Origin of the sequence: Leisingera sp. ANG-DT, assembly GCF_000813785.1 — a bacterium.
Taxonomy (GTDB): Bacteria; Pseudomonadota; Alphaproteobacteria; order Rhodobacterales; family Rhodobacteraceae; genus Leisingera.
In genome coordinates this window covers 1-55447 of sequence record NZ_JWLE01000029.1, presented here as the reverse complement: position 1 = coordinate 55447, position 55447 = coordinate 1, and the positions used below count along the sequence as shown (strand labels likewise).

Genomic DNA, 55447 nt, shown 5'->3' with positions numbered 1-55447 from the left:
ATGAGGCGGCGCAGGGTCATCTGCTCGCCCGGCACAAAGACATGCGCCAGAGGCAGCACCATCAGCGGGATTGCGGCCATGCTGACGCCAGTGAAGCCGGAGGAGACATGCTGCTGACCCCAGTTGATCAGCATGAAGGGCAGGGCGGTGCTGAGGATGCCGATCAGGATCAGCGATGGCCAGCTGGCCTCGCCCTTGAACAGCTTGAACCCGCGCCAGCCCCAGACCGCGCACAGCAGGAGCGCGGCAAATCCGATCCGGCTGGCCGCCAGCCAGAACGGGGTGATGCCGTCCAGCGCCAGCTTGATCAGCAGAAAGGTTCCGCCCCAGACAAAGCCCAGGGTGGCAATCATCAGCCAGTAGCGCGGGGCGATGCTGCTTGTGCTCATGATCGGCTCTTGGCCCATTCGTCAAATGCGGTCCGAAAGAGTTCGTGGGCGCGTGGCGGGATTGCCAGGTCCTTCATCTTTCGCTCAAGTATCTCGAGCTGTCGCTGAGATGGGCGAAAATTGGACGAGTTGGCTCCGGTTAGTAAGGGGATGGCCTCGAAGAACAGGACTATTGCTTTTGCATCTTTGCCAAGATCGGCCTGCGCTATGCCTTGATTGATCAAATTGGTGGCGCGCTGGTGGTCGGTTAATAGGAAGCCTGTGAAACGCAGGCTGTTTTCGCATTTGCGCAGCCGTTCCTCTGCAGGGTGGCTGAATTTGCGGCATCCGGAGGCGTAGAGGCTGAATGAGAAGAAGTAGATCCAAACACCCAGAAAGGCCCAGATCACAATTGCCATCAGCCATTGCTTGGGAGTGTCGCGAGGTGCGATATCGGGCATGGGGTCCTCTTGCCGTTCACCGCGCGACAAGACCCCGCCGGGCGGGCGGGGTCAATGGCAATTGCTTTGTTACCGATCGAAGCGTTTGCGCTTCACGCCACGCGCGGGCGGCGGCTGCGGCTGAGGAGCAGGCCGCCGAGGATCAGAGCCAGCGCCGCAAACAGCTGCGGCGGCAGGGTTTCGCCCAGAAGGGCTGCGCCGAAGATCACCGACCAGACCGGCACCTGATAGTTCACGGTGGAGAGAAACGCCGGGCCTGCGCTGCGGGCAACCTGCACCAGCAGCACCTGGGCGAGGGCAGTGGGCAGCAGGCCAAGGTAGATAACGGCACCAAGCGGCAGGACGGCGGGCAATTCCGGCACACCTTCGGCCCAGAGCGCGGCCGGGGTCATCATGGCGGCACCGCAGAGGAGAGCGGCGGCGGAGAGCGACAGCATGTTCACCTGCGGGCAGAGTCGGGTGATGATTGAGCCGATGGCGTAACAGAGCGAAGCGCCCAGGCAGGCCAGGCGGGCCAGCGATTCGAAATCCGTGCCGGCAGAGCGGAAGGCGTCGAGCCCGATCAGCACCACAACGCCGGCAAAGCCGATCAGGAAGCTGATGGTGCGGCGCAGGGTCATGCTTTCGCCCGGAACCAGCAGATGCGCCAGCGGCAGCACAAACAGCGGCACCACCGCCATGCAGACCCCGGCAAAGCCACTGGCCACATAGGTCTGCCCCCAGCTGAGCAGGGTGAAGGGCAGGGCGTTGGTAAAGAACCCCATGCCGATGGCGCAGGCCCAGATGATCCGGCCGTCACGCGTGCGCGGTGAGGGCAAGCCGATTCCCATCGCAGAGACCACCCCCAGGAGGCACAGCGCGCCGATGGAGATCCGCAGCGCGGCGATGGTCATCGGCGGGAAGCCCCTGAGTGCCAGCGACACCGCCATGAAAGAGGCGCCCCAGATTACACCGAGGAACAGCAGCTTGGCCCAATTGGCAGCGCCGGGAGAATCTGGCATCGGATAACCTCAATAAAATAAATGAAAAAGGGCGCCCCAAAACCGGAGCGCCCTGCAGAGGTAAGGTCAGCGGAGGGTTCCGCGGGCGCCTTAGTTCTTCTCTTTGTCGACCATCTTGCCGGCCGAGATCCACGGCATCATGCCGCGCAGCTTGGCGCCGGTTTCTTCGATCAGGTGCTCGTCGTTGGCACGGCGGGAGGCTTTCAGGGTCGGCTGGCCAACCTGGTTCTCCAGCATGAAGTCGCGGACGAATTTGCCCTGCTGGATGTCTTCCAGAACCGCTTTCATGCGGGCTTTGGTTTCGTCGTACTTCAGGATGCGCGGGCCGGTGACGTACTGGCCGTACTCGGCAGTGTTGGAGATCGAGTAGTCCATGTTGGCGATGCCGCCTTCATAGATCAGGTCAACGATCAGCTTCACTTCGTGCAGGCATTCAAAGTAGGCCATTTCCGGTGCGTAGCCGGCTTCGACCAGGGTCTCGAAACCGCAGCGGATCAGTTCAACCAGACCGCCGCACAGAACCGCCTGCTCGCCGAACAGGTCGGTTTCGCATTCTTCGCGGAAGTTGGTTTCGATGATGCCCGAGCGGCCGCCGCCGATGGCGGAGCAGTAGGACAGGCCGGTTTCCAGCGCTTTACCGGTGGCGTCGGTGTGAACCGCAACCAGGCAGGGCACGCCGCCGCCTTTGGTGTATTCACCGCGCACGGTGTGGCCCGGGCCCTTGGGCGCCATCATGATGACGTCGACGCCTTCTTTCGGCTCGATCAGGCCGAAGTGCACGTTCAGGCCGTGGGCAAACGCGATGGCTGCGCCCGGACGGATGTTGTCGTGGACGTATTTCTTGTAGGTCTCAGCCTGCAGTTCGTCGGGCATGGTGAACATGATCACGTCGCACCAGGCGGCCGCTTCTGCGATGCCCATGACCTGCAGGCCTTCGCCTTCGGCTTTCTTGGCGGAGGGGGAGCCTTCGCGCAGGGCAACAACAAGGTTCTTGGCGCCGCTATCGCGCAGGTTCAGCGCGTGGGCGTGGCCCTGGGAGCCATAGCCCAGGATGGCCACTTTCTTGTCCTTGATCAGGTTCACATCGCAATCGCGGTCGTAATAAACGCGCATGATCCACGTCCTTTCGTTTGGTGTTTGAAGGCATCATAGGCATGTGGGCGGGGAAGGCGATTGCTGTTGCGCATGAATTTCGCAGTTTCTTTGCGGTAGTCATTCGTCACTTTGACTGATAGTGACGAAATCATGCTTGATGATCTCGACCGGCGCATTCTGCGCTATATGCAAAGCGACCCGGAGCAATCGATTCCGGATCTGGCCGAACGGCTGGGGCTTACAGCCTCGCGCCTGTCGCGGCGGCTGGAGAAGCTGCGCGAGGCGCGCGTGATCCTTGGGCAGCGCGCGGTAATCGACTGGCGCGCCCTGGGATATGAGGTCGAGGTGTCGCTGAGGGTGACGCTGGACAAGACCAATCCGCGCGCCTTTGACGAGTTCATCGAGGCCGCCCGCGGCATTGCCGAGGTGATCGAGATCCAGACATTTCTGGGCCAGGTCGACGTGCGGCTTTCGGTGATTGCGCGAGACATGACGCATTACCAGCAGATCTACCGCGCCGCCATTCTGAACCTGCCGCATATCACCGATATCGAGGCGCTGATGCATGTGGCGCGGATCAAGTCGGACGAGGTGCTGCCAGTATGAGCGGGCTGGATGATCTCGATTTTGCCATCCTGCGGGCGCTGTCGGAGGATGCCACTCTGTCGGCGGGGGCGATGGGGCGGCAGCTGGGCCTCAGCCAGCCCGCCACCTGGCGGCGGATCAAGCGGCTGCAGGAGGCGGGTATCATTGCGGGCCGCAGGCTGGAGTTGGACAAGGAGAAGCTGGGGTTTGGCGTGACCGTTTTTCTGGGCGTCAAACTGGCGACCAAGGGGCGGGTCTCGCTGGAGGATTTTGAGCGCGCGGTGTCCGCCATCCCCGAGGTGCAGACGGTGGAGCATGTGCTGGGCATGTATGACTACCGCCTGCGGGTGACGGCACGGGACATTTCCGACTTTGAACGCGTGCTGCGGCGCCGGGTGATGACCCTGCCAGGAGTGGGCAATGTCGAGGCCAATGTGCTGCTGAGCGAGGAGCGGCGGCCGGGACCGCTGGGGTGACGGCGCACCTTTGTTGCCGATGTGAAACCCGCCTGGCGCAAATGCGGGTGTTTTCTGTCGTGACTGGGCTGTCTTTTCCCTTCCATTCCGTCAGTATCACCCTTCGGAGAACGGCGGCGGTGCTGTATGCCATTGTAGGCTTTGCCAAAGCCTGCGGCACCGGCTAGCCGTTTCATGAGGAATACCAAGGGAGGCCCAGATGGCACTGCTCGATACCGTGGACCCGCAGGGTCTGGATGAATTCTCGGTGGTTTTCACCGACCGCTCGCTCAACCACATGTCCAAGGCCTTTCAGACCGTGATGCTGGACATCAACGGGATGCTGAAAGAGGTCTATAACGCCGAGGCTGTGGCGCTGGTGCCGGGTGGCGGGACTTATGCGATGGAGGCGGTGGCGCGCCAGTTTGCCCGCGGCGCCAATGCGCTGGTGGTCAGGAACGGCTGGTTCTCTTACCGCTGGAGCCAGATCTTTGAAGCCGGCGGCTTCACCGCGTCCTCCACCGTGATGAAGGCACGCCGCACCGGCAATGAGAGCGCATCGCCGTTTGAGCCCGCGCCGATTGCGGATGTGGTGGCTGCGATCAAGGACCAGAAGCCGGATATCGTTTTCGCCCCGCATGTGGAAACCGCCGCAGGTGTGATCCTGCCGGATGACTATGTGACCGCCATGGCGGCGGCTGCGCATGAGGTGGGCGCGCTGATGGTGCTGGACTGCATCGCGTCGGGCTGTGCCTGGATCGACATGAAGGCGACTGGTGTGGACGTGCTGATTTCCGCCCCGCAGAAGGGCTGGAGCGCGTCTCCGTCCGCCGGTCTGGTGATGTTCTCGGACCGGGCGCTGGCGCGGCTGGAAGAGACTACTTCGGACAGCTTTGCCATCAACCTGAAGCAATGGCGCACCATCATGAAAGCGTACGAGGACGGCGGCCATGCCTATCATGCCACCATGCCGACTGATGCGCTGAAGGCCTTCCGCGACACCATGCTGGAGACCAAGGAGTACGGGTTCGGCCGCTTGCGCGATGCGCAGTGGGCGCTGGGCAACGGCGTGCGGGCGATGCTGAAGGAGAAGGGGATCACCTCAGTTGCGGCGGATGGCTTCGGTGCGCCGGGCGTGGTGGTGAGCTATACCTCTGATCCGGACGTGCAGAACGGCAAGAAGTTCCTGGCACTGGGTACCCAGATCGCCGCCGGCGTGCCGCTGCAGTGTGATGAGCCTGCCGATTTCCGCACCTTCCGCCTCGGACTGTTCGGTCTGGACAAGCTCTATGACGTGGATGCCACCATCGCACGGCTGAAAACAGTCGTGGATCAGGTGCTTTAACGCAAAATCTGGACTGGGCTGCGCAAGGGGATATTGCTTGTGCGGCCCAGCCCGTGGCGCAGGGTGAGCCAGATCACCCCGAGGCTGATGGCCAGCCATATTCCGCCCCATAGCATGGTTACGCCGCCGAACTCCTCCGCCATCATCCGCGCGTCGGAGCGCAGGTAGGATCGCGCGATGGTGTCGTCCCAGATATCAAGCGGCACGTAGATCATGCTGCTGACCCCGATCACCCGCAGGATCATGTCGTTGATATTGAGGCTGAGGTAGCGCGATGCGGCGAGCATCAGCGCGCCGGTGGCAAGGGTAAAGCCAAGCGCGAACAGATCCCGGACATAAAAAGCCGCAACCGCCAGGGTGATTGCGCCGAAGAAGGCGAGCACCTTGCGGTCCCAATCGGTGCGCAGGGCAATCACGAACAGGGCAGAACCGATCAGCAGCGATCCGGTGTAGCCTGCCGTGAGCGTCAGGAACCGGCTGCCGCCGCGCGAGACCACTCTGCCGCCTTCATAGGGGTCGATGGTCAGGCTGACCACATCCCCGCCGGTCAGCAAGGTCATGCCGGCATGGGAGACTTCATGCAGGAACACGGTCAGGATCCGCAACGGAAGCAGCGCCGGGGTTTGCCAGAGGATGGCAATCGCCAGGGTCAGGCAGAGGAGCTGCCAGTGGCCTTTCAAAAAGCGTCCGGCAGCCCGCATGTTACTTCACACCAAGGCCCATCTGCATCAGCGTTTTGCGCACCGGGGCCAGCGAATACAGCGCGTTGAGGCCAAAGGCACGCAGGTCGCGCAGCGGGCGCGGCGCCAGCATGGAGGTGCGGTTCAGGAGGTCGATGCCCTTCACGCGCAGCAGGATCTCGTTGTGGCGGGCCTTGTGGTAGGCGGCCAGCATCTGCGCATCGCCCAAGCCCTCGGGGCGGGCCTCCGCCAACTCCAGCAGGCTGCGCAGATCGCCCAGGGACATGTTCAAACCCTGGGCGCCGATCGGCGGCACCACATGGGCGGCTTCGGCCATCAGCGCCAGCCGCTCGCCGTTCAGCCGCTCTGCCGACTGGCTGATGATCGGCCAGATAGTGCGGTGTGACGCCAGTTTCAGATCGCCGAACAGCCCGCAGCTGCGCTCGGTCATCGCGGCCTCGAAGGCTGCGGGTTCCAGGTTCAAGAGTTCCTGCGCCTCGGGGCCGCGCTCCATCCAGACAATCGCCGAGGACGGCTGGCCCTGATGGTCGGGCAGCGGCACCAGCGTGAAGGGGCCGCCAGAGCGGTGGATCTCGGTGGAGACGTTGTCATGTGGCACAGGGTGGGTGACGGCAAAGGCCAGCGCCTTTTGCCCGTAACGGGTGGTTTTCACCGGAATGCCAGCGGCCTCGCGCATGGGGGAGTTGCGGCCGTCACAGGCCACTACCAGTTTTGCGGTCACCTGGGTGCCGCCGCTGAGGCCGACGCGCGCCTCATCGGTGCGGGTGAACAGGCCAGTGGTGCCGGTGCCGAAACGCAGGTCGACGTTCGGCAGTTCTGCCAGCCGGGCAATCATTTCGCGCCGCAGCAGCCAATTGGGCAGGTTCCACCCGAACGGCTGGTCAGAGATGTCAGCGGCGTTGAAATCCTTGACCACCCGCGGTTCGGGCCGGGCGCCGCCCGCATCGACGATGCGCATGATCTGCAAGGGGGCGGCGTGGTCCGCCAGCCGCGCCCAGATCCCGCAGCGCTCCAGCAGCGCCTGGGCCGGTTGCAGAAATGCGGTGGTGCGCAGATCGGAGCCTTCGGCGTCGCGTTCGGTGACCGGCGGGGCCGGGTCGGCGCAAATGACGCTGAAGCCCTTGGAGGCAAACGCGGCGGCTGCGGTCAGTCCCGCGATGCCGCCGCCGGAAATCAGGATGTCGCAGGTCTCGGCCATGGTCTCAGCCCTCCGTTGTTGCCCTGAAATAGGCCCTGACGGAGGGGGAAGACAAGCAGCAACCTGCCGCTCGGGGAATTAGCCGCGGGTGATGGACAGCAGGACCAGGAACATCACCGGCACCATGCACAGCGCGGGGATGTAGAGGCCCGGAATGCCGAACAGCATGATCGAGCAGCCCCAGAGGCTGACAAAGGTTGCCAGGGCGTAGCCGATGTTCTCCTCCGGGCCGTAGGCGACTTCCTTGAAGATCCGCCCCAGCAGCGGCACGGCAAACAGGATGCGCTGCCACAGGGTCAGGCGGGCGGGGAGGGTGTATGCGCTCATCGGTCATGCTCCATCAGGTCGTTTCGGGGCGCATATAGGGAGGAAAACATGCAGCAAACAGGTATATTTTGCCGCAGTTGCGAAGTTTTGCCGGAATGCAATTGCACACATTTTGCGATGCGGCAAACGGCTGCGCAAAAGCGTCCTGGCGCAGGCTTTGCGGTCAATTCAGTGCGGCCAGAAAACCCGCCAGATCGTCCGAATGATGATGGATATGGTCCGCCTTGACCGGCTCTGGCGCCACATGGACGGTGCGCATGCCCATCTCATGCGGGGCGGCCAGGTTGCGCGGATCATCCTCGAACATGGCGGCCTGCTGCGGGGCGATCCCGGCGCGGGCAAACACCCGGTCAAAGGCGCGGCGTTCGGGCTTCGGGTGGTAGTCCGCATGTTCGACGCCGTAAACCTCATCGAACAGTCCGGACAGTCCGCGCGCGGCCAGTACCCGCTCGGCATAGGGTGCAGAGCCGTTGGTATAGACGATCTTCTTGCCGGGCAGATTGCGGATCGCGGCCGCCAGCGGCGCGTCCTCCTCCAGATGGTCCATAGAGATGTCGTGGACTGCGACCAGATAGGGGTCCGGGTCCAGATCGTGTTCGCGCATCAGCCCGGCAAGGGTTGTGCCATGCTCGCGCCAGTAATGGCTGCGCAGGCGGTCGGCCTCTGCCCTGTCGACCTTGAGCGCGTCCATCACATAGGCCGTCATCTTGACCTCGATCTGGTCGAACAGCCGGGCGGAGGGGTGATAGAGGGTGTTGTCGAGATCGAACACCCATTGGCGGACGTGGGAAAAGGCGTGTTTGGGCATGGTGCCGAAGTAGGGGTCCCAAGCGGCATTTGCAATCAAAAGCACATTTTGCCTGCGGGTTTTCAGCGCGTTGGCGCCATCAGGGTTGATTGCTGGGGGATGCGCTGTAGAGATTGTCGGATCAAAACAGACGAGGGGCGACCATGAGCCAGAGCCGCAGCAACCAGAAAGATGCCTATGCGCTGATCCTCGAGGCGATCGACTCGGGGATCTACAAGCCGGGCGACCGGCTGGTGGAAAGCGATCTGGCGGAACGCTTTGGCGTGTCGCGTACGCCGATCCGCGAGGCGCTGCAGCGGCTGGAGACGCAATCGCTGCTGGAGCGCGACGGGCGGTCGCTGATTGTGGCCTCGCTGGATCACAACCAAATGGCTGAGCTGTATGTGGTGCGGCGCGAGCTGGAAGGGCTGGCGGCACAGCTGGCGGCGCGCCATGCCACCGAGGAAGAGATCAAGGTGCTGAAGGAGATGGTCGAGTCTGACGACAAGCTGGTCGGCGATCCGGCGGCGCTGTCCAAGGCCAACCGCCGGTTCCATGAGCAGATCCATCTGGCCTCGCACAACCGCTACCTGGTGCAGCAGCTGGATCTGGTGCACCGGACCATGGCGCTGATGGCGACCACCTCGCTGGCGGCCGAGGGCCGCAGCGAGATTGCCCAGTCAGAGCACAAGGGAATTGTCGACGCGATCAGCCGCCGCGATGAGGCGGCAGCGGGTGAAGCGCTGAAGGAGCATATTTCAATCGCGTTCATGACCCGGCTGAAGCAGGACGCCAGCGGGCGGGGATAACCCGCCAGCGGCGGCGGCGGCGTTTGGTGGCGGGTTTGATGCCGTGGGCCGTCTTGTCCCAGAAAAATGGCCGCGCGAGCAGTTCATGCGCCGCCTTGGCAACCGCAACGGCGCCCATCGGGAAGTAAAGGATCATTGCAGGTGCCCAGGCTGCCAGCCACGGGCGGCCCATGGCAAAGGCCGCGGTGATACTTATGAACAGCCCCAACCCTTCAAAGAACACCAGCATTGCCGCGGCCAGCGTCAGCAGCAGCGGCGGCAGGCTCTCGTCGCTGGGGTGCGGCAGGCCCAGGGTGAACAGCCAGAACGACCACAGCACCGGGGCAAACAGGAACTGCCCGATGGTGCCCAGAAAGAACGCCTGAAAGCCCAGAAAACGCTTCCAGCCCAGTTCCGCTAGCAGCCGCAGCGGCTGGCGCATATGCACCAGATAGGTCACCATAAACCCCTTGAGCCAGCGGGAACGCTGCTTGATCCAGGGCCAGGGGCGCCAGTTGGCTTCCTCATATGTCGTGCTGGGCAGCATTTCCGTGCGGTATCCTGCCCGGTACAGGCGGACGCCCAGATCAGCGTCTTCGGTGACGTTGTGGGCATCCCAGCCGCCCAGTTCCTCCAGCACCTTGCGGCGCACAAACATGGTGGTGCCGCCCAGAGGCACAACAAGGCCGAGCCGGGCGATGCCATGCAAAACGATGCGGAACCAGCTGGCATATTCCAGCGTGAAGCAGCGTGATATCCAGTTGGTGCCCGGATTGTAGTAGTCCAGCACTCCCTGAAAACACGCCGTCCGTTTATCAGCGGCGGCAAAGGCCTGCGCGACCTGATTCAGCTGCTCGGCCTGGGGCGCATCCTCGGCGTCCCAGACCCCGATGATGTCACCGCGGCAGAAATTCAGCGCGTAGTTCATCGCCCGGGGTTTGGTCGTCAGCCCGCCGAAGGCCGGCACTTCCACCACGCGGATCCAAGCGGGCAGGCGGGCGTTCTGCAGGGCAGCACGGGTTACGCTGTCGTGCTCCTCCAGCACCAGGATCACGTCCGTCTGCGCCCGCGGATAGCTGAGTTTCCGGATCCGGGTGAGCAAGGCGCGGCTGATCTCGGCCTCCTGATAGAGCGGAATCAGGATTGAAATCATAGGGCAGGAGGTGCGGGGAGGCGTGGCAAGCTCGGGCTTGGTGGATACCCGGTGCGCGCGTGCATGCCAGTAAGAGGCGAGTCCGCAGAGCTTGAGCGCGGTAAACAGAAATACAGAGAGCAGCGCCAATGCGCTGAGAGAGGTGAAAACCGCTGCCGGAGCGTGCCAGGACAGAAAGAGCGCCGGGGCGGCCAAGGTGGCCAGCAGAGCGCGGCCCCGCGCAAGCCGCAGGGTGCGGCAGCTTAGCTGCGGGGCCACGCTGCAGCTGGCCTGCTGCACCAGGGCGGGGCTGAAATGGGCGGTAAGCAGTGCTGTAATCTGGGCTTCACTGGCCAGAACCGGGGTGACCTGCTGGAAACTGTCCCGCAGTTCCTGCTGCAGGGTCTCAAACCGGTCGGGGTGGGCAACCGCCACTGTGACGGTCCGGCCCAGCTGCATCCAGGGAACCGCGCAGCGGCGCAGCCAGAACCGCGCGGGTTTGCAGGCCAGCAGCCGGGAGTTGGCCATCTGGCCGGACAAGTCAGCGCGGGGCATCCGGTACTGGCGGGACAATGTGTCCTGGACCTGGTCCTCGCTTGCCAGCCCTTCGGCAACCAGCACCCGTCCAAGCGCGGCTTTCTGGTGCTGCCGCAGCACCAGAGCCTTCATCATGCTGCTGTTGTCTACCGGCGGCGGCGCATCCGGCGGCAGCCCTTGCTGCGGGAGCTTTCCCTGCTGCGGCGGCCGGAGCTGCCGCAGCGGCTGTGACACAATACCCATCGCCCGTCCGCAACACTGAAACCAGAGGCGTTCAGGCTGGCGGCGGGGGGTTAAGAGTTGGTAAATGCGGTGTTAACCATGCCGCCAGAGCGGCATGGCCGGCCGATTTTTTACGCAGATTTGCGTTCTGCCATCGCGTCGGCAAAGCGCTCGAACAGGTAGAAGCTGTCCTGCGGGCCGGGGCTGGCCTCGGGGTGGTGCTGCACCGAGAACACCGGCTTGCCGGCAATGCGGATACCGCAGTTGGAGCCGTCGAACAGCGAGACATGCGATTCTTCGACGCCCTCCGGCAGGGTCTGCGCATCCACCGCAAAGCCGTGGTTCATCGAGGTGATTTCCACTTTGCCGGTGGAATGCTCCTTGACCGGGTGGTTGGCGCCGTGGTGGCCGTGGTTCATCTTGACGGTCTTGGCGCCCAGGGCCAGGGCCAGCATCTGGTGGCCGAGGCAGATGCCAAAGACCGGCAGGTCAGCTTTCAGCACGTCCTGGATCATCGGCACCGCGTATTCGCCAGTGGCCGCCGGATCGCCCGGGCCGTTGGACAGGAACACGCCGTCGGGATTGTGCGCCAGCACTTCCTCGGCGGTGGCGGTGGCGGGCAGCACGGTCACGTCGCAGCCCGCGGAGGCGAGGCAGCGCAGGATGTTGCGCTTGGCACCATAGTCAACAGCCACAACCTTGTGCTTGGGCGCTTCCTGGCGGGCATAACCATCCGGCCAGGCCCAGCGCATTTCGTCCCAGCGGTAGCTTTGCGCGCAGGTAACGTCCTTGGCCAGGTCAAGGCCGACCAGGCCGGACCAGCCGCGCGCCTTGGCGACCAGCGCCTCAATGTCGAAGTTGCCCTCCGGGTCATGCGCCAGTGCCACATGCGGCGCGCCCTGCTGGCGGATCGCGCGGGTCAGGCGGCGGGTGTCGACGCCGCCGATGGCGATGCGGCCGGTGCGGGTGAGCCAGTCCTTCAGCTCTTCGGTTGCGCGCCAGTTGGAGGCCAGCGTCGGATCCCATTTCACCACCATGCCCGCAGCAACGGGATCGCCGGTTTCGTCATCTTCCGGGGTGACGCCGGTGTTGCCGATATGGGGGAAGGTGAAGGTGACGATCTGGCCGGCATAGGAGGGATCGGTCATGATCTCCTGGTAGCCGGTCATTGCGGTATTGAAGCAGAGCTCGGCCACGGTGTCGCCGGTCGCGCCGAAACCGGTGCCGTAAAAGACGGTGCCATCAGCGAGCGCCAGGCATGCGGTGGGCTTGGTCGGGGCGGAAGCGGCCATTGCGCGAGTCTCCATGCGGGTAAAATTCATGGGCTTGTAAGGGGAGCGCCCATGCGGGTCAAGCCTGCAAGAGGCGGCCAGGCTGACGCGGGGACAGGAATGGAAAGTTTACTGTAAACTTGCACAGCTGCATAAGAATGGATAACCATCGGTGTCCGGCAACCATGGGGATGCTTTTGCATATGGATACGCGCACTCGGGTCAATCAGGCCCTGAAGCAGGCGATGAAAGACAAGGCGGCGGAGCGGCTGTGTACGCTGCGGCTGATCAATGCTGCGATCAAGGACCGCGAAATTGCTGCCCGCGCCGATGGCGAGGAAACCAGCATCGGAGATGAGGAAATCCTCGCCATTCTGAGCAAGATGACCAAGCAGCGCAAGGAAAGCGCCCACGCCTATGAGGAAGGCGGGCGGCTGGATCTGGCGGAGCGGGAACTGGGCGAGATCGCCGTCATCGAGGAATTCCTGCCGCAGCAGCTGAGCGACGAGGAGGCGGCTGAGGCGGTAAAGACGGTAGTTGCGGAGACCGGCGCCGAATCGATTCGCGACATGGGCAAGGTGATGGCCGCGCTGAAGGCGAAATACACCGGCCAGATGGATTTCGGCAAAGCCGGCCCGATGGTCAAGGATCAGCTCTGCAGCAAGGGCGACTGCTGAGGGAAGGCACGCTGGCGCGTGCTGCCTCCGGCGGGGGTATTTGAGACCAGAAAGAAGCGTAAGGCCCGCATCGCGGGCCTTTCTTATGTCAGCTAGCTGGACAGGGCGTCTTTGAGGTCGCCGTAGAGCGCGACCCGTTCTTCTTCCGAGAGGAAGGCGCCGATTTCCACCTCGCGGCCGCCGCCCTGCAGGGTGACATAATGGGGTACCGGGCCGTCATGCTCGTGCATCTCGACGCGGGTCCAGTAGCGGTTGCAGCGCCAGCTTTGCCGCTTGCCGTCCGGGTTGATCCGCTCCAGCCGGGCTTCCTCGGCGGTGAGGGTCAGCACTTCGAGGATCTGGTGGTCGCGGCGGCTGCGGTCCAGCGCCCATTTCATGCCGAACAGCGCCAGCAGCAGGAATGGCAGGAGGCCCCAGAGCAGGAAGGATCCCAGCAGCGGCAACAGTGGCACGCAGATCAAAGCTGCAGTGACGCCAATAAAACGCGCGTACCCCTTGGGCGGCAGCGACTGGTGCGGCCAGAGGTGCAGTTCACGCTCGGCGCCAGACTGCGGGCGGATCCAATTGTAGGGCATAGGTTCGGGCCTGAAGAGGGAGAGCGCTCTATGAATGATGTGCCGGAAGGGCGGAAATTCCACTGCGGCCATTTATCCGGACAAGCGGGTATGAAAAAGGCCCCGGAGCATCAGCACCGGGGCTTTTCTGTATCAGCTTCTCAGCCGCTTAGTGCGAATGCGAGCGGTCCCAGTCTTCCTGCTTGGGCAGGATTTCGAAGGTGTGCTCCGGCGGCGGGGAGGGCAGGGTCCACTCCAGGGTGTCCGCATATTCGTTCCAGTAGTTGTTCTGGGTGACGCGGGCGCCGCGCAGCAGCGAATAGATCACCACGCCGAAGAACAGGATGAACGAAGCGAAGGAGATGAACGCGCCATAGGACGAGATCTTGTTCCAGTAGGCAAAACCTTCCGGGTAGTCGATGTAGCGGCGCGGCATGCCCTGACGGCCCAGGAAGTGCTGCGGGAAGAAGGTCAGGTTGGCGCCGATGAAGAACAGCCAGAAGTGGATCTGTGCGCCCAGCTCGTTGTACTGGCGGCCGGTCATCTTGCCGAAGTAGAAGTAGATGCCCGAGAAGATCGCGAACACCGCACCCAGCGACATCACGTAGTGGAAGTGAGCCACAACGTAGTAGGTGTCGTGATAGGCGCGGTCGACAGCCGCCTGGCTCAGCACCACGCCGGTCACACCGCCGACGGTGAACAGGAACAGGAAGCCGAAGGCGAACATCATCGGAGCTTTGAACTCGATGGAGCCGCCCCACATGGTGGCGATCCAGGAGAACACTTTAACCCCGGTCGGAACCGCGATCACCATGGTGGCCAGCATGAAGTAGGCCTGCTGGTTCAGCGACATGCCGACGGTATACATGTGGTGCGCCCACACGACGAAGCCCAGAACGCCGATCGCAATGATCGCCCAGACCATCGGCAGGTAGCCGAAGACAGGTTTGCGCGCAAAGGTGGCGATGACGTGGGAGATGATGCCGAAGCCGGGCAGGATCACGATGTACACTTCCGGGTGGCCGAAGAACCACAGGATGTGCTGGTACAGGATCGGGTCGCCGCCGCCTGCCGCGTCAAAGAAGGTGAAGCCGAAGTTGCGGTCCATCAGCAGCATGGTGATGGCGCCGGCCAGAACCGGCAAGCTCAGCAGGATCAGCCAGGAGGTGACGAAGATCGACCAGGAGAACAGCGGCACCTTGAACAGGGTCATGCCCGGGGCGCGCATGTTCAGGAAGGTGGTGATCATGTTGATCGCACCCAGGATCGACGAAGCACCCGAGACGTGCACGGCGAAGATCGCCAGGTCCATCGAGTAGCCGCCTTCGTTCACGGACAGCGGCGGGTACAGAACCCAGCCGACGCCGGAGCCCAGCTGGTCATTGCCGCCCGGGGAGACAACCGAGAGGACCGCCAGCGAGGTGCCTGCGACATACATCCAGAACGACAGGTTGTTCATCCGCGGGAACGCCATGTCCGGCGCACCGATCTGCAGCGGCATGAAGTAGTTGCCGAAACCGCCGAACAGGGCCGGAATCACCACGAAGAACATCATCAGGATGCCGTGGGCGGTGATCATCACGTTCCAGAGGTGGCCGTTCGGAGTACATTCCGCAGCGGCGTCTGCGAACAGGCGCGCGCCTTCAAGGCACATGTATTGAACGCCGGGATCCATCAGCTCCAGCCGCATGTAGACGGTGAAGATGACGGAGATGAGACCTGCAATCGCCGAGACGATCAGGTAAAGAATGCCGATATCCTTATGGTTCGTGCTCATGAACCAGCGGGTGAAAAAGCTCCGCTCGTCCTCGTGGCCGTGACCATGAATGGCTGCGTCTGCCATTTAGGTGCCTCCTGCTGCATAACGAAAGGCCCCCGGAGACGGACTCCGGGCGGCCTGGATTCCTTGCGAGTTTTAGTGTGGCCTGCCGGGGCCTTCAATGGCGGAGTTTGATCTGGATCAAGATTTATTGCCGCAGGGGCTTGAATGCCCTGGGATTTGCCCGGCTCAGACGGCTTGACCTGGGGGCGGGGCGCGCGCACAACCGGGGAAAGCCAGAACAAGGAGCCCGGACGCATGCCTGATTATGACCCCGACAATATTTTTGCCAAGCTCCTGCGCGGGGAGATCCCGTCCACCCGCGTTTATGAGGATGACGATACCCTGGCCTTCATGGATATCATGCCACGCGCAGACGGGCATCTGCTGGTTATCCCCAAGACCCCCTGCCGCAATATCCTGGATGCCAGCCCGGCGCAGCTGGGCGCAGTGATGCAGACGGTGCAGAAACTGTCGCAGGCAGTGATCGCGGCGTTCGGCGCGGACGGGGTCACCGTGCAGCAGTTCAATGAGGCGGCTGGCGGGCAGGAGGTGTTCCACCTGCACATGCATGTGCTGCCGCGGCACGAGGGCGACCGGCTGCGCCCGCCGGGCACCATGGGCGACATGGACCTGATCCAGGCCCAGGCGGAAAAGATCCGCGCGGCGCTGGCGAACAGCTGACGTTCTCCTCCTGTGCATTTTGAAATGCAAGAACACCGCAGAGGTTCTGCGGTGTTTTCTGATGCGAATTTATGCATCTGAAATAAATGTTGAATTTTAGTTGAATTTGATCATAGCTGTTTCGCAAATTGGTTGTAGGTCAAAGAGGGCGCGCGCGCCCAAGCGTATGGGAACCCAAGAATTGGGGTAGACCGGCACGGAATGCCTGCCTGGTTTCGGGCGGCATCAGCCGGGCATTTTTAGTTTACAGGCAGGTCGCCTGAAACATGCGGGCCAGAAGGTCTGCACTCGCCTGTGCGCTTGCTGAATGCTTGCCGGGCGCAGGGTCTCTTTGACGTTAAAGCAGTATTGGAGGGGCGGGGTGACGCTCTTGTGCCGTGCGCAGACCTTGTCGCAGGATCAGGTCGTGGCCGCAATTTATGAAACGATGATCCGGCCAGAGCAATTCGACCGGTTTATGCCCGGCCCGCATGATGGTCCGGTTGCGCCTTCTCCGGGCCGCATGCAGCAAGGACGGCTCAGGACCGCACCGGTGCTGCAAGCGCATTTCGCACGGGCGGCCGGGATACAGGAGCAGCAATGGCAGCGGGCGGGGCGGCCGCACCCGGGCGCGTATTCGGGCAATTGCACCCGGTTCTGGCTTCTGGTGGATGCGAACGCAGGCGGAGGTCTTCTGAATGCATCGCAGCGGGCAGCGCGCCAGCTGGCTGGCGGCATGGCAATTCCTGCAGCGCTGGGGCTAACACCAGCAGCAGCGGAACACTGGCAGAATTACCTTGAGGACGTGCGCAGCGGGAATTTCTCCTGGCGCGATGTCCTGCTGCTTGCGGCCTGCGGCCCCGGAGAGCAATTTTTGTGCCGCCCGGTTCGCCTGAACGGTGGCGGCGTTGCGGTCATGGCTGAGCGGTTGGAGGGGGATTGGGCCACCGACGCTGCGGCGCCGGTTGCGGCTGCTTTGGGTTTGCAGCAGCAGGGCTTCGAGCCTTTAAGGGACGCGGCAGCCAGGGGCGGCGGCAAGGTGGGGGGCAGGCTGGAGCAGGCCGCTGAGCAAGCGGGAGCGCCAGGCCCGGCGGAGCTGGTCCGGCTGGCCGCCTTCCTGATGAACGAGCACAGCCGGGATCTGGCTATTGCCAAGGGTGACCTGCTGCCGCCATCCGAGACCTTCGAAGACAGCTCGGGCCAGCGCTCTCAATACTTCCGGCTAGGGGCAGAGACTGGCCAGCCGGTGATTTTCGTGCATGGGATGCTGGACGGGATTGCACCGCTGCAGCGCTTGCAGCCGCAGTTGCGGACGTTGGGGTTCAGGGTCTATGCACCGATGCGCCGCGGCTATGGCGGATCGGTGCCGCTGAAACGCGAAGAGGATCCCGCTGATGCCTTTGTAAAGCAGCTGGCTGCTTTGATGGCGCATGAGAACCTGCAGCGCCCTGTGCTGCTGTGCCATCGCGGAGGTGCGCTTTATGGCTTTCAGGCAGCCCGCCGCCTGGACAGCAGGATTGCCGGTTTGGTGGCAGCTGCTTCAAACTGCGCCATCAGTTCGCCCCGGCAGTTCTCCGGTCTGAGCGGCTACGCATGGCTGGTCGCGCTGGCCGCCGCCCGCGCCAGCTGGATGCTGCCCGCGCTGATGAAAGGCTGGGCCGCAGCGCTGCACTGGTACGGGCCCAAGACCCTGCTGCGGATGCAAACCCGCAGCGGCAGCAAGGAACGGGCCATGCTGTCGCAGCTGGACCTTCTGCAGCTGCTTCAGCAAAGTCAGCGGCTGTTCCAGGAACAGGGCGGCGCGGGGTTCCTGGCTGATGTTCAGATGCTGCGGCAAGGGGTGCAGGCGGTGGTGCCGGGCAAGAATACACGGTCGGTGTTTGTACATGGAGGAGAGGATCACATTGCGCCGCTCTCCGCTGTTCGCGAGATGCTGGGCGGCCTGCCGGATGCCAGGCTGTGCATCAGCCAGGATGCCGGAGCACTCCTGTTCTACACTTTCCCGGAGCTGGTGCTGACAGCGCTGCAGGATCTTGCGTCCGTAGCAGACAGTTGAGGTCAGCGTCCAAAGACCTGCGCGAAACTGCGTTTCAGGGCGACATCCACATCTGCCATCGTCACCGGCAGCCCCAAATCCACGAGGCTGGTCACCCCGTATTCTGTGATGCCGCAGGGAACGATGCCCGTGAAATGTTCCAGTTCCGGTTCAACGTTGATGGAGATGCCGTGGAAGCTCACCCATTTCCGCAAGCGGATTCCGATGGCGGCAATCTTGTCCTCAGCCATACTGCCCGCTAGGGTCCGCGGCTTTTCAGGCCTCTCGACCCAGACGCCGACCCGGCCTTCGCGGATGTGGCCCTTGATGTTGAACTCATCCAAAGCCGCGATCACCCAGCTTTCCAGCTGCTGCACAAAACGGCGCACGTCGTGGCCGCGTTTGCCCACGTCCAGCATCACATAAACCACCCGCTGTCCCGGCCCGTGATAGGTGTACTGGCCGCCGCGCTTGCTCTCATAGACCGGGAAACGTTCGGGATCTGTCAGGTCTTCACGTTTGGCAGAGGTGCCGGCTGTGTAAAGCGGCGGGTGCTCAACCAGCCAGATGCATTCTTCCGCCGATCCGGCAGCAATTGCCGCAGCGCGCTTCTCCATGAAGGCAACCGCTTGATCATACTCGACTAAACCGTCTGATGTGATCCACTCAACCATGCCCGATGCCGTCTTCTTCCATCGTTTGTAAGGGGGGCGGATAAAATTGGCCGGAAAACCCCTAGGTGCCAGTGCTTTCTGTGGAGTATCCTGATTCCATAGCGAGTATCCATAGGGGGCGCGTATCATGTTTATCAAGCCGCTCAAGCCGGCCCTTACCGCCGCATTTCTGGCAACATCCGTCACCAGTCCTGCAGCCGCGGACGAATTGGGGGCCGCCATTGCCGGCGCCGTGATCGGCGGCGTCATTGTCAATGAAGTCCACAAGAACAAGCAACGGCGCCGCGCCGCCACTACCTACAGGCGCGCACCAACCTATTCGGCGGCGCGGGCTGAAAACCGGGAAACCCAGGTTGCGCTCAACTATTTCGGCTTTAATTCGGGAACCCCTGACGGGGTGCTGGGCCGCCGGTCCCGTGCGGCCATTACCCAGTACCAGGTCCACATGGGCTATCCGGCCACCGGCCATCTGGCACCGTATGAGCGAAATTTCCTGGTCAGCTCCTACAACCGGGCCCAGGTTGGCGGCCCGCAGGTTATCAAGGCGATGCAAGGCCCGCAGGGCGTGCGCGGTGTGCTGCACACCTGGCGGGATGAGGCCGCAGGCATCCGCGCTCCAGGCAGCACCTATGCCAGCGGCGGTTATGGCGGGCTGCCGCCAGAAGTCAGCCACGCGGTGGATGAAATTGCCGCCAGCTCCGAACCGACCGGCGAACAGCTGCTGCAGCGCACCGGCTTCATGCAACTGGCAGACCTGAATGGCGACGGCCGCAACGATTATGTGCTGGATACCTCAGTCTCCGGCAGCTCGTTCTGGTGCGGCGCGTCAAATTGTTCGGTGATGGTCTTTGCTTCGACGCCGCAAGGGTACCAGCGCAACGATTTCCTGGCCCGCGGCGTGACCCCGGCCAGCTTCGCCTGCCATCAGGGCACTTGCAGGATGGCGGATACCGGCCCGGACGCGCCGGTTCAGGCCGCGCAGAACCGCAGCACAGTGATGGCTTTCTCGGGGCAGGAAAATGCGGCCCTGGGCGGCATCACCCTGTTCGATCAGCCAGAGCAAAGCGCCTCGCTTACAAGCTATTGCAGCAAGGTGAGCCTGCTGACCAGTTCCAACGGCGGATTCATGACCGCCGACAGCATGAACGACCCGGAACTGGCATTGGGTGAGCAGTTCTGTCTGGCCCGCACCTATGCCATCAACGCGGGCGAAGCCCGGGCCGGTAAGGTTGCAGGAGCCTCACAGGCGCAGATCGACAGCCAGTGCGATGCCTTCGGCCCGGCCTTGAAACCCTATCTGGCCAAGCTCGGCAGCGCTGGCAGCGGCGAAGTGATGGGGGATGTGCAGAAATTTGTGCTGCAATCCGGCATGTCGCTGGAGCAGCTGTCCAACACGGCAGGGATCTGCCTGTTCTCCGGCTACCGGCGCGACGACATGGATGTGGCACTGGGCGCGGCGCTGATCCTGACCGGCACCGGGCAGCGCCCCTATGCAGAGCTGATCGGCCACCACCTGGCGCTGGGCTTCGGCGCACCGAACGCGGTGAAGAAGGCGCAGGAATGGTACAGCATGGCAGTGATCGCGCTTGAAAGCGGTGCCGAGCCTGTATTCGCACCAGGCCAGTCCGGCCGCGCGGAACTGATCAAGGCGGCTTCAAGCGAACTGGCAGGCGGCCGTGTGCAGCCGGTGCAGGCGTCCGGCGGCGGTGCTGCACTGCCGACCTTCGGTTCTGAATAGCGGTTTCTCCGCTGACCGGAACAGTAAGCGGCCGGCAAAAGTGCCGGCCGCTTTCATTTGGGTTATTCAACGCCTGCCCCGGGCTGTCGCGCGGTCTTGGCAGCCGAATTGCGCCCCTGTTTTCCTGCGCTTAGCCCGGATAGGGCGGGAGCTTGGATATTCCGCGCAAAAAAGATGATTTTCGGCTTCACATCGCATTCGTGCTGGTCTATACGCCGCTACACCAAGCCTAAGACAGTGCGGTCGTGGCGGAATTGGTAGACGCGCAGCGTTGAGGTCGCTGTTCCTTAACCGGAGTGGAAGTTCGAGTCTTCTCGACCGCACCATCATCTCTCTCTGAAAAAACTGCTGCAAGCTCCGGTTTCCTGTGTGTGCATGGAACGCCTGTTGCCCTTATATCAACTGCTTGGCCTGATGCGGGTGGCCAGCGGCAATTGCCGGTTCCTGCATTTCCGCGGACCGGCTATAAGGGGACCGCTCCGGACACTTATGCCCGGGGCCAAGAATTTCACAGCGTGATGCAGCAGTATGTCCAGTCCAGATGCCGGGAATTGCGGCGGCAAAGTCCTCGAACGTGAACTCAGCGCACTGACGCTTGCCGGGGCGGAACTGCTGGATGCCGTGGAAATGGCAGGTCCGGAAGGCCGGACCGCCAGGCTGTTCTTCAGATCGGGTTCCCCGCGCGACGTTGCCGCGGCCATGTCATTCCATGCCGGAACGGTGCTGCACAATTTTGGTGGTGCACCGGTTCTGGATATTCCGATCAGCGGTGCCAGCAGCGCGGTAAGCATTTCGGCTGACGCAGAGCAGCAGGTGGTTCCGCTGCAGCCGGACGAGACCGGCCTGTTTGCCGGTCAGAACGTCCTAGCAGCAGTCCGCAACGGAGAAACGGCAGAAGCCGCGGCGGAATGGCTGCGGTTCCATGCGGCGCAGCACGGTATGCAAGGGGCCGTCATATTTGACAGGGCGCGGCCCCGGGACAGCCGCCGTTTTGTTCATGCACTGCAAGAGCTTGCGGAAGACATCGGCGGGCTTGAGCGGGTTGTGGTGGTGCATTCCAGCCTGCCCCTGGGCAAGGAGGGCCTGCCGGCGGAAGCGCATCCCTATAATGTGCCTGGTGCCCCGGGCAAGGACCGGATGGAGATCCCGCCTGCCGACCCCTGGAGCGCACCGTTGGGGGAGTTTCTGATCTATGAGATCCTGCGCGCGCGGTTCCTGGCGCGGGCCCGCGCTGTGGCCAATATCGACCTGTTCGACCTTCTCGCGCCGGGCGAGGGGATGAATGTCTTTGACCGCGCGGTGGCCGCCCCCTCCGGCTGCCTGCAGCTCGGTGGTGTGCAGGCTTATCCCTGGCGGGTGCGCAAGGGAGACGAGCCTGCCTTTGGCGATCACATCTGCATCCAGTTCGACGCTTCCGGGCTGCGGCCGCGCTGGTGCCTGGCGCCGGCTAAGGCGCCAGCGGGCTGCATCTGGCGGCTGATCCGGGTTGTCGGTGCAGACCCTGATCCTGACCAGGATGCCCGGTTCTACCGCTGCATGGCCTTGCGCCACCCCTCAGATACGGTCTCGAAAATCGTGCCCAAGACCAGCCTGGTTGAAACACCTGAGCTGCTGGACCTGGCCACCAGATACTTCAATGCCAAACCCGTCCGCATTCCTGAAGAGCAGGCGGTCAAGCGTTCAGGCGGCAAGCCCAGGACGGCTATCGTCACGACGATGAAGAACGAGGGGCCGTTCATTCTGGAATGGCTGGCCTATCACCGGGCAATCGGGGTGGATGATTTCCTCGTCTACACCAACGATTGCACCGATGGCACCGACACGATGCTGCAGATGCTGCAGGAGAAGGGCCTTGTGCAGCACCGTGAAAACCCGTTCCGGGGCACGGATCTGAAGCCGCAGCATGCAGCACTGCAGGCAGCAGAGGAGGAGCCGGTCATCCGGGACGCTGACTGGCTGGTCTGCATGGATGTGGACGAGTTCATCAACATCAAATGCGGTGACGGGCGGCTGGCGGATCTGTTCGAGGCGGTGGATGACGCCAACATGATCGCGATGACCTGGCGGCTGTTCGGCAACAACGATGTGCGCGATTTCACCGGCGATCTGATCACCCGGGAATTCACCCGCTGCGCGCATGAGATCACCCGCAAGCCGCATCAGGCCTGGGGCTTCAAGACCTTGTTCCGCAACACTGGCATCTTCAAGAAGCTGGGGGTGCACCGCCCCAAGGGGCTGAAGCCGCAATTGTGGGAGGACATCCGCTGGGTCAACGGTTCCGGGCAGGACATGCCACGGGAGATGTTCCGCAATGGCTGGCGCTCGTCAATGAGCACCTACGGCTACGATCTGGTGCAGCTCAACCACTACGCTGTGCGTAGTGCTGAGAGCTTTCTGGTCAAACGCGACCGCGGCCGGGTCAACCATGTCGACCGCGACCAGGGGCTGTCCTACTGGTTCCGGATGAACAACAACGCCGAAGAGGAGCGCACAATCCAGCGGATGATCCCGGCGCTGGAAGCTGAGATGGCGCGGCTTTTGGCAGATCCGGACATCGCTGCGGCGCATGAATACTCATGCCGCAAGCACCGCGAGAAGATCGAGGAACTGAAGACCCGGGAGGATATGATCGCGCTGTTTCACGAGCTGACCAGCGACAAGCTCTGCAAACTGTCCCGGATGCACGCGCATTTCGGCGCCAATGTCTTTCTCAGCGGCCCAGGTGTGATCCCGGATGAAATTGCCGAAAAGGAACCGGGCAGCGATTTTTGGTTCACCGTGGAGCGCGGCGAAACCACACATTGAGGTTTCCAGATCCCGGCAGATTGACAGGCGTTCAGCAAGCGCGGTAATTTTCGTTAACAAAAAGGCGCGGTTAGGCGCCAATGTATTGGGTAGAATAAGGGGCAGGTATCATGGCACTTCCGGCCATTGCGTCACTTTGGGTTGGCCCTGAGCTGAGCTGGCTGGAACAGCTTTGCCTGAAGTCCTTTCTCGACAATGGCCACGAGGTGATCCTGTTCACCTATGATGAGGTCAAGGGGGTGCCGGATGGCGTTCAGGTAGCGGATGCCAACGATATTCTGCCCGCAGATCGCATCATCCGCCACGCCAAGACAGGCAGCCCGGCCTATCATGCGGATGTGTTCCGCCTGCATATGCTGCAGCAGACGGATTATGTTTGGGCCGACACCGATGCCTATTGCTGCCAGCCCTGGGACATCAAGGGCAAGCATTTCCACGGCTGGATTTCCGACAACAAGCCGATGGTCAACAATGGTGTGCTGCGGTTGCCGAAGACGTCCAAGACGCTGAAAGCAATGCTGAAATTCACCAGCGACGAATACCCCATCCCGCCGTGGTACAGCGCGGAAAAACAGGCTGAACTGCAGGCACTGAAAGACGCGGGGCAGGGCGTGCATGTGTCGCTGCTGCCCTGGGGCGTCTGGGGGCCGGATGCGCTGACCTGGTTCCTGCAGGAAACCGGAGAGGTCTCAAACTCGCGGCCGGGCCATGTGATCTATCCGGTTCCGTTCAAGCAGGCTGGCGTGGTGCTGAATCCGAACCGTCGCAACCAGGCCGGCAAACACATCCGGAGCGACACGCTGTCGATCCATTTCTGGGGCCGCCGGTTCCGTAATATCGCGGCCAAATACGGCGGGGTTCCGGCCGAAGGCTGCTATGTGCATGAGCTGCTGATCAAACACGGGATTGATGCCGAAAAAACCCGCCACCTGCTGCAGCCCGCGCCGGAGGCAGAACAAGAACAGGCGGAGCCTGTCGATCCGGCCACGCTGGATTTTTCCATGTTCAGCGATCAGGACGTGGCCAACATTCTTCTGCAGCGGACGGAACTGGCAAGTTCCGGCCAGACAATCCGCGATTGGCTGGCGGGAGGTGAGCAGTTATTGCTGGACGAAGCCCGCACGAACCGGGATGCGATCCTGCATGGCGCACTGCGCATAGCTGAACGCGAATGCGCGCATTTCCTGGAGGCGGTTGATGCTATCGCTCCCAAGCGCTCTGCCGACATCGGCTGCGGCTATGCGTTTTCCAGCCTGCTGCTGCACCGCCGCTACGGCTGCAGCATCGCACTGATTGATATCGAAGAAAGCAGCAGCCGGCATTTCGGGTTTCAGGGTGACGCTGCAGGCTATGCAAGCCTGGATACCGCCCGCGCATTTCTGGAAAAAAACGGTGTCCCGTCTGAGCAGATTACCGTCTGCAACCCCAAAACCGGGTATATTCCTGCACTTGGCACGTTTGATCTGGTGATCAGCCTGGCGTCCTGCGGCTTCCACTATCCCGTTAGCACCTATGACAGACTGTTCCGCAGCCAGATCAATGACGGCGGCGGCATTGTCCTGGATATCCGCAAGGGATCAGGCGGCATCGGTGCGATGAAAGACTTCGGCGTTGTCGATGTGCTGGCCAAGCACGGCAAGTACTCCACAGTGCTGACCCGAACCGGACAGGGGTCCTGACAGTTAACCGGGCCATTAACCTTTTGCGTGTATTGGGTGGCGAGGGAACGCCTTTCAGTTAAGCGCTTGCCAAGTCCAGCTCGCGGCCGTCTTTGGGCCGCCTGGCCATTGAAAGACAGTTGAATACCCATGCTGAGTGACATTTTCGACATCGGAACCGTGCTGCCCGCGCTGGATGTGGATGATGTTTTGACGGTCGCCGATATCAACGGCCAGGCGCCGGAGTTGTGCATTTTGCTGCACCGGCGCTATGGATGCAGCATTGATCTGGTCAGCCTCGACCGAAAAGGGCAGCCAAAGCCTGTGAACGAGGCGGCAGCGCAGGACTGGCATGCCCGCCTCGAACAGGGCGGGGTGGACCGCGATGCCATCCGGGTCGTTTCCGGTACAGTTGAAAACCGTCAGTACGATGTGATCCTGGCGCTGAACAGCTTTGGCGTCCGCCACAAGATCCAGAACATCAAACCGATGCTGGACCGGGCGCTGCACCCGCTGAGCCGGGTGGTGATAGAAATCCGCAAGGGGTCTGGCAGCTATCCGTTCCTGAAGGCCTACGGCAGCTGCAATACACTGCTGCCGCCGGAAGCGGACCGCAACGGTCTGGCAATTCTGTCCGCCGAACCGCAGGAGGTGCTGCCGCCTTCCCGAGAGTGGTCCAAGGTGGCCCGCCAGCTGGCCGGCAAGGAAGGCTTCTTCGACGAGCTGGAAGAGCACTCCTTCCTGTTCATGCCGCGCGGCAGCACGCTGGTTGTTACGTTCGACAATCTCGACATTGCGATGACCAAGCGGGATGACCGCCGGCCCTGGGGCTTCAGCTTTATCGAGGCGCAGGGCTGGTCAATGCTGGGGGTGATGGCCAACGGCTGGACCTGGTTCCGCCATCAGGAAGTCACCCGCAAGTTTGAGGAACTGCGCGACAGCGGGTTCTTTGCGCAGTTTTCCCGCGTCGTGTTCTATGGTGCCTCGATGGGCGGTTATGCGGCGGCGGCGTTTGCCGCGGCGGCGCCGGGCTCAACGGTGTTTGCAATCAGCCCGCAGTCCACGCTGGACAAGACCATCGTGCCTTGGGAAATGCGCTACAAGAAGGTTTGGGACCGGGATTTTTCCGGCCCCTTCGGCGATGCGGCGCAGGCCAGCCAGGGGGCAGGGGAGGTGCACATCATGTTCGACCCCTACGTGGCGCCGGATGCGGGCCATGCGGCGCGGTTCACCGGCGATAATGTCACCTTCTGGCGCTGCCCGCTGCTGGGGCACAGGCTGGGCTCCTCACTGCAGCAGATGGGTATTCTGCAGGAGATTGCCCGCGGCGCCATTACCGGCGAGCTGACCCCGCACCGCTTTCATCGCCTTTTGCGCAAGCGCCACAGTTTCCCCCGGTTCCAAAGGGAGCTTGCCAATCTGGCACTTGACCGCGGCCATCCGGGGCTTGCGAAGCAGGTCTGCGCGTATATCTTGCGCCAGCGGGACGACCGGTTCTTCCGCCGGATGAAGGAGCGGCTATGACGCGCACAAAGGGACCCGCGGCAGGCTTCCAATGCGCTGCTGAGCAAATACCGGGCAAAGGCCGGACAGGAAAATGAGCCAGGCAGATACGGACATACGGGACATCACCCTCGCCTTTCACGTCGGCGCGCCCAATACCGACAACGGCCAGCTGACCTGGTCGCTGCGCAAGGACGCGCAACCGCTGCTGGAGCGCGGTGTCATGATCCGCCGCCCTGGCACCTACATGAGTGCGCTCAACCAGCTGCTGCGCAAGCAGGATCAGGAGTTCGTCACGGAACAGGAGCGCGAGGCCCTGCTGGCCGGGCTGGTCAAGGACCAGGCGGTATCGCGGATCATCCTGACCAATTCCAGTTTTCTGGGCGTGCCGGGCTGGATGCTGAACGGCGGCAGGCTGTACCGCAATGCAGGCAAGAACGCAGCGGCCCTGCGCGGCCTGTTTCCCGGGAACCCTTGCGAGTTTTTCCTGGGCCTGCGCAACCCGGCCACTCTGGTCGGGCCGGTGTTCAAGTCCCAGTCCGGACGCACCTGGAAGCAGTTTGCGTCGGACACCGATTTTCTGAACCTTCGGTGGTCGGAGGTTGTCGAGGACATTCAGGATCGCAATCCCGGCTGCCGCATTACCGTTTGGTGCAATGAGGAAACACCGGTGATCTGGCCCAGCATCCTGGGTCATGTAACCGGCCTTGGGGAGGGCTTTCGCTTCAGCGGCGAGCTGGACATCACCCGCGGCATCATCTCCGAGGCAGGATACGAGCGGCTGGAGGCTTATCTGGCAAGCCGCCCCGGGCTGTCGGAAGACCAGAGGGAGCGGGTGCGTGCGCTGTTTCTGAGTTACTTCCACGACGAGGCGGAGATCGAGGAGGAAATCGACCTTCCCGGCTGGTCGCAGGCACTGGTGGACGACATGAGCGAAAGCTACGTGGCGGATGCCGAGCTGATCCGGCACATGCCGGGGGTCACCTTCCTGTCCTGAGCGCAGCGCGGCCGTAAAGCGGCTTCATCAGGATCGCAGTCAGGTACATCGGGATCTGGTAGCAGCCGAGAAAGATCAGCAGCGGATCGGTTGTGGCCGCGGGCAGGGCGATCAGGAAGAGGGCAAAGTTCCGGTTGCCGGCGACAACGGAAACGGGCACCGCGCCACTGCCCGCGCGGCGTCGCAATACTGCAAACACCAGTGCCTGCAGGCCCAGGTTGGCCGCCAAAGCGAATCCCAGCCACTGCAGGACCAGCAGCGGGTCCATCCGCAGCGCAGGCCCCAGCGCGGCCATCAGCCCGACCACAATCACTGCCAGCGCAATCACGGTCAGCCCGTCGATGGCTTTGGCCTGGTCCTCACGCATCTGCGGCAGGGTCAGGCGGCGCAGCAAAAAGGCTGCCGCAACCGTCAGGCCAATCGCGCCGATCAGCCGTCCGGCGGCGCGCAGCACCTCGCCCAGATCGCCGAGGCCGGGCGCCAGCAGGAACACCGGAATCACCGTCAGCGGCATCAGCGCGGTGCCGGTGATCAGCAGGCGGAAGGCCGGTTCCGGTGCGTGCCCCATCAGCGCGGTAATATTCGGGCTGCCGGTCACCGAGGGGGCGCTCAGCATCAGGATCAGCGCCACAGCGGCGGGGGTCTGCGCAACGCCGAACAGCGCGGCAATCCCCAGAGCCAGCAGCGGCAGGGCGACTTGCAGAAGGGTGATGGCCTTCAGCGTGCCGATACCGTCCGCCAGCCCGCCTGCGGCTTTGCGCAGGCCGATGCGGTAGGCGTTCAGAAACAAAAGCCCGGCCACCATTTGCGGCAGCCAGGGCTGAAGCGCAGCGGCGAGACCGGGCAGCAAAAGCCCGGCCAGAAGCCCAAGGACCAAAGCGGCCCGCCCGTGCCGGGCAGCAAAGGCGAGCGCGCGGAGCATGAGGTTAGACCGGTCCCGGCCTGAGGTTGTTCGGCAGGTAGGTTGCCAGCTCCGGGAAGGCGATCAGCACAAACACCATCAGCACCATGATCAGGAACATCGGGATTGCAGCGCGGGCGATATAGCTCATCTCGTGGTGGGTCATGCCCTGCATCACAAACAGGTTGAAACCGATCGGCGGAGTGATCTGCGCCATTTCCACAACCACCACGATGAAGATGCCGAACCAAATGAGGTCGATGCCGGCCTGGCGGATCATCGGCTCCACCACTGCCATGGTCAGCACCACCGAGGAGATGCCGTCGAGGAAGCAGCCGAGCACGATGTAGAACACCAAGAGCACCATGAGGAGTTCCAGGCGCGACAGTTCCCATCCGGCAATCAGGTCGGCCAGCCCGCGCGGCAGGCCGGTGAACCCCATCGACAGCGACAGAAACGCGGCCCCCGCCAGGATCAGCGCAATCATCGCGCTGGTGCGGGTGGCGCCAATCAGGCTTTCTGTGAATGTTTTCCAATTCAGAGAGCCTTGTCCCAGCGCCAGAAGCAAGGAGCCGATGACCCCGAATGCGGCCGCCTCGGTTGCAGTGGCAAAGCCCAGGTACATCGACCCGATCACCACCACGATCAGCGCAATCACCGGCGCCAGAAAGCGGGAGTTCTTCACCTTTTGCGCGAAGGTCAGCTTGGCCTCTTGCGTGGGATTCCAGTCCTTGCCGACCTTGGAATAGATCGCCACATAGCCCATGAACATCGCCGCCAGCACCAGGCCCGGCAGGATACCTGCAAAGAACAGCTTGGTGATCGATTCATTGATGGTGACGCCATAGACGATCAGCGTCAGCGACGGCGGGATCATCAGGCCCAGGGTGGCCGCGCCGGTCAGGGTGCCGATCACCATCTTCTCGGGGTAGTTGCGCTTGCGCAGCTCCGGGATGGACATCTTACCCACCGTGGTCAGTGTCGCGGCGGAGGAGCCGGAGACCGCGGCAAATACCGTGCAGCCGACGATATTGGTGTGCACCAGCCCGCCGGGCAGGGGCGCCATCCAGGGGCTGAGGCCCTTGAACATGTCCTCGGATAATCGGGTCCGGTACAGGATTTCGCCCATCCAGATAAACATCGGCAGCGCCGTCAGGGTCCAGCTGGAGGACGCCGACCAGACCGTGGTCAGCATCACGTCGCCCACAGGCCGTGTGGTGAACAATTCCATGCCAACCCAGGCCACGCCCATCAGCGCCAGGCCGACCCAAACGCCGGTGCCCAGAAGCGTGAACAGCACGAAGAGGAAGAGGATGATGACTGAGATGTTTTCCATGGGCCCTTACTCCGCGTGGCTCTGATTTTCGAGATCCCGGGTGATGCGGTGGTCGCCGCGGAAAATCACGTGGATCAGGTGGTCGGTGAGGGCGATGGCCAGGATGACCGCGCCGATCAGCATGGCGCTTTGCGGGATCCACAGCGGCGTGCGGTCCTGACCCTGGCTCACGTCGTTGAACTTCCAGCTCCAGTAGACAAAGCGATAGGCGTAGAAGCAGAAGTACCACATCACCGCGGTGCCGATGCCGAAACACCAGATTTCCAGCACCCGGCGGAAACCTTCGGGCACGGCGTTCAGCAGGATCGACACCCGGATATGGCTGCCGCGGTTCAGGGCATTGGCAAAGGCCAGGAAGGACGCAGCGGCCATCGCATAGCCTGCGTAATCCGGCGCGCCGGGGAAGACCTCACCGGTCCAGCGGGCCAGCATCTGGACCACGATCAGCCCCAGAATGGCAATCAGGCAGAGCGCGGCCAGCACCCCCGCCGCAAGGTAGAGAAAATCCAGTCCGGAGCGCAGCCCCCTGAGCACAGTCATAGCATCCCCATCGGCATTATTCTTATAAGACTACGGGCGGTATCTGCCGCGCCGCCCGTACCAATTTGTCTGATTACTCAGCGCGGAAGGCGTCGACGATGGCCTTGCCTTCTTCGCCGGCCGCTTCCAGCCACTCATTGGTCATGGTGACGCCGATTTCCTTCAGCTCGCCCACCATCTGGTCAGACGCCGGACCCACGGTCATGCCGCCATCGCGCAGGCCCTGCAGGGTAAAGCCGGTGTATTCCTTGGCGCGCCAGTTGCCCGCGTATTCGGCCAGCTTGGCGCAGCCCTTGATCACGTTCTGGTTCGCCTCGGAGGTGCCGTTCCAGACGTCGGAGTTCACGAACACGTAGTTGCGGGGCAGCCAGGCATCCACTTCGTAGAAATAGTTCAGGCTTTCCCAGACCTTGCGGTCATACCCGGTGGAGCCGGAGGAGACCATCGACTCCGCCACACCGGTGGCAAAGGCCTGGCTGATCTCAGCAGCCTCGATGGTCACCGGCAGCATGCCGGTCAGTTCCGCCAGGCGCGAGGTGGCGTTGTTGTAGGAGCGGAACTTGATGCCTTTCATGTCGGCCACCGAATTCACCTCGTTCTTGAAATACAGGCCCTGCGGCGGCCACGGCACAGCGTAAAGCAGGGTCAGGTTTTGCTCAGCCAGCAGTTTTTCGATGGAGGGCTTGGCCGCCTTCCACAGCTTGTCGCTGTCGTCAAAGGAGGTCGCCAAGAACGGGATCGAGTCAAAGCCGAACAGCGCGTTTTCGTTCTGGTGGCCGGACAGCAGCCGCTCGCCTATCGGCGCCTGGCCGGTCTGCACAGCGCGCTTGATGTCGGCGCCCTTGAACAGCGAGCCGGAGGGGTGGGTCTTGATCTCAACTTCGCCGCCGGTGCCGGTGGTTACGCAGTCTGCAAATTCCGCGCCGGTGGCGGAGTGGAAGTTGGAGGCCGAATAGGCCATCGGCATGTCCCAGGTTTCTGCCGCAGCGGGCAGGGCGGCGGCTGCGGTCAGTGCAGTGGCGGCCAGCAGTTGGGTCAGTTTTTTCATCATGTTCTCCCTGTTGTGGTTACGGCCCCTTGTGGGACACTGGTTGGTATCAGATCGCGTATCGCGCCGGGTCATAGGCGCTCATGTCCATATTCGGGGTTCGGCCCGAAATCATCTGCGCCAGCAGGCGCCCAGTCTTTGGTCCGCCTGTCAGGCCGATATGGTGGTGGCCAAAACCGACGTAGGCGCCGGACAGGCCGGGAACTTCCCCAATCACCGGGATTGAATCCGCCGGGGCAGGTCGGGCGCCCTGCCATTCCTCTTCGTGTCTCCAGGTGACGCCCGGCAGGATGCGGCGCGCATTCCTGTGCAACAGCTCCAGCGGGCCTTTCGACGGCCCGGCTTCCAGCCCGCCGAATTCCACGATGCCTGCAATCCGGATCCGTCCCTCCATCGGGGTCACCACGCATTTGGCCGCTGCTACCATCACAGGGGCCTTGGGCATCGCCGAAGGCTCCCATAATTCAAGATGATAGCCGCGTTCTGCTTCCAGTGGTACGGAAATTCCCAGTTTCTCTGCCAGCGGCTTGGACCAAACGCCGGTGGCCACCACAACCGCGTCGCAGGGGATTGTCTCGCCGCCTGCGCGCACGCCGGTCACCGTGCCGTTTTCGCGCGCCACGTCCGTCACAAAGGCCTTGATCAGCCGGCCGCCATTGCCGGTGACGTGGGCCGCCAGGTCCTTCACGTACTGGCCGGGGTCCGTGATGATGCCGTGGTCCTTCAGCCGCGCGGCAAAGGTGATGTCCTGGGAATAGATGCCGTCATAGGCCCGGAACTCCGCTCCCTCCAACTCATCCCACTGGAAACCGTGTTTCTTGCGCAACCCCCAGCCAAAGGCATCCTCGCCGAAATGCGCGCGGTCATTATAGAGGAACAGGTAGTCCGAGGGTTTCAGGTGCCGTTCCGCCCCGGACCCAGCCGCCAGTGCCTGATGATCGGTCAGCGAATCCCCCACGATGGGCGCCAGTGCCGCAGCGATGCGGGCGGTATCGGCTGCATTGGCATGGCCCATGTATTTCATCAGCCATGGCGCCAGTTTCGGCAGGTACCCCCAGCGCATGAACAGCGGCTGCTCCGGGTCCAGCAGCATCTTCGGCGCTTTCTTCCATAGCCCCGGCCCGGTGACCGGCACGATGGAGCAGGAGGCCAGAATGCCGCCGTTGCCGTGGCTGGTGCCTTCACCCGGCCCCTTGCCGTCAATCAGGATCACCTGATGCCCGTCACGTTGCAGCTCAATCGCTGCCGAAACGCCGACAATGCCGGCGCCGATGATGGCAACGGTTTTCTTTCCCGCCGTCATGCCGCGACCTTCTTTGAGACCGCGTAACGGTCCAGCTTTTCAACATCCGGCTTGATGCCCAGGCCCGGTCCGTCCGGCACCACCACTTGACCGTCGACGACCTGGAAGGGGGTCTCCAGTATGTCCTCTTTCAGGAAATAGCTTGCCTGGTAGAACTCGCAGCCCAGCCGGATCTCTGGCGTGGCCGCAATCATGTGGGTGCCTGCCAGATGCGCCACCCCTGCTTCGAACATGTCGCCGCCATAGGCCGACAGCCCGTTGGCCGCCGCAATCCGCGCCACCGTCTGACCGCGGCTGAGGCCGCCCGATTTCATGATCTTGACCGAGACACCATCGCAGATGCCCTCGCGTGCCGCGCGCACCATGTCCTCCGGGCCAAAGACGCTCTCGTCCGCCAAGAGCGGCACATCAATCATCTGGCGCAGCTTTGCCATCATGCCAAAGTGATGGAACCGCACCGGCTGCTCGATGAAATCCGGCTTGAACTCCGCCACATCGCGGACCTGCGCAGGCGCGTCCTCGATGCTGAGGCCCTGATTGTAGTCCACCCGCACCCGGAATTCGGGGAAGTCCCTGGCAATCCGCTCCAGCCGCATGATGTCAAAGGCGTGATCCTTGAACCCGGTCTTCAGCTTGATCAACCCCACCTTGTCCGACTGCAGGCGGTGCAAAAGGTCCACGTCTTTCTCAAAATCCGGATCGGCAATCGAACAGCTGAGCGGGATGGTGCCGCGGCACTTGCCGCCGATCAGCGCCCAGACCGGAACCCCGGCAATCCGGCCGGTCAGATCCAGCAGGGCGGTTTCCAGTGCCGCCTTGGCCTCGGTGCAATGGGCCACGGCTTTGGCCGCATCCTCCATGATCGCCGCGCGGTCCGCCACCCGGCGGCCCTCCACCAGCGGCCGGTTGTAGCGGTCCAGCGCCGCAAGGCTGGCCTCGGGCGTGCCGGTGAAAACCGACCAGGTCGAGGCCTCACCAAACCCTTCGGCGCCGCCTTCGCTGCGCAGCCGGACAATCACAACTTCGCAGGAGCCCTCAACAGACCCGATCCCATGGTCGCGGCGCGACAAGACGGGCAGCGCGAGATGCCACAAATCCATCCCGGCAATCTTTTGTTCCAGCACTTTGATCTTCCTCCCAGGTGCGGGAAAAGCCTGCCTTGACTGGATCATCATTACCAATACAAAGAATTGGATAAGGTATCATGAAAAGTGATGAGCTGACATGTCTCTCCGCTTCCGCCAGCTGCAGGCCTTTCACGCCATTGTCGAAACCGGCACTGTTACCGGTGCGGCAGAGCAACTGGGGATCTCCCAGCCTGGCATTTCCAATCTGCTCTACCAGCTGGAGCGCCAGACCCGGCTCAAGCTGTTCGAACGCAGCAAGGGCCGGCTGATCCCGACACCGGAGGCCGGCGTGCTGTTTCAGGAGGTCGACACCGTGGTGCGCGGGCTGGACCACGTGGCGCAGGCAGTGACGGACCTGCAGAACAAACAGGCGGGTCAGCTGCAGGTGGCCTCGCAGCACTCCATGTCCTTTGGTTTCATGCCTGCGCTGATCGCCCGTTTTGCCCGTACACGCCCCGATTTGTCGATCTCCTTCCAGGCGCAGTATTCGCTGAAGATCCAGGAATGGGTGATCGCCGGTCTGTTTGAGATCGGCGTCTGCGAGATGCCGCTGATCCATGACGGGCTGGAGGTGCATCCAGTCAGCGTCGAAACCCGTCTGGCGATGCCTGCGGACAGTCCGCTGGCGGAACACGAGGTGCTGACGCCCGAATTGCTGGAGGGTGTGCCCTTCATTGTCATGGGGCCGGACCACATGACCCACCGCCGCACCCGGGAAGTCTTTCAGCAGGCAGGGATCCCTCTGAAAACCCGCGTGCATTCGCATATGTTCAAGAACCTCCTGAGTTTCGTGCAGGAGGGAATGGGGGTTTCGCTCCTCGACCCCTTCGTACTGGGCTTCGAGAGCGGCGGTGGATTTGTTTCCCGCCCGTTCCGGCCGCGCATCATGATGGATATGGCGGTGATCACCTCCAAGTCGCGGCCCCTGTCGGCAGTCGGGCAGGAGTTTCTGGCGCTCTTGAAGCAGGAGCTGGCACCCTACACTGCGCACCAAGAGTGACTGATCCGGGAATTGTATTCAATTCCGAATTCAATCTTGCCAAGGACCGGGCACCGCCCTAATTTGCTCCGCGGATTGAACACACGGCGGGAATGATGGCCAAACGCGAAAGCAATGTGGACAGGGTGTACGAGGCGCTGCGCCGGATGGCGGCGGATTTTGCCTTCAAGCCTGACCAGCGGATCAACGAAAGCGCCCTGTCCGAGGTGCTGGGCGCCAGCCGCACCCCGCTGCGCGAAGCGTTGAACCGGCTGGTGGCCGAGGGCTTTCTGACCTTCCAGAACAACCGCGGCTTCTTTTGCCGCCCGCTGACGCCCAGTTATATCATGGACCTGTATGAGGCCCGCGTGGCGGTGGAATGCGAAGCCACGCGGCTGGCCTGCACCCGTGCCCCGGATGGGGACATTGCCGCGCTGGCGGATTACCTGAACCGGATGGAGCCGGAGTACGAAAGCGCCACCGACCCGGAAGAACTGCTGGCGATGGACGAAAGCTTCCATGCCCGGCTGGCGCAGCTTTCGGGTAACAGCGAATTGCAGCGCATCCTGAACAACCTCAACGGCCGGATCCGCTATATCCGGCTCATTGACCTCAAACGCATGCGCGACCGGGCAGGGGGCAAGGCGCCGGGCGACATTTCGGCCCACCGCCAGATCGTCGAAGGCATTGCCGCCCGCAACACCGAGGCAGCCGTGTCGGCCATGCGCAGCCATATCGAGAAACGGCGGGAGGAGGCGACGGAAGCTGTCCGCATCGCCTTTTCCCAGCTTTACGTCCCGGACGAGTAAGGGGTTCACATGGAACACGGTGGCAAGACGGTCTTTGGCGCGGCGGTTGGCATCCTGATGCTGGAAACCCGCTTTCCCCGCATTTTTGGCGACATGGGCAACGCGATGACCTGGGACTTCCCGGTCCATTACAAGGTTGTGCGCGGCGCCAACCCTGAGAACGTTGTGCGCGGCAACCCCAAGGAGCTGGTGGACCTGTTTGTCGAGGCCGGCCGTGACCTGGTCGCCATGGGCGCCGATGGCATCACCACCAACTGCGGATTCCTGGCGCTGATCCAGGACGAGGTGAAACAGGCGCTGGGCGTGCCGGTGGCGACATCCTCGCTGATGCAAGTGCCGATGGTGCAAAACCTGCTGCCCGCGGGCAAGCGTTGCGGCATCCTGACTATTTCCAAGGCGACGCTGACACCTGCGCACCTTGTTGCCGCAGGTGTTGCGCCGGATACGCCCATTGCAGGCACTGACGGCCTCCGCGCCTTTACCCGCGATATCCTGGGTGACGCGCCCTCGATTGACTTCGAATCCTGCCGCCTGGACATGATCGATGCAGCCCGCGCAATGGTAGCGGACATACCGGATCTGGGCGCTATCGTGCTGGAATGCACAAATATGGTGCCTTACGCCCGCGACGTGAGGAAGGCCACCGGCCTGCCGGTGTTTTCGATCCATTCGTTTATCAACTGGTTTCAGGCTGGTCTGCTGCCCAAGGGATTTCCGCTGGAGCTGGATGATCCCCGGTTCTGATGGCGGTAACCCTTTGGTGGAAAATTGCTAATGAAATCTGAAGGATAAGGTCAGTCTTGCTGTCCAAATGTTTCGCGCGCGAAACATTTGGGCAGAACTGCTGACCTTTTTATTCAGCTCAAAACCAGCAGCCAGAACCACACGGTCAGGATGCTCGCCCCGGTGGCAATCAGCACCGACGACGCCGCCACCCGTTTGGCCCGCCCGTATATGTTGGCGAAGATATAGCCGTTGAACCCGGTTGCCATTGCCGCGTTCAAGACGCCCGACCGGAACAGATCCTGCGGCAGCGCCAGCGCCGACCCCATGGTCCAGACAATCGCCGGATGGATCATCAGCGAGGTGAAGCAGACAAACAGAATCGCCCGCATATCGCCTTCGGGGCGGTACTTCACCAGCACGCCGCCAAGAGCAAACAGCGCCGCCGGCAGTGCCGCGCGGATCAGCAGCGACAGTGCCTCATTGATGACCAGCGGAATCGCCAGCCCCGACAGGTTGACCGCAAACCCCAGCGTGATTCCCAGGATCAGCACATTGCGGAACATTGCGTTCAGCACCGATGTGACAGTCTTGATGCCGCCCGCCCCGCGGTTGCGCACAAACTCCATCGCGGTGATGCCGACGCCATAGCAGAACGGCGAATGGAAGGCGATGATTGCGTAGTTGCCGGTCAGGTTGTCCGGCCCGAAGGCGCGTTCGGTAATCGGCAGCCCCAGCAGCACGGAGTTGGAGAACAGGCAGCAAAAGCCGATGGCGATGCAGTCCTCCCACTCCCGCTTGAACAGGATGCGGGCGCCAAACAGTCCGATCAGAAAACAGGTGAAGGCGCCGGTATAAAAACTCGCCAGCAGCTGCGGATTGAAGCTGGCAGACAGATCCAGTTCCGCCATTGCCTTGAAAAGCAGGCAGGGGATCGCAAAGCCTTGGGCGAATTTCATTACCCCATCGACATGCGCCTGCTCCAGCACGCCCCGCGCGGTGGCGGCATAGCCTGCGCCGACAACCAGGAACACCGGCAGGATGACGTCAATCAGGCTTTGAAACAAATCCGGCCTCAAAATGCGTAAATGAAAAAGGGCGCAAGCGCGCCCATCAGATCTCCATCCGGATGACCATCCCGTCATAAGCAGGCGTGATGTGGTCCGGAGTCTCGGCCTCCAAAGTGGCGTAGTCCATGTCGATATGCATGTTGGTCAGGATGCCGCGCTTGGGCGCCATCTTTTCGAACCACTCCATTGCGTCGCTGAAGCTGAAATGGGTCGGATGGGGCGTGCGGCGCAGCGCGTCCAAAACCCAGACTTCCAGGCCCTCTAGTTCCGGCAGGGCGGCGCCCGGGATCTCTTTCACATCCGGCAGATAGGCCAGGCCGCCGATACGGAAACCCTGGGCATCGACAGAACCGTGCTTCACTTCAAAAGGGCGAAACGGGATTGCGCCGCCGGGACCTTCAATGGTGAACGGGCCGCTGATGGCCTTCAGGTCCAGGATCGGCGGGTAGGGAGAGCCCTCAGGCTGTGTGAAAGCGTAGCCGAAGCGGTTCAAAAGGTCATTCTGGGTCGGTCCGTCGGCATATACATCGATCCGCTGGCGCATGTTGTAATAGACCATGCGCAGGTCATCGATCCCGTGCAGATGATCGGCGTGGGAATGGGTGAAGACCACGGCGTCCAGGCGCTCGACTTCTGCATCCAGAAGCTGGTTGCGCATGTCCGGCGGAGTGTCGATCAGCACTGAGGTGGTGCCGTCCGCGTCAATGCGCTCCACCAGCATCGAGCAACGGCCGCGGCGGTTCTTCGGGTTCTTGGGGTCGCAATCGCCCCAATGGCCGCCAATGCGCGGCACCCCGCCCGATGAGCCCGAGCCCAGGATGGTAAAGCGCATCTCAGCCATCAGGCGGCAGCCTCATACTGGGCGGCTTTCCAGAACAGCCGGTCGAAGTTCTGCTGCGTCTGCGCGGCAAAAGCGGTGTAGTCCATGCCGAATACCTCGGCCCCCACCTTGGCGGTAAAGGCAGTATAGGCCGGCTCGTTCCGCTTGCCGCGGTAAGGCGGCGGCGCCAGATAAGGCGCGTCGGTCTCGACCAGAATGCGCTCCACGGGTGCAGCGGCAAAGATATCGCGCAGCTCCTGGCTCTTGGGGAAGGCGGCAATACCAGACATCGACAGGTAGAAGCCCAGGTCCAGGGCCGCCCTGGCCAGCTCTGCCGAAGACGAGAAGCAGTGCATCACGCAGGAATAGGCGCCGTTGTTCATCTCCTCGCCCAAAATGCGGGCCATGTCGTCGTCGGCAGCGCGGGCGTGGATGATCAGCGGCAGGCCGGTTTCGCGGGCGGCAGCAATGTGAATACGCAAGGACTCCTGCTGCACCACGGCGCTGTCGGCGGTGTAGTGGTAATCCAGCCCGGTCTCGCCGATGCCGACAAACTTCGGGTGTTTGGCCAGCGCCACCAGTTCGTCAACGGTGACCGGCGGCTCGTCCGCGGCGCTCATCGGGTGGGTGCCCGCGGCGTAGAACACCGGCGTGTGGGCCTCGGCAATGGCCCGCACGGAGGGCTCGTTCTTCATCTTGGTGCAGATCGTCACCATCCGGGTCACGCCGGCCTCTGCTGCGCTGGCGATCACCTCATCCAGGCGGCCTTCGAAGTCCGGAAAGTCCAGGTGGCAATGGCTGTCCGTAATCTGGGGGGGCGTCTCGGTCATGAATCCTCTGGTGCCGCTTGCGCCGCGCCGGATGCCTAGCGCGCCGCGGTTTCCTGCATCTTGAAAACCGTATCTAGGACAAGCGCCGCGGGGTCAAGGTTCACCGCTTGCCCGTGGCGGGCACGCGCTGTCACTTCCGCGGCAAGGTCGGCCCAGGCGCGCGCTTTGCGCGGATCGGGGGACAAGCGCTGCAGCATCGCTGCCTCCTGCGGTGCCGCTTCCGGCGCTGGCGGTGCGCCGGTGGCGCCGGTGCGCGCCAGCCGGGCCAGCGCCATCTCGGTCAGCGACAACAGCAGCTCGAATTTCTCAGCCGCACCGCGCTGGGCGGCGGCCTCGGCCAGCGCCATGGCGCGCTGGCGGTCCAGCCGCGGCATGGAATCGAGGATCTGCACCAGTTCGGCATAGATCTTGAGCCCGCCCAGATTGATCAGCCGCAGCGCCGCGCCGACAGAGCCGCCAGCAAGGGCCGCGAGATTGTCCATATTCTGGGGCAGCTCGACACCTGATTGCGCCAGCGCCGCCTCCATGTCCGGCGCGCTGAGCGGCCCCAGCCGCAGGGTGCGGCAGCGCGAGCGGATCGTTGGCAACAGGCGCGACGGCTGGTGCGAGATCAGCAGGATCGTGGTGCGCGCCGGCGGCTCTTCCAGCATTTTCAAGAGCGCATTGGCGGCGCTGACATTCATGTCGTCGGCGGCGTCAACGATCACCACCCTCCGCCCGCCGTCGGTGGCCGACAGGCCAAAGAAGCGGTTGAGCTTGCGGATGTCGTCCACCACGATCTGGCTGCGCAGCTTGCCCTTGTCATCGTAAGAGCGGGTGATCGGCGCCAGTCCCGGTTCCGCCAGCGCCTGAATGCGGTGGGAGACCGGGTGCTCTGCGTCAATGTCCAGCGTCTGCGGCGGGGGCGGGGCGCCGAACAGGCCCTCCTCGGCCGGCGGCGTTGCCAGCAGGAAACGGGCGATCCGCCAGGCCAGCGTTGCCTTGCCCACCCCCTGCGGGCCGGTCAGCAGCCAGCCGTGGTGCAGGCGGTCGGAAGTGTAGGCGGTCAGGAAATCCTGCTCTGCCGCCTCTTGCCCGATCAGCCGCAGGGTCTCGCGCGGATGCGGTGCGCCCTCGGCCTGGTCGGCGCGGGGAAGGTCTTCGTCAGCGCTCATGCCCCAGTTCCCTTCAGGGCAGCTTCCGCCAGCTTGCGTACATCGGCCGCAACCTCCTCTACCGGGCGGGCGCCATCGACCACCCGGAAGCGGGTGGCAAATTCCTGCGCCAGCGCCAGGAAGCCCGCGCGCATCTTCTCCTGCAGCTCGACGCCGAAATCCTCGAACCGTTCTTCCGTGCCCTGCCGCCCTTTGGCGCGGGCCAGGCCTTCGGCGGGGTCCATGTCAATCAGCAGGGTTAGGTCCGGTTCGCGCCCGATCATCAGCTTGTGCATCTGGTCCACCGCTGCACGCAGATCGCCGCGGGACAGCCCCTGATACATCCTTGTGCTGTCGGCAAAGCGGTCGCAGATCACCACCTTGCCAGCTGCGAGGGCGGGCTCGATGGTGCGCTCCAGATGGTCGCGGCGCGCCGCCATGAACAGCAATAGCTCGGTTTCTGCCGACCAGCGGTCAGGATCGCCCTCCAGCACCAGGCGGCGGATTTCCTCGGCGCCGGGGGAGCCGCCAGGTTCTCGCGTCAGCACAACATCCCGGCCCTCCGCCTGCAGCGCCTCGGCCAGCAGGCGGCATTGGGTGGACTTACCGGACCCGTCGATGCCTTCGAAGGTGATGAACAGGCCGCCGCGCCCCGTGTCCGCTGTCACAGCGCCCCCTCGGGACCGGTCAGGAATTGCTTGATCAGCACCTGTGCGGCGGTTTTCACGCGCACCACAAATCCGCCTGCCGGCACATCGCTTTCGGCCACCAGCGGCAGCCGCACCTCCGGCAGTTCCTCGGGCTGCAGCACCAGTTCGGCCAGCCGCTGGCCTTGTGCTACCGGCGCCTCAATCGGGCCGCTGTAAACAACTTCGCCCTCGATGGTGCCGCCGGCCAAAGACGGCAGCAGGATTTCCAGATCCTCGGCCGGCACCAGCCCTACCGATCGCTCGGCCCCCCGCCAAATCTCGGCTTCGGCGATGGGGATGCCCTCTTTGGCAACGGTTTTCTTGGTAAATTGGCGAAACGACCAGTTAACGAGGGCTTCTGCCTCCTCTGCCCGGGCGCGTTCGCTGTCCAGACCGGAAACCACAAAGATCACCCGCCGGTCGCCCTGCTTGGCAGAGCCGACGAGGCCATAGCCCGCTTCCTCGGTGTGGCCGGTCTTCAGCCCGTCAGCGCCGATGCCCAGCTTCAGCAGCGGGTTGCGGTTGCGGACATTGGACGGCGCGCGGCCGTCAAATTCGAACTTGGTTTCGGCAAACAGCGGATAGTATTCCGGGAAATCCTCGATCAGCCGCTCGGCCAGGATTGCCAGATCATGCACCGACATCCGGTGCCCTGCGGCGGGCCAGCCGTTGGAGTTGGCAAAGGTTGAGGCGGTCATGCCCAGTTCCTGGCCGCGCTTGGTCATATAGCGGGCGAACCCGGCCTCGGTTCCATCCGGGCTCAGCGCCTCGGCAATCACCACGCAGGCGTCGTTGCCGGACAGCACGATGATGCCGCGCAGCAGGTCTTCGACCCGGACCCGGTCCAGCGTGTCCAGGAACATGGTCGAGCCCTTGTAGCTCATCGCGTGCTCGCTGACCGGCAGGGTCTCGTCCAGCGTCAGCCGCCCGTCGCGCAGGGCCTCAAATGCCACGTAAAGCGTCATCAGCTTGGACATCGAGGCCGGCGGCAGCGGCACGTCGGAGTTCTTGGACAAAAGCACCGTGTCGGTGCCTGCATCCAGCACATAGGCCGCGCGCGCCTTGGTATCAAAGGCGGCGGCGGACAGCGCCGACAGGCTGACCGCCAGCCCGGCAGCCAGGCCCATGCGCAGCGAAGATTTCAGGGCACGCGCCAGGCGCGCGGTGCGGGGATCAGTTTGAGACTGCATAGGCATCCGCGAATCCGGTTTCCTTCACGCTTTGCAGCAGCTGGCTGCGTTCGGATTTGTTCTGTGCCGGGCCGACCAGCACCCGCCAGAAGGTCTTGCCACTGGCGGATTGCTCACGCACTTCCGGCACCATGCCGGCGCTGCGCATCATGTTGGCGGTCCGTTTGGCATTGGCCTCGACACTGAAAATGCCGATCTGGATGAACGGCTTGCTCAGCGAGGATTTCTGCCGCTTGGGGGCCGCGGCGGCGGCAGGTTCTGCCTGGGCAGGGGCCGCAGCAGAGGCGGCTGAGGGTGCCGAGGCTTCAATGGCAGCCGCGGCGCCGGCAATCGGGTCCAGCGGGGTTTCAGAGATCTCGCTTCCGGCCAGCGCAACCTCGGTCACTTCCGCACCTTCCGGCAGGGCGGCATCTCCGGTTGCGGTCTCTTCCGGCAGCGGATCGGGATCAACCTCCTCGCGCCGCAGGGCGGTCACGTTCAGCTCCACCGGGGCGCCTGCCAGTACACCAAGTGCTGCGGCGGCATCAGAGGACACTTGCAGCCGCGGCCCAGGGATTTCGCGCTCGCGCCGGAACAGGGCGCCGATCACGAACTGGCCATTGGCATTGTTGCGGATGATCACCCGTTCCGGGTCTTTGGTATCGGGATGCGCCACCCAGACGCCGCCGATCGAGGGGCGGCCGTCCCACAGGCCCGCTTCGGTCACCTGGAACACATCCGGCGCTTCCACGTCGCGTTCCACCAGCTTGGTGCTGCTGGAGGCCTTGACCTCGCCTTCCGCCTTGGGTTTGGGCTCCAGGAACCCCAGCTTCGGCCCGTCCTCGCAGGCTGCCAGGACCAACAGGCCCAGGGCCGCCGCGGCGATCCGCGGGGCGTGTTTTGCTCTCGACACGGTGTCTGTCATGCTCTCATCCTTGCCTGTGCCCGCGGCGCTTCTGCGCCCCTGCCGGAATGCCCGGTCTTCTTGATTTGGCGGCATGATAGCCTGCGCTTCCGGTCATGAAAACCCTGCCGGGCCGCAGCACAAGGGAAAGCCTCAGCGGCGGCATATTTCCGCGCGCCGGGCCGCCGTTCAAAAATTTCCCTTGCGGGCTGGTTGCGGGCCTCGGATTTCCCCTTGCCTCGCCCGGCGTTGCATCCTAAACCGCTGACGGACCGGGGAGGTGGCAGAGTGGTCGAATGCGGCGGTCTTGAAAACCGTTGAACGTGAGAGCGTTCCCAGGGTTCGAATCCCTGTCTCCCCGCCACTCAATCCAGCCCGGTAACATGAGAGCCGCTGCAATAGCGGCCGGTTTCAGCTTTTTCGCAGCAGATAGATGTCCATGATCCAGCCGTGCTCGGCGCGTGCCTTGGCGCGGGTTGCGATGATCTGCTCTGAAACCTCTGCCAGCCGGCCTCCAACGGAAATCTGGTTTTCCATCCCGGCATAGGCGGTCCAGAAGATTTCCACGCCCTGCGGCGCGATGGACTGAAAGGAGCATTCCCCGTCCAGCATGATCACCAGCGTATCAGCACTGTCCGGCCAGCCGTTCTCGCGCAACTGCCGCCCGGTGGTGATGGTGAAGGGGGCGCCGATTTCGTTAACCGGGATGGCATGCGCTGCGGTCAGCGCCTGGATCGAGGTGATGCCGGGGATCACGGTCAGTTTGATTTCTGCCAGCCTTTTCAGCCGCTCGGCAATCCGCATGGTGCTGTCATAAAGCGACGGGTCACCCCAGACCAGAAATCCGGCCTTGCCGCCATCCGGCAGATGGGCCGTGATGTTCTGCCACCAGATTTCGGCGATGGCGTCGTGCCAGTCGTCCACCCGCTTGCGGTAGCTCTTGGTGGCCTCGTCGCGCACCGGCAGGGCGAACTCGACTATTCTCGGCCCTTCACCCTGGATTGCGCGCGCGCAGATCTCGCGGCGCAGTCCCGCAAGGTCGTCCTTGCCCGCGCCCTTGTTGGGGATCAGGATCACATCCTGAGCGTTCAGCGCGTCCATCGCCTGCAGCGTCATGTGCTGCGGGTTTCCGGTGCCTATGCCGATCAGGGAAAGCTCAATCATGACATGGCCTTTCACATGAAAACACGGCCCTCTATGGGGCCGTGCCATTTGTCTTGCAAGCAGGGATTTACAGCTCAGGAGCCCTCGCCTGCGGGAAGGGTAATCTTCGCTTCCACCGGCTGTCCGTCCACCAGCAGCGCGCTGTGGCTGTTGGTGTTGAGCGAGACCTTGACCTCAGCCCCGCCGGGCAGGGCAGGTATATGCATCCAGCTGGCGTAGAGCCGGGCGAGTTTCTCGCTGTTCACATAGACATGCGCGTGGCCTTCGCCGTCCACGTCCACGGCAGAGGCGTTCTGCGGGGCAAAGCGGAAGTTCTGCGGCGTGACCTGCAGGATCCATCCAGCCATCGGGTCCTTGTGCAGCTGGATGGCGACGCTGGGCGCATCCGGGCCAGCCGCCAGGCTGACGGTCTGGGAATGGTCATGCGCCGCCATTTCACCATGACCGCCGCCGTGATGCGCCGGGTCGCCGTGATCATGGCCGTCGAAGGTGATGCCATTGCCGGCAGCGGTCACAAAGCCGGCGCCGCCGCCAAAGATCAGGCCGATGGCAAAAAGAGCAAGAGAACGGGACATCATGTCATCCTCGAAAAGAAAGCTCCCGCCTGGGCAGGCCCGGCGGGAGGTGTCAGGGGATCAGGCTGCGGCTTCCGCGCGCTTGCCTTCTGTTTGCCAGAAGTAGCCGGAAAAGCTGCCCAAGAGCACCCAGGCGGCCATGCCGATGCCGAAGGTACGGGCGGCAAACAGCGCGCCGATTTTGGTCGGGACCGGACCGGAGAAGCTCTCCGGCTCAGGTGCGCCAACGATATGCGGGGCCATCAGCAAAAGGGCAGCGACCAAGTAGCTGACCAGGTTGCCGCCAAAGGCAATCAGCCACATGGCAACGCCGGCCGCGGCCACGGTGACGGTCCACCAGGCCTGGCGCACGCCCACGTCAGCAGCAGCAACACTCGGCACCTCAGGCGCCAGCGACAGGCCGGGGGCGAAGTGGAAGGTGATGAAACCCGCCAGGCCCCACATCAGGCCGGTGCGTGCGTTGATCTCATGGCCCTGGCGTTCTGCCACAGACATCAGCGCCGCCATCACCAGCGCATAACCGGTGTAGGTCAGCATGGTGAAGATGATGCTGAGGCCATCGCGCACCGGTTCGGCGAACATGCCGGGCAGGTCGGGATGGGCGGTTACGGGGTCAGCGCCGAAATGCACCAACTCGCCGCCCTCGTAGAACTCGGCGTGGAGCAGCACGGGCTACACGAAATACAGCTGCAGCAGGGCGGTAATCAACCCTGCTGCAGCGCCAGCGAACAGGCCGCTGGTCAGAATGCGACTGAACATGGCCTTAGTGGCAGGGGAAGCCAGTTGCGTGGCGCACATCATGCGCGGCGTCTCCAGCGCTGCGGCGACCTGACCGGGCAGGGCAGGGTCGGCGTCGCGGCAGGTGCGGCACAGGGTGAGGGTGGGCATGCTCATACGGCGGGCAGATCCTGATCGGCCAGCGGCCCGTACAGGATCAGCACCGGCGCCTTGGTCTCCATCGCACGCAGTGTCACGGGCAGCTCGCCCACGGTGTGGCAGAACAGTTTCTGCTCAGGAGTGGAAACCCCTTGCGCCACCAGCGCGTGGGTGTCCGCGGGCAGGCCCGCTTCCATCAGCTTCTCTGCCAGGTCGGCAAAGGTGCGTTTGCCCATATAGACCACGGTGGTGGCATGCGGGTCGGCCAGCGCTGCCATGTTCAGATCGTCCGGCAGCCCGCCTGTCACGTCATGGCCGGTGATGAACTGAAGCCGCCGCGCCGTCAGCCGCCGGGTCAGCGGAATGTTGGCTGCTGCTGCCGCCGCCGAGGCCGCGGTGACGCCGGGCACGATCTCAAACCCGATGCCCGCCTCGCGCAGTGCCGTCATCTCTTCCTCCAGCCGCCCGAAGACGCCGGAGTCCCCGGATTTCAGCCGCACCACATTGAGGCCGCTCTGAGCGTAATCGACCAAGAGCTGGCTGACGTGATCCTGCTTGGGCGAGGGGCGGCCGGCGCGTTTGCCCACCCCAACCAGATCGGCGTCAGCACGGGCATGGCTCAGGATTGGCCCCGACGACAGGTCGTCGAACAGCACCGCATCCGCCGCTTCCAGCCGCTTCACCGCCTTGACGGTCAGCAGCTCCGGGTCGCCGGGGCCGGAAGAGACGAAGCTCACAAAACCGCTCATGCCTGTTCTCCCGTGATCAGGTGGAAGAAGGTGCCGGTGACGTGGCCCTTGATGGAGCCGGTCTCCGGCACTGGGCCGCCGTCGGCGTCCATGACATTTGCCAGCGGCGCGTCAGGCTCTTCCAGAATGGTGGAGTAATGGAACTCATGCCCGCGCAGTGCCGTGCCTGCGTCAAAGCCCGGCATCCCGGCCTGCAGGATGGCGCGGCGGTAGCCGAGGTGGAACTTGCGCTTTTCATAGGAGGTCACGAGGCCCAGAAGGCCCAGCATCTGGTGGCGGTTGCCTTCCTTGTCAATGAGCGCCTCGCCCAGGGCCATATAGCCGCCGCATTCGCCATGCACCGGTTTGGTCTCGGCGTGTTTTCTCACCCCGGCGCGGAAGGTCTCCGCCGCCGCCAGTGTGCCGCCGTGCAGCTCCGGGTAGCCGCCGGGCAGCCAGACCAGATCGGCGTCCGCCGCCGGGGCCTCGTCAGCGAGCGGCGAGAACGGCAGGATTTCTGCGCCCGCAGCGCGCCAGCCGGTCAGCAGATGCGGGTAAGTAAAGGAAAACGCCGCATCCCGGGCCAGCGCAATCCGTTGCGCGGGCGGTTTGGGCAGGTTTGCGGGCGCAGGCGCTTGACCAGCCAGTGCCGCGGCCTTGATTGCCTCCAGGTCTACATGCTCACGCAGGAAGGCGGCATAGCCCGCGATGGCGGCCTCCAGATCCGGATGCTCCACCGCCTGGATCAGGCCCAGATGCCGCTCCGGCAGGGTCAGGTCGCCGCGCCGGGGCAGGGAGCCCAGCACCTTGATGCCTGCCTTCTCCATCCCCAGACGCGTCAGCCGCTCATGCCGCGGGCTGGCAACACGGTTCAGGATGACGCCTGCGAAGGGCAGTTCCGGGTCGTAGTTCTTGAACCCCAGCGCGGTGGCCGCAGCGGACTGCGCCTGACCGCCCACATCGACCACCAGCACCACCGGCCAGCCCATGCGCTTGGCGGTCTCGGCGGAGGAGCCAAAGCCCGACTGCCCACGGGTCGCGACGCCGTCATAAAGCCCCATGGAGCCTTCACCGACGCAGATTTCCGCACCTGCAGATTGGGCAGTGACCGCATCCAGCAGCCCGCCATCCATCGCCCAGGTGTCCAGGTTGAAGCTCGGGCGCTTGGCAGCTGCCAGGTGGAATGCCGGGTCGATATAGTCCGGTCCGCTCTTGTAGGGCTGCACGGTCAGCCCGTCCTCGGCCAGCGCCCGCAAAAGGCCCAGCATCACGGTGGTCTTGCCGGTGCCTGAGGACGGCGCCGAGATCATCAGTCCGGGAGGGTTCATGCTTGTCATGGCCTTAGTCGTCCCCATGGCTCCAGCTCGACCACGGGCTGTCGGCGCTCTGCGGCCGGTAGCGGCGGTCGTAGTCGGTGGAATAGAGGCAGCTTTCTTCAAAGCCCTCGCCCTTCAGAACCGGCCCCACCAGGATCAGCGCGGTGCGGGAGATTTTTTCGTCCAGCGACTCTTTCAGCGTATCCAAAGTGGCGCGGATGATCTGCTGATCCGGCCAGCTGGCGCGGTAGACCACGGCGACCGGGCAGTCCGCGCCGTAATGCGGCGTCAGGCTGTCAACAACGTGGTCCAGATTGCCGATCGACAGGTGGATCGCCAGCGTGGTGCCGGTACGGGCGAAATTCTCCAGCGACTCGCCTGCAGGCATCGAGGACGCGCGGCCCGGGGTGCGGGTCAGCACCACCGACTGGCCGAGGCCGGGGAGGGTGAGCTCGGTCCCAAGCGCCGCAGCCGCAGCGGCAAAGGACGGCACGCCCGGGGTGACGCTCACCGGGATGCCCTCTGCTTTCAGGCGGCGGATCTGCTCGCCCATGGCGGACCAGACCGACAGGTCGCCGGAATGCAGCCGCGCCACGTCCTGGCCTGCCGCATGCGCAGCCTTGATCTCAGCCACGATGGCATCCAGATCCATCGCTGCGGTGTTCACGATCTTCGCGTCCGCCGGGCAGTGGCTCAGGATTTCCTCCGGCACCAGCGAACCGGCGTACAGGCACACCGGGCAGGCGGCGATGATGTCGCGCCCGCGCAAGGTCAGAAGGTCGGCAGCGCCCGGTCCGGCGCCAATGAAGTGAACGGTCATGGCTCAAGTCTTTCTGCTATGGCCGCGGTGGCAAGCCCATCCGCGGTGACAACTCTGGGGGCGAGAAGGCGCGCGCTGGCACCCGGCACCCCGTAGCGCGCGCCCGCCAGCGCCGCGGCTTCCGCCAGCGACCCGGTGCCGAACCGCGCCTTGATCCGGGGCGAGCAGGTGAGGGTCTGCTCCCCGGCAATATCTTGTTCCTGCAATGAAATCACCGGCAGGCCGATGCTGCGCGCAAATTCCTGCATGGCGGGCGCCCCGGCCTTCTCCGCGACAGAGGCCAGCGCATCCACCTGCGCGCCGGTCAATGCCAGTGCCGCCTGCAGATCTGCCGCTGTGGCGGCACTGCGAAACCCGATGCCTGCCACCTTCATCGCGTGGCGCTCCACTGAATCACGGGCCGCGCCCGCCGCCAGTCGCGCATGGAACCCAGGGGGCCTGCCTCGGCAATCTCGGCCTTCAGCAGATGCCCGCCGCGCGTGGCATGGGCCTGCATCAGCAGGGTCTCGGTTTCCAGTGTGACGCCATTGGCAACCAGCCGGGTGCCCTCGGGCAGGATGTTCCACAAATGGTCCAAAAGCTCTTTCGAGCCGCCGCCGCCGATGAAGACGCAGTCAGGCAGGGGCTGGCCGTCCAGCACCTCCGGCGCCTTGCCCAGCACCGGCTTCATCCGGTGGTCGAGGCCAAAAGCCGCGGCATTGGCGCGGATGTTCTCCAGCCGGCTCTCGCGCGGCTCAAAAGTGATGGCCTGTGCGCCGGGGGCGGCCAGGCACCACTCGACCGAGACCGAGCCGGAGCCGCCGCCGATATCCCACAGTAGTTCGCTTGCGCGCGGTGCCAGCGCCGACAGGGTCAGCGCCCGGACCGGCCGCTTGGTGATCTGCCCGTCGCTGGCAAAAAGATCATCCGCCAGCCCGGACGCCTGCGGCAGGCCCTTGCTGCCTGCAGATTCGACAGCCAAAGCAACAGGCGCCTGAATGCTCTGCAATTCAAACCCTTCGGCCTTGGCGGAACGCACCCGCTGGCGCGGCCCGCCCAGGCACTCCATCACCGTCAGTTTTGAGGCGCCGAAGCCCTCTGCGGTCAGCCAGTCTGCGAGCTCAGCTGGTGCGCCGCCGTCGCGCAGGGTGCAAATCACGCGCGTCCCGTTTCCAAGCAGAGACCGCAGCCGCGCATAGGGTGCGGCGTGCAGGCCAAGGCACAGCACCTCCTCCAGCTTCCAGGACAGATGGTTTGCAGCCAGCGCGAAGGTGGACGGCACCGGGTAAGAGACCCACTCGCCCGCCTCCAGATGCCGCGCCAGTGAGCCGCCGGCGCCATGCCAGAACGGATCGCCCGAGGCGAGAACAGCCACCTTGCGGCCGCGCATCGCCAGCACAGGTTCAATGGAAAACGGCACCGGCCAGGGCTGGCCTTTGCTGCCCGCACCCGCCAGTTCCAGGTGCCGCGGGCCGCCGAAAATCACATCGGCCTCCGCCAGCGCCTTCCGGCTTGCATCGCCCAAGCCTTCCAGTCCATTTTCGCCCAGACCGATTATCGTAAGCCATGGATCAGACATGACACGCATCCTTCTTCTGGGCGGCACCACCGAGGCCTCGGCGCTCGCCAAAACCCTGGCCGAAGCAGGCGCGGATGCGGTGTTCTCCTACGCGGGCCGTACCGCCAAACCGGTCAGCCAGCCGCTGCCCACCCGCATTGGCGGCTTTGGCGGCGCGGACGGGCTGGCGGATTACCTGCAGGCCGAAGGGATCACCCATGTGGTCGATGCCACCCATCCTTTCGCTGCGCAGATGAGCACCAACGCGGTGCAGGCCTGCGCTGCGGCGGGCGTGCCGCTCTGCGCCTTTGAGCGCCCGGCCTGGCAGGCGGGAGAAGGCGACCAGTGGGTTCACGCGGACAGCATCGAAGCGGCGGTGGGTGCTCTGCCTGACACCCCCGCGCGGGTGTTCCTGGCGATCGGCAAGCAGAACCTCAGCCAATTCGCCGCCAAGCCCCTGCATCACTACCTGCTGCGGCTGGTGGACGAACCCGAAGCGCCCCTGCCGTTGCCGCACACAACGGTCGAGATTGCCCGCGGGCCGTTTGACGTCGCGGGCGACACCGCGCTGATGCAGTGCCACGCCATCACCCATGTGGTCGCCAAGAACGCCGGCGGCGCGGGGGCCGCGGCCAAGCTCACTGCCGCGCGCACGCTCGGCCTGCCGGTCATCATGATCGGCAGACCCAAGGTGCCCGAGCGCCCCATCAAAGGCAGCGTGGCAGAGGTGATGGCCTGGCTGTCGCATGCCGCAGATTAACCCTCCGCCGCGTAGCGGGGGGTGTAGACGTAATTGCCCACCCTGCGGGTGTCGCGGTTGCCGACAATCACCACGGTGCGCATGTCCGCCATCTCGGGCGTGGCCTCCTTCAGCGGCACGGTCAGCAACTCCTGCCCGGGCTTGGTCACGTCGCGAGCGAAGGTGATCAGCGTGTCCGCGCCGCAGGCCTCGCGCAGGATCTCCAGCGCCCGGGCAAACTGATGCGGGCGTGACTTGGAGCGCGGGTTGTAAAACGCCATTGCCAGACCGGCCTCGCCAACCAGCTGCAGGCGCTTTTCAATGAGGCTCCAGGGCTTCAGGTTGTCGCTGAGGTTGATAGCCGCGAAATCATGCCCCAAAGGCGCGCCGATGGCGGCAGCGGCGGCCAGCATCGCGGTGATGCCCGGCAGCACCTTGATCTCCAGATCCAGCCATTCGGGGTGGCTTTCCGCGCTGTTCTCCAGCGCCTCGAACACGGCGGAGGCCATGGCAAACACGCCCGGATCGCCGGAAGACACCACGACAACGCGTTTGCCCTCGGCGGCCATTTCCAGGGCATGGGTGGCGCGGTCGACCTCAACCCGGTTGTCGGTGGCGTGCAGGGTCAGCCCCTCGCGCGGCTCAACCCGGTTGACGTAGGGGATGTAGCCAACAATATCGGTGGCTTCGCTGATGGCGTCGCGCACTTCCTGTGTCACCAGTGCCTCGTTGCCGGGGCCAAGGCCCGCGATTACGACCCAGCCGTTTTCTGTGTTGCTCATGGCCGGCGCCCCTGTCCGTGAACCAATACGATGGAGAAATAGGGCACCTCGCCTGTGATCTCCGACAGCTTCTGAACGGTCTGGCCGGGCATGGTGCCGCGTTCGACCAGCCAGGCTTCACCGGCACGGCCAGCCCGTTCCAGTGCGCGGCGCAGCTTGGGCAGGTTGCGGCCGATCTTCATAACCACCAGCGCGTCGGTTTCTGCCGCGCGCTTAGCCAGCTCATCCTCGCTGAGGGTCGCCATCGCCACGGTCAGCACGTCGTCGCCCCAGGTGATCGGCTGGCCGGAGGCGGTCCAGCAGCCTGACATGCCGGTGATGCCGGGCACGATCTCCTGCTCGGCGCGGCCCTGCAGCCGGGTGTAGAGATGCATGTAGGAGCCATAGAGGAACGGGTCGCCTTCGCAGAGAACCACCACGTCCTTGTCCTGCGCGATCTCCGCAAGCGTATCGGCCCATTGGTCGTAGAATTCCGCCAGCACCCGGTTGTACTCGGGGTCGGAGAAATGGATCTCGGTGGTGACGGGGTATTCCATCGCGTGTTCGGTGACGCCCTCGGCCAGCATGCCCTCGACGATGGCGCGGGCCTGGCCCTGGCGGCCGGCCTTGCGGAAGTAGGCGATGTGGCGGGCGTTTGAGATCAGCCGGTGCGAGCGGACGCTCATCAGGTCGGGATCACCGGGGCCAAGCCCTGCGCAGATGACTTTGCCCATGGTTACTCTTTCCAGCTCGCCAGCGCGTTCACCGCCGCGACGGTGATGGCGGAGCCGCCCAGACGGCCCTTCACGATCATCGACGGAACGGGGAGGTCTTCCATCAGTGCGTCCTTGGACTCCATCGCGCCAACGAAGCCCACGGGACAGCCGATGATGGCGGCGGGGCGGGGGCAGTCCGGATCCTTCAGCATGTTCAGAAGGTGGAACAGCGCGGTGGGGGCGTTGCCGATGGCCACGACGGCGCCTTCCAGTTTCGGGCGCCACAGCTCCAGCGCGGCGGCGGAACGGGTATTGGACATTTCCTTGGCCATCTCCGGCACCTTGGGGTCGCGCAGGGTGCAGATCACCTCATTGTCCGCGGGCAGGCGCGGGCGGGTGATGCCTTCGGACACCATATAGGCATCGCAGAGGATCGGCGCACCGTTCGCCAGGGCTGCACGGGCGGTTTCAGCCATGCCGTCGGAGAAGCGCACGTGCTCCTCCAGCCCCACCATGCCGGCGGCGTGGATCATGCGGACGACGACGCTTTCCTCGTCCTTGTTGAAGCGCGCCAGATCGGCTTCGCGGCGGATGGTGGCAAAGCTTTCGGCGTAGATCGCGGCGCCGTTGGTTTCATAGGTGTGGAGCATGTCAGCTGCCCTCTTTCAGAAGTTCGGGAGCGGCGCGCAACGCGTCGGCGCTCAGGCGGGTCTTTAGCGGCTGATCCGCGGCAGTGCCATTGCGGATCAGGGAGAATTCGTTTTCGCCGGTGGCGGACAGGGTCAGCGGTGCGGTTCCCGGGCAGGCACAGCCTTTGGTGCAGCCGGAAATATGAAGTTTGGTCCCCGAGGGAACGTGCGGCGCTAGGTCACGGGCCAGATCACGGGTTGCAGACAGCGCCTGCAGGCAGCCGGGCGCCCCGGTGCAAGCGACGACTTGCAGGCGCGGATCCGTTGCATCCAGGATCAGGCCGGGCAGGGGCGGCAGGCTTTCCGCGCCTTCCACCAGAAGCGCGCGCCAAGGGGTGAGGCGGATTTCGCCGTGGTCTGCCAACTGTGCCAGCGTTGCGGCGGGCATCTGGCCGAATTCCAGCGCCGCGAGAGTTCCTGCGGACACAGTGCCCGGCTTTGCGATGAAAGCGGTTCTTGCCACCGGTGCGGCATGTGCCGCCGGCGGCCCGCGGCGCGCAATGAGACGGTGCATCCGGCCGCGTCCCTCGGGCGCGCCGCCCTGTTTCAGGAACCAGCGGGCCAGGGCGAGAGCTTCGGGGACAGCGGATTCACGTGTGACGGGCAGGCCGATTTCAGCGCCGTCAGCGCGCAGGATCAGGGTGCTGCCAGAACGTTCGATGCGGATATCGGCAGCGGTGTCTTGCAGGACGGGTTCCGAGCTGCAGTCGACGGCAAAGCCGAACTTGCCGGGCAGGGTAAGGTTTGTTGCCGCGGTCAGCGCGGCGCTGAGCGTTATTGCAATGGCGTGGGTATCATCGCCGGGACCCCAGAACGGCGCGAGCAGGACATTGCGGCGGGCTTCAGCCTGCGCATCAGGGTCGATCAGGCCAAGGCCGCGCAAGGCTTCGATCAGGTCCTCATGCGCCTCTTCACGGATACCGCGCATCTGCAGGTTGGCGCGGGCAGAGATATCCAGTAGGCCGTTACCAAACTCTTCAGAAAGCCTTGCCACACCGCGCGCCTGGGTAACGGTCAGTTTACCCATTGGCGCGCGCACCCGCACCACCAGCCCGTCGCCCGACACCATTGGCCGCAGGGCGCCGGGGCACCAGCCGTAGACCTTGGGGGCGGCAGCGGCACTCATGCGGCGCCCTCCAGCTCGGCCATGATCGAGTTGCGCCGCGTGCTCCAGAGGCCTGCATCAAACAGGGCGCGGAATCGGTCGCGCATGGCGGCGAGCGCCTCCGGGTTTTCGCGCTCCATGAACGCCACCAGATCATCGCGGCCCAGGGTGGCCTCAAAATAGAGGTCGAAGAGATGCGGTTGCACCACCTGCGCCAGATGGGCAAAGGCGGCCATGTGATCGAGCGTCGCGGCGATTTCCGCCGCGCCGCGGAAGCCGTGACTCATCATTGAAGTGGCCCAGTCCGGATTGGCGGCGCGGGCGCGGGTGACGCGGGCGATTTCCTCGCCCAGGGAACGTGCCTGCGGCTTGTCGGGCCGTGTGGCGTCCATGTGGTAGAGCGCCGGTGTTGCTTGGCCGATGCGTGCCATGGCGGCGGCAAAGCCCGCTTCATGCGCGGCGTAGTCGGACGCGACCAGGAGGTCGGTTTCCGGCAGGTCCTGCAGGTGCACAAAGCTGTCGGCGCCCTGCAGGCGGGTTTCCAGCGCTTCGCGGGCGTCGGTGATTGCGCCCTTGGCGTCGATCGCATGGGAGGAGGCATTCAGCCAGGCCTCGCCCGCCGCCTGGCGCGCTGCATCGGTGTAGTCATCCAGATGCGGGTTCATCGACAGGCCGTACTGGCCCGGTTTGGGGCCGAAGACGCGCGGGGTCTCGGTGAGATAGGGGTTGTCGGCCTGGGTTTCCTCGCGGCCCGCCAGTGCGGCAGCGGCACTTTCGAACATCTGGGCAAGGCCCGGGAAGACGTCGCGGAACAGGCCGGACACCCGCAGGGTCACGTCGATGCGCGGGCGGTTCAGCATGGAGAGCGGCAGCACCTCGAAACCGGAGACGCGCTCGGAGCCTTCGTCCCACTTGGGTGCCAGCCCTGCCAGATGCAGCGCCATCGCGAACTCCTCACCTGCGGTGCGCATGGTGGCGGATCCCCAGAGGTCGATCACCAGCCCCTTGGGCCAATCGCCGTGGTCCTGAAGGTGGCGGCGCAGCAGCTCTTCCGCCAGCTTGACCCCTTGCGCATGCGCCGCCCGCGACGGCACCGCCCGCGGGTCGGTTGTGAAGAGGTTGCGCCCGGTCGGGATCACATCGGCGCGGCCGCGAAAGGGGGAACCGGAGGGGCCGGGGGTCACGATCTTCCCGTCCAGCGCGGCGATCAGCCCGGCGCGTTCCTCTGCCCCGCATTGGCCGGTGCCAAAGATGTGCAGCCCCTCGCCGTACTGGCTTTCCTTGATGTCGCAGACAAAGGCGTCGATGCGGGTGATCGCCTCGGCGGGTGAGGTGTCGGGCGTCAGGCCCAGATCCGCCTCAACCCCGGTGCCCTGCGCCTCGGCGCGGATGTCATCGATCAGCCGGTCGCGCCGCGCCGGGTCCAGCCCGTCAGCGGTGGAATACTCATCCAGCAGGCTTTCGAGCCGCGCCATGCCCTCGGGCAGGTTGGTCTGCGCCAGCGGCGGCGGCAAGTGGCCGATGGTCACGGCGCCGATGCGGCGCTTGGCCTGGGCGGCCTCGCCCGGGTCATTGACGATGAACGGGTAGGCGACGGGCAGCGGGCCGGTCAGCACCTCGGGCCAGCAGGCGCCGGAGAGGGCG

At 63.9% G+C, this 55447-nt stretch carries 54 protein-coding genes, 2 tRNA genes and 1 pseudogene (1 of these 57 cut by a window edge); 18 read left to right on the top strand and 39 right to left on the bottom strand.

The window, feature by feature from the left end:
• The 4 genes from RA21_RS18690 to ilvC all read right to left on the bottom strand — a co-directional run.
• Window positions 1–389: the 5' end (the start) of a DMT family transporter gene (locus RA21_RS18690; protein WP_039151766.1), read on the bottom strand. Its footprint begins 523 nt before the window's first position; only the first 389 of its 912 coding nucleotides appear in the window; its start codon is at window positions 387–389; its stop codon lies beyond the left edge, outside the window.
• Complete coding sequence (locus tag RA21_RS18685; protein WP_152610590.1) at window positions 386–829, bottom strand: hypothetical protein; 444 nt, start codon at window positions 827–829, stop codon at window positions 386–388. The genes RA21_RS18690 and RA21_RS18685 overlap by 4 nt, the downstream gene beginning before the upstream one ends.
• 92 nt (window positions 830–921) lie before the next feature.
• Window positions 922–1830, bottom strand: coding sequence for a DMT family transporter (locus tag RA21_RS18680; RefSeq protein WP_019298382.1), 909 nt, complete (start codon window positions 1828–1830; stop codon window positions 922–924).
• A 90-nt stretch (window positions 1831–1920) separates the two neighbouring features.
• On the bottom strand, window positions 1921–2943 hold the full coding sequence (gene ilvC, locus RA21_RS18675; protein WP_019298383.1) for a ketol-acid reductoisomerase: 1023 nt from the start codon (window positions 2941–2943) through the stop codon (window positions 1921–1923).
• 132 nt (window positions 2944–3075) lie between these two features.
• Here ilvC and RA21_RS18670 point away from each other — a divergent pair, with 132 nt between their 5' ends.
• From RA21_RS18670 to RA21_RS18660, 3 genes are all read left to right on the top strand, one after another.
• The gene (locus tag RA21_RS18670; protein ID WP_039151730.1) at window positions 3076–3531 is read left to right on the top strand and encodes an Lrp/AsnC family transcriptional regulator; all 456 of its coding nucleotides are present in this window, start codon (window positions 3076–3078) and stop codon (window positions 3529–3531) included.
• Window positions 3528–3986: an Lrp/AsnC family transcriptional regulator gene (locus tag RA21_RS18665; protein WP_039151728.1), complete on the top strand. Its 459-nt coding sequence runs from the start codon at window positions 3528–3530 to the stop codon at window positions 3984–3986. Before RA21_RS18670 ends, RA21_RS18665 begins: the two co-directional genes overlap by 4 nt.
• 199 nt (window positions 3987–4185) lie before the next feature.
• Window positions 4186–5310, top strand: a complete 1125-nt coding sequence (locus tag RA21_RS18660; RefSeq protein ID WP_039151726.1) for an aminotransferase class V-fold PLP-dependent enzyme — start codon at window positions 4186–4188, stop codon at window positions 5308–5310.
• Here the strand turns inward: RA21_RS18660 and RA21_RS18655 are convergent.
• The 4 genes from RA21_RS18655 to RA21_RS18640 all read right to left on the bottom strand — a co-directional run bounded on the left by RA21_RS18655 (window position 5307) and on the right by RA21_RS18640 (window position 8344).
• Entirely contained in the window at window positions 5307–6011 is a 705-nt protein-coding gene (locus RA21_RS18655; RefSeq protein WP_039151723.1) for a M50 family metallopeptidase, read from the bottom strand. The genes RA21_RS18660 and RA21_RS18655 overlap by 4 nt on opposite strands.
• 1 nt (window position 6012) lies before the next feature.
• Entirely contained in the window at window positions 6013–7209 is a 1197-nt protein-coding gene (locus tag RA21_RS18650) for a UbiH/UbiF family hydroxylase (RefSeq protein WP_039151721.1), read from the bottom strand.
• 78 nt (window positions 7210–7287) lie between these two features.
• On the bottom strand, window positions 7288–7536 hold the full coding sequence (locus RA21_RS18645; protein ID WP_039151719.1) for a hypothetical protein: 249 nt from the start codon (window positions 7534–7536) through the stop codon (window positions 7288–7290).
• A 163-nt stretch (window positions 7537–7699) separates the two neighbouring features.
• A complete protein-coding gene (locus RA21_RS18640) occupies window positions 7700–8344 on the bottom strand; it encodes a pyrimidine 5'-nucleotidase (protein WP_039151717.1) in 645 nt (214 codons plus the stop codon).
• Between the two features lie 143 nt (window positions 8345–8487).
• On the opposite strand from RA21_RS18640, the gene RA21_RS18635 reads away from it, so the two are divergent.
• Entirely contained in the window at window positions 8488–9132 is a 645-nt protein-coding gene (locus RA21_RS18635) for a GntR family transcriptional regulator (RefSeq protein ID WP_039151715.1), read from the top strand.
• Here RA21_RS18635 and RA21_RS18630 read toward each other — a convergent pair.
• Complete coding sequence (locus RA21_RS18630) at window positions 9092–11023, bottom strand: glycosyltransferase (RefSeq protein WP_039151713.1); 1932 nt, start codon at window positions 11021–11023, stop codon at window positions 9092–9094. The two genes, RA21_RS18635 and RA21_RS18630, sit on opposite strands and share 41 nt — an antisense overlap.
• Window positions 11024–11133: 110 nt before the next feature.
• Complete coding sequence (carA, locus tag RA21_RS18625; protein ID WP_039151710.1) at window positions 11134–12294, bottom strand: glutamine-hydrolyzing carbamoyl-phosphate synthase small subunit; 1161 nt, start codon at window positions 12292–12294, stop codon at window positions 11134–11136.
• Between the two features lie 182 nt (window positions 12295–12476).
• Here carA and RA21_RS18620 point away from each other — a divergent pair, with 182 nt between their 5' ends.
• Window positions 12477–12950 (top strand): GatB/YqeY domain-containing protein, encoded by a 474-nt coding sequence (locus tag RA21_RS18620; RefSeq protein WP_029205060.1) that lies wholly within the window; start codon window positions 12477–12479, stop codon window positions 12948–12950.
• Window positions 12951–13042: 92 nt separating this feature from the next.
• On the opposite strand, the gene RA21_RS18615 is transcribed toward RA21_RS18620, so the two are convergent.
• Window positions 13043–13525 (bottom strand): DUF2244 domain-containing protein, encoded by a 483-nt coding sequence (locus RA21_RS18615; protein WP_039151708.1) that lies wholly within the window; start codon window positions 13523–13525, stop codon window positions 13043–13045.
• Window positions 13526–13673: 148 nt separating this feature from the next.
• Entirely contained in the window at window positions 13674–15347 is a 1674-nt protein-coding gene (gene ctaD / locus RA21_RS18610) for a cytochrome c oxidase subunit I (RefSeq protein ID WP_019298396.1), read from the bottom strand.
• Window positions 15348–15581: 234 nt separating this feature from the next.
• Between ctaD and RA21_RS18605 the strand changes: the two genes are divergently transcribed.
• The gene (locus RA21_RS18605) at window positions 15582–16007 is read left to right on the top strand and encodes an HIT family protein (RefSeq protein WP_039151764.1); all 426 of its coding nucleotides are present in this window, start codon (window positions 15582–15584) and stop codon (window positions 16005–16007) included.
• A 361-nt stretch (window positions 16008–16368) separates the two neighbouring features.
• Entirely contained in the window at window positions 16369–18042 is a 1674-nt protein-coding gene (locus RA21_RS18600) for an alpha/beta fold hydrolase (protein WP_241483528.1), read from the top strand.
• Between the two features lie 2 nt (window positions 18043–18044).
• Here RA21_RS18600 and lipB read toward each other — a convergent pair whose 3' ends face one another.
• Complete coding sequence (gene lipB / locus RA21_RS18595) at window positions 18045–18824, bottom strand: lipoyl(octanoyl) transferase LipB (protein ID WP_275041417.1); 780 nt, start codon at window positions 18822–18824, stop codon at window positions 18045–18047.
• Here lipB and RA21_RS18590 point away from each other — a divergent pair.
• The 6 genes from RA21_RS18590 to RA21_RS18565 all read left to right on the top strand — a co-directional run bounded on the left by RA21_RS18590 (window position 18823) and on the right by RA21_RS18565 (window position 27396).
• Complete coding sequence (locus RA21_RS18590) at window positions 18823–20433, top strand: peptidoglycan-binding domain-containing protein (RefSeq protein WP_019298400.1); 1611 nt, start codon at window positions 18823–18825, stop codon at window positions 20431–20433. The two genes, lipB and RA21_RS18590, sit on opposite strands and share 2 nt — an antisense overlap.
• Window positions 20434–20672: 239 nt before the next feature.
• Window positions 20673–20759, top strand: a tRNA-Leu gene (locus RA21_RS18585).
• A 202-nt stretch (window positions 20760–20961) separates the two neighbouring features.
• Window positions 20962–23238: a glycosyltransferase family 2 protein gene (locus RA21_RS18580; RefSeq protein WP_039151700.1), complete on the top strand. Its 2277-nt coding sequence runs from the start codon at window positions 20962–20964 to the stop codon at window positions 23236–23238.
• A gap of 110 nt (window positions 23239–23348) precedes the next feature.
• Window positions 23349–24917 (top strand): class I SAM-dependent methyltransferase, encoded by a 1569-nt coding sequence (locus tag RA21_RS18575; protein WP_039151698.1) that lies wholly within the window; start codon window positions 23349–23351, stop codon window positions 24915–24917.
• A 129-nt stretch (window positions 24918–25046) separates the two neighbouring features.
• Complete coding sequence (locus RA21_RS18570; protein WP_039151695.1) at window positions 25047–26420, top strand: hypothetical protein; 1374 nt, start codon at window positions 25047–25049, stop codon at window positions 26418–26420.
• A gap of 73 nt (window positions 26421–26493) precedes the next feature.
• Entirely contained in the window at window positions 26494–27396 is a 903-nt protein-coding gene (locus tag RA21_RS18565; protein ID WP_019298418.1) for a hypothetical protein, read from the top strand.
• On the opposite strand, the gene RA21_RS18560 is transcribed toward RA21_RS18565, so the two are convergent.
• The 6 genes from RA21_RS18560 to RA21_RS18535 all read right to left on the bottom strand — a co-directional run bounded on the left by RA21_RS18560 (window position 27380) and on the right by RA21_RS18535 (window position 33696).
• Window positions 27380–28318: a hypothetical protein gene (locus RA21_RS18560; RefSeq protein WP_039151693.1), complete on the bottom strand. Its 939-nt coding sequence runs from the start codon at window positions 28316–28318 to the stop codon at window positions 27380–27382. The genes RA21_RS18565 and RA21_RS18560 overlap by 17 nt on opposite strands.
• Before the next feature lie 4 nt (window positions 28319–28322).
• The gene (locus tag RA21_RS18555; RefSeq protein ID WP_039151691.1) at window positions 28323–29633 is read right to left on the bottom strand and encodes a TRAP transporter large permease; all 1311 of its coding nucleotides are present in this window, start codon (window positions 29631–29633) and stop codon (window positions 28323–28325) included.
• 6 nt (window positions 29634–29639) lie between these two features.
• On the bottom strand, window positions 29640–30173 hold the full coding sequence (locus tag RA21_RS18550) for a TRAP transporter small permease (RefSeq protein WP_039151689.1): 534 nt from the start codon (window positions 30171–30173) through the stop codon (window positions 29640–29642).
• Between the two features lie 73 nt (window positions 30174–30246).
• Window positions 30247–31221: a TRAP transporter substrate-binding protein gene (locus RA21_RS18545; RefSeq protein ID WP_039151762.1), complete on the bottom strand. Its 975-nt coding sequence runs from the start codon at window positions 31219–31221 to the stop codon at window positions 30247–30249.
• A gap of 49 nt (window positions 31222–31270) precedes the next feature.
• Window positions 31271–32524, bottom strand: coding sequence for an NAD(P)/FAD-dependent oxidoreductase (locus RA21_RS18540; protein ID WP_039151687.1), 1254 nt, complete (start codon window positions 32522–32524; stop codon window positions 31271–31273).
• Window positions 32521–33696: an enolase C-terminal domain-like protein gene (locus tag RA21_RS18535; protein ID WP_052257716.1), complete on the bottom strand. Its 1176-nt coding sequence runs from the start codon at window positions 33694–33696 to the stop codon at window positions 32521–32523. Before RA21_RS18535 ends, RA21_RS18540 begins: the two co-directional genes overlap by 4 nt.
• 52 nt (window positions 33697–33748) lie before the next feature.
• On the opposite strand from RA21_RS18535, the gene RA21_RS18530 reads away from it, so the two are divergent.
• From RA21_RS18530 to RA21_RS18520, 3 genes are all read left to right on the top strand, one after another.
• Window positions 33749–34651: a LysR family transcriptional regulator gene (locus tag RA21_RS18530; RefSeq protein ID WP_019298425.1), complete on the top strand. Its 903-nt coding sequence runs from the start codon at window positions 33749–33751 to the stop codon at window positions 34649–34651.
• 95 nt (window positions 34652–34746) lie between these two features.
• Window positions 34747–35439, top strand: a complete 693-nt coding sequence (locus tag RA21_RS18525) for a GntR family transcriptional regulator (protein WP_039151759.1) — start codon at window positions 34747–34749, stop codon at window positions 35437–35439.
• 9 nt (window positions 35440–35448) lie between these two features.
• Window positions 35449–36183 carry an aspartate/glutamate racemase family protein gene (locus RA21_RS18520; protein ID WP_039151685.1) on the top strand — a complete coding sequence of 245 codons (735 nt, stop codon included), beginning with the start codon at window positions 35449–35451 and terminating at the stop codon, window positions 36181–36183.
• Window positions 36184–36296: 113 nt separating this feature from the next.
• Here the strand turns inward: RA21_RS18520 and RA21_RS18515 are convergent, their stop codons facing one another.
• Genes RA21_RS18515 through RA21_RS18485 form a run of 7 tightly spaced genes read right to left on the bottom strand, consistent with a single transcriptional unit; the run spans window position 36297 to window position 42798 of the window.
• A complete protein-coding gene (locus RA21_RS18515; RefSeq protein ID WP_039151683.1) occupies window positions 36297–37229 on the bottom strand; it encodes an AEC family transporter in 933 nt (310 codons plus the stop codon).
• A gap of 46 nt (window positions 37230–37275) precedes the next feature.
• Entirely contained in the window at window positions 37276–38073 is a 798-nt protein-coding gene (locus RA21_RS18510) for an MBL fold metallo-hydrolase (RefSeq protein ID WP_039151681.1), read from the bottom strand.
• The gene (locus RA21_RS18505) at window positions 38073–38882 is read right to left on the bottom strand and encodes a TatD family hydrolase (RefSeq protein WP_039151679.1); all 810 of its coding nucleotides are present in this window, start codon (window positions 38880–38882) and stop codon (window positions 38073–38075) included. Before RA21_RS18505 ends, RA21_RS18510 begins: the two co-directional genes overlap by 1 nt.
• Before the next feature lie 35 nt (window positions 38883–38917).
• Window positions 38918–40036: a DNA polymerase III subunit delta' gene (locus tag RA21_RS18500; RefSeq protein ID WP_039136196.1), complete on the bottom strand. Its 1119-nt coding sequence runs from the start codon at window positions 40034–40036 to the stop codon at window positions 38918–38920.
• Window positions 40033–40683 (bottom strand): dTMP kinase, encoded by a 651-nt coding sequence (tmk, locus tag RA21_RS18495; protein WP_039151677.1) that lies wholly within the window; start codon window positions 40681–40683, stop codon window positions 40033–40035. Before tmk ends, RA21_RS18500 begins: the two co-directional genes overlap by 4 nt.
• Window positions 40680–41831 (bottom strand): D-alanyl-D-alanine carboxypeptidase family protein, encoded by a 1152-nt coding sequence (locus RA21_RS18490; protein ID WP_052257715.1) that lies wholly within the window; start codon window positions 41829–41831, stop codon window positions 40680–40682. Before RA21_RS18490 ends, tmk begins: the two co-directional genes overlap by 4 nt.
• A 46-nt stretch (window positions 41832–41877) precedes the next feature.
• On the bottom strand, window positions 41878–42798 hold the full coding sequence (locus RA21_RS18485; protein ID WP_039151757.1) for an SPOR domain-containing protein: 921 nt from the start codon (window positions 42796–42798) through the stop codon (window positions 41878–41880).
• Between the two features lie 253 nt (window positions 42799–43051).
• Here RA21_RS18485 and RA21_RS18480 point away from each other — a divergent pair.
• Window positions 43052–43141: transfer RNA gene (locus tag RA21_RS18480), tRNA-Ser, on the top strand.
• A gap of 47 nt (window positions 43142–43188) precedes the next feature.
• Here the strand turns inward: RA21_RS18480 and cobF are convergent.
• The 8 genes and pseudogenes from cobF to RA21_RS18440 all read right to left on the bottom strand — a co-directional run bounded on the left by cobF (window position 43189) and on the right by RA21_RS18440 (window position 49814).
• Window positions 43189–43941 (bottom strand): precorrin-6A synthase (deacetylating), encoded by a 753-nt coding sequence (cobF, locus tag RA21_RS18475; protein WP_039151675.1) that lies wholly within the window; start codon window positions 43939–43941, stop codon window positions 43189–43191.
• 74 nt (window positions 43942–44015) lie between these two features.
• On the bottom strand, window positions 44016–44516 hold the full coding sequence (locus tag RA21_RS18470; RefSeq protein WP_039151754.1) for a hypothetical protein: 501 nt from the start codon (window positions 44514–44516) through the stop codon (window positions 44016–44018).
• 60 nt (window positions 44517–44576) lie between these two features.
• Window positions 44577–45275: pseudogene (locus RA21_RS18465) on the bottom strand (CbtA family protein).
• 131 nt (window positions 45276–45406) lie between these two features.
• Window positions 45407–46141, bottom strand: coding sequence for a uroporphyrinogen-III C-methyltransferase (cobA, locus tag RA21_RS18460; RefSeq protein WP_039151673.1), 735 nt, complete (start codon window positions 46139–46141; stop codon window positions 45407–45409).
• The gene (locus RA21_RS18455; protein WP_019298440.1) at window positions 46138–47457 is read right to left on the bottom strand and encodes a cobyrinate a,c-diamide synthase; all 1320 of its coding nucleotides are present in this window, start codon (window positions 47455–47457) and stop codon (window positions 46138–46140) included. Before RA21_RS18455 ends, cobA begins: the two co-directional genes overlap by 4 nt.
• A gap of 4 nt (window positions 47458–47461) precedes the next feature.
• Window positions 47462–48256, bottom strand: a complete 795-nt coding sequence (gene cobM / locus RA21_RS18450; protein WP_039151670.1) for a precorrin-4 C(11)-methyltransferase — start codon at window positions 48254–48256, stop codon at window positions 47462–47464.
• Window positions 48253–48630 carry a cobalamin biosynthesis protein gene (locus tag RA21_RS18445; protein WP_039151669.1) on the bottom strand — a complete coding sequence of 126 codons (378 nt, stop codon included), beginning with the start codon at window positions 48628–48630 and terminating at the stop codon, window positions 48253–48255. Before RA21_RS18445 ends, cobM begins: the two co-directional genes overlap by 4 nt.
• On the bottom strand, window positions 48627–49814 hold the full coding sequence (locus tag RA21_RS18440; protein ID WP_039151667.1) for a bifunctional cobalt-precorrin-7 (C(5))-methyltransferase/cobalt-precorrin-6B (C(15))-methyltransferase: 1188 nt from the start codon (window positions 49812–49814) through the stop codon (window positions 48627–48629). Before RA21_RS18440 ends, RA21_RS18445 begins: the two co-directional genes overlap by 4 nt.
• Between RA21_RS18440 and RA21_RS18435 the strand changes: the two genes are divergently transcribed.
• Window positions 49813–50553: a cobalt-precorrin-6A reductase gene (locus RA21_RS18435; protein ID WP_039151665.1), complete on the top strand. Its 741-nt coding sequence runs from the start codon at window positions 49813–49815 to the stop codon at window positions 50551–50553. The genes RA21_RS18440 and RA21_RS18435 overlap by 2 nt on opposite strands.
• Here the strand turns inward: RA21_RS18435 and cobJ are convergent.
• The 5 genes from cobJ to RA21_RS18410 form a co-directional block, all read right to left on the bottom strand.
• Window positions 50550–51314 (bottom strand): precorrin-3B C(17)-methyltransferase, encoded by a 765-nt coding sequence (gene cobJ / locus RA21_RS18430; RefSeq protein ID WP_039151663.1) that lies wholly within the window; start codon window positions 51312–51314, stop codon window positions 50550–50552. The genes RA21_RS18435 and cobJ overlap by 4 nt on opposite strands.
• Window positions 51311–52027, bottom strand: a complete 717-nt coding sequence (locus RA21_RS18425) for a precorrin-2 C(20)-methyltransferase (RefSeq protein WP_039151661.1) — start codon at window positions 52025–52027, stop codon at window positions 51311–51313. The genes cobJ and RA21_RS18425 overlap by 4 nt, the downstream gene beginning before the upstream one ends.
• Window positions 52028–52029: 2 nt before the next feature.
• Complete coding sequence (locus RA21_RS18420; protein ID WP_039151659.1) at window positions 52030–52659, bottom strand: precorrin-8X methylmutase; 630 nt, start codon at window positions 52657–52659, stop codon at window positions 52030–52032.
• A 1-nt stretch (window position 52660) separates the two neighbouring features.
• A complete protein-coding gene (gene cobG, locus RA21_RS18415; RefSeq protein WP_039151658.1) occupies window positions 52661–53824 on the bottom strand; it encodes a precorrin-3B synthase in 1164 nt (387 codons plus the stop codon).
• On the bottom strand, window positions 53821–55447 hold a 1627-nt coding region (locus tag RA21_RS18410), incomplete at its 5' end, for a cobaltochelatase subunit CobN (protein ID WP_039151656.1). The genes RA21_RS18410 and cobG, both read right to left, overlap by 4 nt.

Excerpts from the sequence above, each read along its gene's own strand:
- RA21_RS18685 (WP_152610590.1), bottom strand. The coding sequence starts at position 829 with ATGCCCGATATCGCACCTCGCGACACTCCCAAGCAATGGCTGATGGCA.
- RA21_RS18680 (WP_019298382.1), bottom strand. The coding sequence starts at position 1,830 with ATGCCAGATTCTCCCGGCGCTGCCAATTGGGCCAAGCTGCTGTTCCTC.
- ilvC (WP_019298383.1), bottom strand. The coding sequence starts at position 2,943 with ATGCGCGTTTATTACGACCGCGATTGCGATGTGAACCTGATCAAGGAC.
- RA21_RS18670 (WP_039151730.1), top strand. The coding sequence starts at position 3,076 with ATGCTTGATGATCTCGACCGGCGCATTCTGCGCTATATGCAAAGCGAC.
- RA21_RS18665 (WP_039151728.1), top strand. The coding sequence starts at position 3,528 with ATGAGCGGGCTGGATGATCTCGATTTTGCCATCCTGCGGGCGCTGTCG.
- RA21_RS18660 (WP_039151726.1), top strand. The coding sequence starts at position 4,186 with ATGGCACTGCTCGATACCGTGGACCCGCAGGGTCTGGATGAATTCTCG.
- RA21_RS18655 (WP_039151723.1), bottom strand. The coding sequence starts at position 6,011 with ATGCGGGCTGCCGGACGCTTTTTGAAAGGCCACTGGCAGCTCCTCTGC.
- RA21_RS18650 (WP_039151721.1), bottom strand. The coding sequence starts at position 7,209 with ATGGCCGAGACCTGCGACATCCTGATTTCCGGCGGCGGCATCGCGGGA.
- RA21_RS18645 (WP_039151719.1), bottom strand. The coding sequence starts at position 7,536 with ATGAGCGCATACACCCTCCCCGCCCGCCTGACCCTGTGGCAGCGCATC.
- RA21_RS18640 (WP_039151717.1), bottom strand. The coding sequence starts at position 8,344 with ATGCCCAAACACGCCTTTTCCCACGTCCGCCAATGGGTGTTCGATCTC.
- RA21_RS18635 (WP_039151715.1), top strand. The coding sequence starts at position 8,488 with ATGAGCCAGAGCCGCAGCAACCAGAAAGATGCCTATGCGCTGATCCTC.
- RA21_RS18630 (WP_039151713.1), bottom strand. The coding sequence starts at position 11,023 with ATGGGTATTGTGTCACAGCCGCTGCGGCAGCTCCGGCCGCCGCAGCAG.
- carA (WP_039151710.1), bottom strand. The coding sequence starts at position 12,294 with ATGGCCGCTTCCGCCCCGACCAAGCCCACCGCATGCCTGGCGCTCGCT.
- RA21_RS18620 (WP_029205060.1), top strand. The coding sequence starts at position 12,477 with ATGGATACGCGCACTCGGGTCAATCAGGCCCTGAAGCAGGCGATGAAA.
- RA21_RS18615 (WP_039151708.1), bottom strand. The coding sequence starts at position 13,525 with ATGCCCTACAATTGGATCCGCCCGCAGTCTGGCGCCGAGCGTGAACTG.
- ctaD (WP_019298396.1), bottom strand. The coding sequence starts at position 15,347 with ATGGCAGACGCAGCCATTCATGGTCACGGCCACGAGGACGAGCGGAGC.
- RA21_RS18605 (WP_039151764.1), top strand. The coding sequence starts at position 15,582 with ATGCCTGATTATGACCCCGACAATATTTTTGCCAAGCTCCTGCGCGGG.
- RA21_RS18590 (WP_019298400.1), top strand. The coding sequence starts at position 18,823 with ATGTTTATCAAGCCGCTCAAGCCGGCCCTTACCGCCGCATTTCTGGCA.
- lipB (WP_275041417.1), bottom strand. The coding sequence starts at position 18,824 with ATGATACGCGCCCCCTATGGATACTCGCTATGGAATCAGGATACTCCA.
- RA21_RS18580 (WP_039151700.1), top strand. The coding sequence starts at position 20,962 with ATGTCCAGTCCAGATGCCGGGAATTGCGGCGGCAAAGTCCTCGAACGT.
- RA21_RS18575 (WP_039151698.1), top strand. The coding sequence starts at position 23,349 with ATGGCACTTCCGGCCATTGCGTCACTTTGGGTTGGCCCTGAGCTGAGC.
- RA21_RS18570 (WP_039151695.1), top strand. The coding sequence starts at position 25,047 with ATGCTGAGTGACATTTTCGACATCGGAACCGTGCTGCCCGCGCTGGAT.
- RA21_RS18565 (WP_019298418.1), top strand. The coding sequence starts at position 26,494 with ATGAGCCAGGCAGATACGGACATACGGGACATCACCCTCGCCTTTCAC.
- RA21_RS18560 (WP_039151693.1), bottom strand. The coding sequence starts at position 28,318 with ATGCTCCGCGCGCTCGCCTTTGCTGCCCGGCACGGGCGGGCCGCTTTG.
- RA21_RS18555 (WP_039151691.1), bottom strand. The coding sequence starts at position 29,633 with ATGGAAAACATCTCAGTCATCATCCTCTTCCTCTTCGTGCTGTTCACG.
- RA21_RS18550 (WP_039151689.1), bottom strand. The coding sequence starts at position 30,173 with ATGACTGTGCTCAGGGGGCTGCGCTCCGGACTGGATTTTCTCTACCTT.
- RA21_RS18545 (WP_039151762.1), bottom strand. The coding sequence starts at position 31,221 with ATGAAAAAACTGACCCAACTGCTGGCCGCCACTGCACTGACCGCAGCC.
- RA21_RS18540 (WP_039151687.1), bottom strand. The coding sequence starts at position 32,524 with ATGACGGCGGGAAAGAAAACCGTTGCCATCATCGGCGCCGGCATTGTC.
- RA21_RS18535 (WP_052257716.1), bottom strand. The coding sequence starts at position 33,696 with ATGATCCAGTCAAGGCAGGCTTTTCCCGCACCTGGGAGGAAGATCAAA.
- RA21_RS18530 (WP_019298425.1), top strand. The coding sequence starts at position 33,749 with ATGTCTCTCCGCTTCCGCCAGCTGCAGGCCTTTCACGCCATTGTCGAA.
- RA21_RS18525 (WP_039151759.1), top strand. The coding sequence starts at position 34,747 with ATGGCCAAACGCGAAAGCAATGTGGACAGGGTGTACGAGGCGCTGCGC.
- RA21_RS18520 (WP_039151685.1), top strand. The coding sequence starts at position 35,449 with ATGGAACACGGTGGCAAGACGGTCTTTGGCGCGGCGGTTGGCATCCTG.
- RA21_RS18510 (WP_039151681.1), bottom strand. The coding sequence starts at position 38,073 with ATGGCTGAGATGCGCTTTACCATCCTGGGCTCGGGCTCATCGGGCGGG.
- RA21_RS18505 (WP_039151679.1), bottom strand. The coding sequence starts at position 38,882 with ATGACCGAGACGCCCCCCCAGATTACGGACAGCCATTGCCACCTGGAC.
- RA21_RS18500 (WP_039136196.1), bottom strand. The coding sequence starts at position 40,036 with ATGAGCGCTGACGAAGACCTTCCCCGCGCCGACCAGGCCGAGGGCGCA.
- RA21_RS18490 (WP_052257715.1), bottom strand. The coding sequence starts at position 41,831 with ATGGGCCTGGCTGCCGGGCTGGCGGTCAGCCTGTCGGCGCTGTCCGCC.
- RA21_RS18485 (WP_039151757.1), bottom strand. The coding sequence starts at position 42,798 with ATGACAGACACCGTGTCGAGAGCAAAACACGCCCCGCGGATCGCCGCG.
- cobF (WP_039151675.1), bottom strand. The coding sequence starts at position 43,941 with ATGATTGAGCTTTCCCTGATCGGCATAGGCACCGGAAACCCGCAGCAC.
- RA21_RS18470 (WP_039151754.1), bottom strand. The coding sequence starts at position 44,516 with ATGTCCCGTTCTCTTGCTCTTTTTGCCATCGGCCTGATCTTTGGCGGC.
- cobA (WP_039151673.1), bottom strand. The coding sequence starts at position 46,141 with ATGAGCGGTTTTGTGAGCTTCGTCTCTTCCGGCCCCGGCGACCCGGAG.
- RA21_RS18455 (WP_019298440.1), bottom strand. The coding sequence starts at position 47,457 with ATGACAAGCATGAACCCTCCCGGACTGATGATCTCGGCGCCGTCCTCA.
- cobM (WP_039151670.1), bottom strand. The coding sequence starts at position 48,256 with ATGACCGTTCACTTCATTGGCGCCGGACCGGGCGCTGCCGACCTTCTG.
- RA21_RS18445 (WP_039151669.1), bottom strand. The coding sequence starts at position 48,630 with ATGAAGGTGGCAGGCATCGGGTTTCGCAGTGCCGCCACAGCGGCAGAT.
- RA21_RS18435 (WP_039151665.1), top strand. The coding sequence starts at position 49,813 with ATGACACGCATCCTTCTTCTGGGCGGCACCACCGAGGCCTCGGCGCTC.
- RA21_RS18440 (WP_039151667.1), bottom strand. The coding sequence starts at position 49,814 with ATGTCTGATCCATGGCTTACGATAATCGGTCTGGGCGAAAATGGACTG.
- cobJ (WP_039151663.1), bottom strand. The coding sequence starts at position 51,314 with ATGAGCAACACAGAAAACGGCTGGGTCGTAATCGCGGGCCTTGGCCCC.
- RA21_RS18425 (WP_039151661.1), bottom strand. The coding sequence starts at position 52,027 with ATGGGCAAAGTCATCTGCGCAGGGCTTGGCCCCGGTGATCCCGACCTG.
- RA21_RS18420 (WP_039151659.1), bottom strand. The coding sequence starts at position 52,659 with ATGCTCCACACCTATGAAACCAACGGCGCCGCGATCTACGCCGAAAGC.
- cobG (WP_039151658.1), bottom strand. The coding sequence starts at position 53,824 with ATGAGTGCCGCTGCCGCCCCCAAGGTCTACGGCTGGTGCCCCGGCGCC.